The following is a 56,075-nucleotide window of genomic DNA, read 5'->3' on the forward strand; positions in this document are numbered from 1 at the left end:
GTGTCTCAGTCCCAGTGTGGCTGATCATCCTCTCAGACCAGCTACCGATCGCAGCCTTGGTAGGCCTTTACCCCACCAACTAGCTAATCGGACGCGGGCTCCTCCTAAAGCGCAAAAGCTTTGCCCCTCAGGGCGTATCCGGTATTAGCCGCCGTTTCCAGCGGTTATCCCCGACTTTAGGGTAGATTCCCACGCGTTACTCACCCGTGCGCCACGTAAGACCNGAAGGTCCCNGTTCGACTTGCATGTGTTAGGCCTGCCGCCAGCGTTCGTTCTGAGCCAGGATCAAACTCTCAGGTTGACCTCCCCGATCACTGCCAATGCCAAAAACATCGACACCAACCGGGTCCATCAATGGGTGCCCTGGCCACAAACAAGCGTATCTCAGGCTGTGGCTTGGGATACGCGTTCGCAGCACTAAGGCCCCGAAGGTCTCAATCCGAACCAAACCCTAGGAGGCCTGATCCGAACCCGCAGGGCGCCGCCCGCGCATCCCTTCCTCGTCTTACGATGTCAAAGAGCGCCNACGACAAAACGGCACAAAGGCCNTCCTGCGCGGCTCCGAAACCTGTACCAGGCTCCGGCTTTAGCCTCGCGGCTTGTCCTGAATGACCCTGCCAACCTCGCGGCTCAAGCTCCAAAGAGCGCCGCCCGTCGGCCGGGACAAGCAATCTAACGACGCCGATCCGCCCTGACAACCCCCGATCTCGCTCGATCGATCGCTTGTCGTCAGCGCGGCCCATGTCGCCGCCGTTACCCCCGAACGCCGCCGTGACCCCCTCGGGAGCACCGCGTCGCCGGTGAGCGCGGTGTATAGACCTACCCACACCCACATGACAAGACCTGATTTTGAAAGATCCTTTACCACCCCCTTACACCCCCATGACAAAACACCAAAAATCCCAGTTTCCCGCACCGCACAAACCCAACGGCGAACCTAATACATCCCACGAATCGATATAGAATCCGGGGGTGCCGAAAACAGAATCGGACCGTTCAAGACAAAAGCGCGAGTCGGCTGACGCGGAACCGTATCAGGTCCCCGACCTCGGCAAGACAGGCAAGAACGGCCAAACCGAGATCCGGGCGAACCGGCGCGTCACCACGGGCTAAATCATCGCGCGCGAGCGGAATTTCGAGACTGCACGGCGCGAAAAACCGTTAACGGAAGAGTTTGGGCCTCGTTAACCCTTCCGCTTCATACTCCCATCTGCAGTCAGGCGAGGCTGGAGATAACCGGAGCTGCATACCGGCGCGACTCGCCGGCACAGGCGGCTTCTGGTTGACACAATCGAGGATCCACAGCATGTTGCGTGGAATTCTTAATCGGTTGTCGTGCCCGATTAACCACGATTCCAGCGCAAGGCCTGGATCGGGTGACATGACGAGGGGGGAGTCCTAGTTGAGGCATTTGATCCCGCGCCCGCGGCGCGTTTCCGCGCGCGCGTATACTTCTGTCGCTGCCGTGCTGATCGCATTGCCGATCACCGGCTGGATGGTCTTTGGAACCGGTTCCGACGCCGATTCGGCGAACCCGGCACCACCGGTGGAACTCGGTGCGGACAAGACGGCGCCGAAGCTGATCCACGCCCATGCGACCACCGATACAAAGCGCCAGATGACCACGGATGCGGTTCAGCACCCGGCCCCGGCCCAAAAACCAGACATCGACACGGCACCGAAGGTCGCGAAAAAACCGGACACCGCCCAGACGCCTGCGGCAAAGGCGCCCGAAGCAGAGACGCCCGCGGACGACAGCGCCGCGACACCGTCCCAACCGCGCATTACGCGGACCAAGGTTACCGTCTCGCCCGGCGACACGCTCTTGAAACTACTCAAGCAGACGGGCCTTTCGGGGCGCGAAGCGTTTCTGGCGGTAAAGGAACTGCAGACCGTCTATAGCCCCCGCAAGCTGAAGCCCGGTCAGGAAATCCGCCTTGCCCTGCTGTCGGGCGGCACGCCGGACGTGGCGGAGATGCGCCTGCAACGCCTGATGTTGCGCGCCAACGCCGATACCAATGTCGCCGTCGAACGCACCGACGCGGGCGGATTCGCCGCCGCCAAGCAGGCCCGGACCCTGACCCGCCAAGTCTCCGGTGTGGCCACCCAGGTCGACAGCAGCCTGTTCGCCGCGGGTCAGCAGACGGGCGTGCCCGTACGGGTGATGCTGGACCTGATCCGCCAGTACTCCTACGCCGTCGACTTCCAGCGCGACCTGCGGCAGGGCGACCAGTTGGAGATCGTCTACGAACGCTTCCTGGACGCAAGCGGCGGCATCGCGAAGACCGGACCGCTGCTCTATGCCTCGCTCGAGGTGCAGGGTGAGGAACTGGCGATCTACCGCTACACGCCCGAGAACGGCCAAACCGGCTACTTTTTGCCAAACGGCGAATCGGTGCGCCGCCTGCTGATGCGCACGCCCATCAACGGCGCCCGCCTGTCGAGCGGCTACGGCATGCGCAAGCACCCGATCAAGGGCTATACCCGGATGCACGAGGGCGTGGACTTCGCCGCCCCGCCAGGCACCCCGATCTACGCCAGCGGCAAAGGTCGAATCGAGCGGATCGGCGTCAACGGCGGCTATGGCAACTATATCGAAATCGATCACGGCCACGGCTTCGAAACCGCCTACGCTCACATGCGCGGCTTCGCCAAGGGGCTCCACCGCGGCGCACGGGTGAGCCAAGGCGAGGTGATCGGCTACGTCGGCAACACCGGGAACTCGACCGGCCCGCATCTGCACTACGAGGTGCTCAAGCACGGGTCGCCAGTGAACCCGCGTGGCCTGAACCTGCCGACTGGCCGCACCTTGACCGGCGGGGAGTTCGCCCGCTTCAAACAGGCGATGGCCGAGATCGACCGGCTGCGCCAGCGGATGCCGGACACCGGTACCCGAGTCGCCCAGCTCGACTGCGCCGAGGCCGGCGGCTGTCCGTAACACCGAACCAGCGAGCCAAGCCTGACACACGAAACGCCCGCCGGGAGACCCGGCGGGCGTTTCTCACTTTGGCCGCATTGGACCTGACGCCAACTACTCGGCGGCGGCCTGTGCGGTGTCGCCAGCGCCCTCGGTCTGGATCTGCAGGCCGGAGTCGTCGGCATTGACCCGCACCACCGCACCGTCGCCGATCTCACCACGCAGCAGCTTCTCGGCCAGTGGGTTCTGCAGCTGGCGCTGGATCACCCGCTTCAGCGGCCGGGCGCCGTAGACCGAATCGAAGCCGGCCTCGCCCAGCCAGTGCTTGGCCGATTCGTCGAGCTCCAGCTGGATGTTGCGGTCGGCCAGCATGGCCCGCAGCCGGTCGACCTGGATATCCACGATGCCGCTCATCTCCGCACGGGTGAGCGAGTGGAAGATCAGGATCTCGTCCAACCGGTTCAGGAACTCCGGCCGGAACTGGCTGCGCACGACCTCCATCACCTGATCGCGCACCTGCGGACTCTCGGTGCCCTGCGCCCCGCCGGCCGAACTCTGGGCGATGATCTCGGAGCCCAGGTTGGAGGTCAGGATGATCACGGTGTTGCGGAAATCCACCGTGCGCCCCTGGCCGTCGGTCAAGCGGCCGTCGTCGAGCACCTGCAGCAGGGTGTTGAAGACGTCGTGGTGCGCCTTCTCGATCTCGTCCATCAGGATCACCTGATAGGGCCGCCGCCGGACCGCCTCGGTCAGGGCGCCGCCTTCCTCGTAGCCGACATACCCGGGCGGGGCCCCGATCATCCGGCTGACCGAGTGCTTTTCCATGTACTCCGACATGTCGAGACGCAGCAGCGCGCTCTCGTCGTCGAACAGGAAGCGCGCGAGCGTCTTGGACAGCTCGGTCTTACCCACGCCGGTGGGGCCGAGGAACAGGAAGGAGCCGATCGGCCGATTCGGATCCTGCAGGCCGGCGCGGGCGCGGCGGACGGCATGACTGACCGCCTCGATTGCCTGGTGCTGGCCGATCACCGACTTGTGCAGCTCGTCCTCTAGACGCAGCAGCTTGTCGCGCTCGCCCTCCAACATCCGCTCGACCGGGATGCCGGTCCAGCGCGACACCACGGAGGCGATCTCGCTGTCCGTGACCTCCTCCTTCACCAACAGGCTCTGCTCGTCCGGGGCACCGTCGGCATCGCCCTGCTGCTCGGCCTGCTCGGCCGCCTTCAACCGGCGCTCGAGATCGGGAATGGTGGCGTACATCAGCTCCCCCGCACGCTCCAGCTCGCCGCGACGCTGCGCCTGCTCCAGCTCGCCACGCGCCTTGTCGAGCTCCTCCTTGAGCTTCTGCGCGCCGGCCAGCTTCTGCTTCTCGGCCTGCCAGCGCTCGGTGAGGGCTTTGGAGCGCTCTTCCAGATCGGCGATCTCCTTGATGACCCGCTCCAGCCGGTCCTTGGAGGCCTTGTCGCTCTCCTTCTTGAGCGCCGCTTCCTCCATCTTCAACTGGATGATCCGGCGGTCCAGCTCGTCGATCTCCTCCGGCTTGGAGTCGACCTCCATGCGCACCCGGCTGGCCGCTTCGTCGACCAGGTCGATCGCCTTGTCGGGCAGGAAGCGATCAGTGATGTAGCGGTCCGAGAGCTGCGCGGCGGCGACCAGGGCGCTGTCGGCGATCCGCACGCCGTGGTGCAGCTCGTATTTCTCCTGCAAACCCCGCAGAATCGCGATCGACTCCTCAACGCCCGGCTCGGAGACGTAGATCGGCTGGAACCGCCGGGTCAGCGCGGCGTCCTTCTCGATGTGCTTGCGGTATTCGTTGAGCGTGGTCGCGCCGATGCAGTGCAGCTCGCCGCGGGCCAGCGCCGGCTTCAGCATGTTCGACGCATCCATCGACCCCTCGGCGCTGCCCGCGCCGACCAGGGTGTGCATCTCGTCGATGAACAGCACCACCTCGCCCGCGCTCTGGGCGATCTCCTGCAGCACGCTCTTCAGCCGCTCCTCGAACTCGCCACGGTACTTCGCACCCGCGACCAACTGGCCGAGGTCGAGCGACAGCAGCCGCTTCTCGCGTAGCGATTCGGGCACATCGCCGTTGACGATTCGCTGGGCCAGCCCCTCGACGATCGCGGTCTTGCCGACGCCCGCCTCGCCGATCAGCACGGGGTTATTCTTGGTCCGGCGGGAGAGGACTTGGATCGTGCGCCGAATCTCCTCGTCCCGGCCGATCACCGGGTCCAGCTTGTTGTCCTTGGCCTTCTGGGTGACGTCGATCGTGTATTTGTCGAGCGCCTGATACTGATCCTCGGCGTTCGCGCTGTCCGCCTTGCGCCCGGCGCGCAGTTCCTCGATCGCCTGGTTGAGCTGTTGCGGCGAGACGCCGGCGTCCTGGGTCAGCGCCTTGCCGGCGGCGGTCTCCTTGCTGCTCATGGCGATCGCCATCAACAGGCGTTCGACCGAGACGTAGGAGTCGCCGGCTTTCTGGGCGAGCTTCTCGGCCTGCTCGAAAACCCGGCCCAGCTCCGGGGTCAGGTGAATCTGCCCCGCGCCGGCCCCCTCGACTTTCGGGAGCTTGCCGAGTTCCGATTCGACCCGGGTGCGGGCCTGTTTGGCATCGCCCCCAGCCTTGTCGATCAAGTTCGCCGCCAGCCCTTCCTCGTCATCGATGATGACCTTGAGCAGGTGCTCCGGCGTCAGCTTCTGGTGATTGGAGCGCAAGGCCAGTCCCTGAGCGGACTGAACGAACCCGCGCGCGCGTTCGGTATATTTCTCGAAATCCATCTCGTGCCCTCCTCGTTCGCACCCGAGTTTCACCGTGGCGTGCGACGATGATGCCAAAAGGTCGGCGTCCGCACCCGTGCGTCAACGGCGTGCAACACGCGTCTCGCGGCAACCCCGGCCCGCGTTCACGCGCGACCTTTGATTGCCACTCATTCGATATGGTGTTGCCTGTTTGCCACACAAGAAGACGGTGCGCCGGAAGGGCCGCGCCGTTTTACCTGCCAGCGCGCGATCGGGACCGCGGGCGCGTTGACAGCCCGCGCGTGGGCGCGCTTACCTCGTTCGACATACACGGAGTTCAGCAAGGGAACCGGTGCCTTGAGCACGACGGGCAAGATCGCGCGGCTATACCGCTATCCGGTGAAGGGACTCTCGGCCGACCCGCTGGAGCGGACGACGGTTGCGGCCGGCGGACAGATTCCACACGACCGGCGCTTCGCCATCGCCCGCCCGACCACCCGGATCGATACCAGCGACCCGCAGTGGATGAAGAAGACGCATTTCCATTGCCTGATGCGCGACGCGCGGCTGGCCCAATTGGCGGCACATTACGATGCCGACACGACGCACCTGACCCTGCATCGTAAAGGCCGGCAGGTGAGTCAGGCCGTGCTGTCCGACCCGATGGGCCGGATGATGCTGGGTCAGTTCTTCGCCGCCTTCCTCGAAGAAGAGGCGGGCGGCACGCCCAAGGTGGTCGACGCCGGCACGCGGGTGCTGAGCGACCAGCCGACGCCGGTCATCTCGATCATCAATCTGGCCAGCCTGCGCGATCTGGAGCGCGTGACCGGGCGCACGGTCGACCCGGTCCGCTTCCGCGCGAACCTGTACCTCGAGGGCTTGCCGGCCTGGGTCGAGCGCAACTGGCCGGGCCAACGTCTGCAGACCGGCGATGTGACATTGGCGGTACGCGAGGAGATCAACCGCTGCGCGGCAACCGAGGTGAATCCGGAAACCGGCGAGCGCGACATGAAGGTCATCGCCGCTTTAAAGCGCGGTTATGACCACATCAACTGCGGCGTGTTCGCCACCGTGGAAACGGGCGGCGACCTCGCGGTGGGCGAGACGATAACGGTCTCGCGGACGTAACGCGGGCAACGCCGTCCACAGCTTGCGGTTGGGTCAAGACCCCGCCCGGCATGCCTCAGCACGCCGGGCGGATGTCGACGTGCCTTCTATCCCGCCAGCTTGCCCAGTTCGTCGAGCAGGGCATCGCCCATCTCGCTGGTGGAGACCCGGGTGGTACCTTCCTGAACGATATCGGCGGTACGCAGACCACGGGCGAGAGCATTCTCGACCGCGCGCTCGATCAGGCGGGCATCTTCGCCCTGGTCGAAGGAATAGCGCAGCATCATCGCGAACGACAGCAGGGTCGCCAGCGGGTTCGCCACGCCTTGCCCGGCGATGTCGGGGGCGGAGCCGTGCACCGGCTCGTACATTGCCTTGCGCCGGCCGTTCGCGTCCGCCGCGCCCAACGAGGCGGACGGCAGCATGCCGAGCGAGCCGGTCAGCATCGCCGCCGCGTCCGAGAGCATGTCGCCGAACAGGTTGTCGGTGACGATGACATCGAACTGCTTGGGCTGGCGAACCAGCTGCATGGCGCAGTTGTCGGCATACATGTGGGTGAGGTGCACGTCGGAGAACTGCTCCTGATGCAGACGCTCCACCTCCTCGCGCCACAGCACGCCGGATTCCATGACGTTCGCCTTCTCGGTGGAGGTCACCTTGTTCTGGCGTTTGCGCGCCAGTTCGAAGGCGACCGCGGCAACGCGCCGGATCTCGCTCGTGGTGTAAACCTGCGTGTTGACCCCGCGACGCTCGCCGTTGCCAAGGTCTTCGATCCCACGCGGTTCACCGAAATAGACGCCGCCGGTCAGTTCGCGGACGATCATGATGTCGAGCCCGCGCACCAGCTCCGGCTTGAGCGAGGAGGCCTCAACCAGCTGTTCGAACACCATCGCCGGACGCAGGTTGGCGAACAGCGCCATCTCCTTGCGCAGGCGCAGCAGGCCGCGTTCCGGCTTCTGGTCGAACGGGAGATTGTCCCACTTCGGCCCGCCGACCGCACCCAGCAGCACGGCGTCGGCGTCCTGCGCCTTCTGCATCGTGGCGTCGGTAATCGGCGCGCCCTCGTCATCGATCGCGATGCCGCCAACCTTCGCCTCGTCGAAGGCAACGTCGAGCTTGCGGTTGTCGTTCAGCCAATCCGCAATCCGGCGCACCTGAGCCATCACCTCCGGCCCGATGCCATCACCGGGCAGGATCAGGACGGTCTTGCTCGCCATGCGTGGTTACTCCCCTGCTGGTCGTGTGTGCCGGGGAGCGTGATAGCCGGGGCGCCGGACGGTGACAAGCACGGCGGACATAGTCTGACGGTTGGAGACCCTTAGCCGACGCCTTGTTCGGCCGTACTTGGCTGGGGACTTAAAGGGTATTCCGCTTCGACCCGATAGATCGGTCCCTTGGGCGTCAGCTGGCTGGAAATCAATTGGAAGCGATCGACGTAGATCGGCCCGGAATTGAACAGACCATAGGCCTGCAGGAACTCGCCCAGCTTCTTGCCGGGCGGCCCCTTGAAACGGGCGATCGTGACATGCGGCTTGAACTTGCGCCGCTCACCCGCCAGGCCGATCCGCTGGGCGGCCTGCTCGACCTTGGTCTGCAGGCGGTAGAGCGGCTCCGGCCCTTCCACCCCGACCCACAGCGCCTGAACTTTCTTCCCGGAGCCAAACGTCCCCAGCCCCTTCAACTCCATGTCGAACGCCGGCGTGTCGATGCCCGACAATTCGGCCGCCATGTCCCGTCCCTGCCGGCCGTCCAACTCGCCCAGGAAGCGCAGGGTCAGGTGCATATTCTCCGGATCGACCCAGCGCGTGTTGGCGAGCCCGCCGGCGAACCCGCCCAGCCGGTTACACAGATCCTCCGGCAGCGGCAGGGCGACGAACAGGCGCATCATGGCGGACCACCTCCTTACTGCTGGAAACGCTGGCGGGCCGACGGGGATCGGTCAAGCTGGGCAGGCTGCACCCGGTGGCTCGGTTACGGCGTCAGCCAGCTCGCCTCGTAGCCGTCCGCGCTCAGCTGGAACCGGGCGCGGCGGTGGCCTTGCCCAGCGAGGTACAGCCATTCGATCTCCTGGACATGGGCGCGCACCACCCGGAAGGTCTCGAAGCCGACGTCGGGATCGTCCGGTTCCGGCTCCGCATAGCCGTCGGGCACGTTGAGCGGGGTGCCAGGGCCGGGATCGATGCGATAGCACACCCGGCTGAACGCCCGGGTCTGGTCCCAGGCACCACGGGCCACCGCGTCCATGCCGTGGACGTCGGCGCGGGCCCGGACGCGCAGTTGCACCTTGGCGGCGCGGTCGTAGAAATGCAGGGCGATCCGGGGGTCTGCCTGGAGTTCCGCGACTTTCGACGCACGGCGGTCGGTATGGAACTGCAGCCAAGGCCCTGCGCGGTCGGCTTGGCGCAGCACGACGGTGCGCACGCGCGGCGCGCCATCCGTGCCGATCGTCGCGACAGCGGGCAGATGAAAGGGGGCGCGTACGTTGGTGACCCCGTCGTCCAGCAAACGCCACGCCTCGGCGTAGGCGGAATCGAGGTCGTTATAGAAGTCCGGAATCTCGGTCATGGCCCGAAGGCTAATCCGCTCGCGCAGGCTGCGAAAGCGGTGCGCCGTCGTCTGGCCCCTCCAGATCGCCCGCGGCCAGACGCTGTTTGATCCGCCCCTGTTCATCGGCATCGATCGGATAGCCGCGTAGCAACCAAATCGACAGCAGCTTGATAGCGCACGGCAGCAGGGCATAAAGCGCGGCGAGCATGAACAGCGCGGTCGCAGACTGACTGTCCGCCTGTGCATCGAATCCGGCGAGCGCCAGGACCGGGAAGGCGATCCCGACCGCGAGCGCGAGCGGCACCTTGGTGGCCACGCCCCAGGCGGCGAAGAACAGCCCGGAACGCCGCCGGCCGGAGCGCAGCGTGTCCAGGTCGATCACGTCCGCCTGCATCGACGGCGGCAGCGCCAACTCGCCGCCCAACGACAGACCGGTGAGCACGCAGACAACGAGAAACCACCAGATGTCGCCGGGTCCGAGCAACACGGCGATCCAGAAGGTCGCCGCGGCCATCCCCATCGCCGCCATCCAGACCCGATGCTTGCCGAACCGCCGCGACAACCGCAGCCAGATCGGCACGCCCGCCACGGCGCAGAGGAAATAGACACCGAGCAGCGGCCACGCCCAGTCCTGCGCCTGCAGCACATGCTCGACGTAAAGCAGGAACAGCGTCGCCGGCAGTCCGTAGGCGATGCCGTTCAGGAAATAGGCCACGATCAGCTTGCGGAATGGCCGATTGCCGGCGATCACCGACCAGGAGAAGCGGTGGGTGCTGCCCGCCACCCGCGCCTTGGCGTCGTCCGGCAGTACGAGCGCGCACGCGACCACGCCGAGCGGCAACAGGATCGTCAGCCCCCAAGCGAAGCCGGCCATGATCGTGGTCCGCTCCAGGGTGAGCAGCGCCGGCCCGGCCATTGCGCCCACCGTGCCGACGACAATTGCCATCTCGCGCACGGCGGCGACGCGGCTGCGCTCGTGATAGTCGTCGGTCATCTCCGCCGCCCAGGCGTTGTAGGGCAGCATGATCATGGTGCCGCCGGTATAGAGCAGCACGGTCCACAACAGGAGATGGGCCCAGCCGACCTGCGCCGCCGGCGCGAAGTCGAGCGGCACGAACAGGAACCAGACCGACACGACCGCGACCGGCAGACCGGCCAGCATCCAGGGCTTGCGCCGGCCAAGACGGCCCGGCGTGCGGTCTGAGAGGACCCCGATCACGGGATCAGTCACCACGTCCCACAGTCGGGCCAGCAGCAGTACGGCACCGACCACGCTCAACCCGACGCCCAGATCCTGCGCGTAATAGGTCGGCAACGTGACGTAGAGCGGCAGCAGCAGGGCCGCCAAGGGCACGCCCGGCAAGGCATAGGCGCCCAGCTGCCACCAGGCAAAGGTACGACCCGCGGCCGGCGGCGGCGAGCTGGCAGCAGCGTCGGTCATGCGCACAGCATCTTAATTAAGCTAGCTCTGGTTCGGCTGCGGCGGTTCGGTCGGCAGATAGCCGCTATGCTCGGTCAGATGGTAGGTAATCCGCTCGCCGCGCGCATCGAAGGCGAGCCCGACCCAGCGGCCCATGTCACGATACCAGATGTGGGTGTCGAGGGCGCCGTGGATGACGTACCGCTGCGCCTGCACCGCGCCATCGGCGGTTTCCACCGTATCCACGCCATCGGCTTCCACGGTGATGTCGTCGACGGTGCCTTTCTGGGTGTTGAGTAGCTTGTCCGCCTCGGTGGTCGCGGCGATCCAGTAGGTCGAGGGCAGAACCGTGCCATCAACCACCTTGGTATCCTCCTGCGTACGGACCTGCAGACGACCATCGTCCAGGCGCTTGGCATCGACCCGATAGGCGGTGCCGTCATCGTCGGTGCGCGTCGTCATCGCGACCAACCGCCCGCCTTCCCAGGTCGTCGTATTGTCGTGGCTATAGCGGAAAAAGGTGATCGGCCCGATGCCGACCGCAAGGTCGATATCGACCGTGACCGTCAAGCGCTCGCCTTTCCGTCGAAAGGTGAGCTGGTGCGTGCCGATCTTGCTGCCAGCGCGTTTGACATCGAAACGCAGCACACCGGTTTCCTCGGCCTGCTCTGCCGTAACGGGCGCGACCGGCGCGGCTGCGGCGGCGCCACCGGCGGGCGCCAGCAAGACACCGGCGAGCAGGCCGGCGGACAGAGTGTGGATCAGACGCATGGCGACCCCCTTGGGGTGGTGAGCTGTCACGCGGGCGGCGGTTTGGGATATCGGCCTCCCGCGCGTGTCTGTCCATACGTTGGCATGCGCAAATTGGATGTCGAAAAATAGACCGGGCTGTCGCGGCAAAGCCGGCTCCTCCTCAACGCCGACGCCCGGACGCCTCACCCGATCCCGAGCCAGCCCGGAACGAACACACCAACCACGGCTGCGGCCCCGGCGGCGAGCAGAGGCCCCGTCATGGCGAGCGCCATGCGTGGCGCACCAACGACGGCGACCAGCACCGGCTTGACCAGCGTATTGGCGACCACGGCAATCACGATGCCAAGCGTCGCCACCTGCTGGCCGATCTCACCGTCCTGCCACAAGCTGCCCAGCGAGAGCACGATCGCGTCAACGTCGCTCAGACCCGACACAGCGGCCAACAGGTAGATTCCCGTGTCGCCGGCCCAGGCCTTGAGCGCGCGGGCGCCCAGCATGATCGCGCTCAACAGCACACCGAACTGCAGCGCCATCTTGAGTTCGAACGGGTTATGTGGCTGCAGCGCGTCGGGATCGGTGATCTCCGTGCGCTGGCGCCAGCGCCAGGCGACGCTCGTGAGCGTCACCCCGGTGGCAAGCGCAAGCGGCCAGGCCAACCGGGCCAACAGGTCCGGCACCAGGACACCGGCGATCACCGCCACGCGCGGATACATGGTCGCCACCGCCGCCACCACGCCGGCACCCAGCAGCGGCTGCGCCGCGCGCTCCCCGCTCGCCTTGGCCAGACGCGCCAGATTGATGGCCGTGGCGGTGGAGGAGGCGAGCCCGCCCATCAATCCGGTCAGCAGGACGCCGCGCTTGACGCCGACAATCTTGATCGTGGCGTAGCCGAGGAAGGAAAGCGCCGCGATCAGCACCACCATCCACCACAGCTGGTAGGGATTGATCGCGCCGAACGGGCCGTAGTGCTCATTCGGCAGGATCGGCAGCAACACGACCGAGATCGCCAACAACTCGATCGCGGCGTGCAGTTCGCGCGCCTCGATCCGTTGCAGGAAACGGTGCAGCTCCTGCTTCACGCCCAAGACGGCCGTCAGCACGACCGCCCCAGCGCCCGCGACCGCCAATTCCCCGAAGCCGGCGAGCGCCCCCAGCGCGAAGGTCGCGAGGGCCGCGACCAGGGTCGTGGAGCCGACGTCGCTGCCGCGGTCGAGGGTGATGTACTGGTTGACGCCCAACAGCCCGGCAACGGCAAGCAGCACGGCCGCCAGCATCAACGGGCCGGTCTGGACGGACAGCACGGCGCCCAGCCCGCCCAGAAAGCCAATCACGGTGAAGGTCCGCACCCCGGCGACCCGCTGCCCCTCGCTCAGGTCGCGGGCCTTCCAGCCACGCTCCGCCCCGATCAGCAGGCCGAGCGCGAGCGCGACGGCAAGACGTTCGAACAGCAGCTCACTCGCGGGCATGGCGGTTGCCCGTTCCAGCGGGGACGGCGTTACACGCCCGCGGCATCGGCGAACGCGGCGAGCGTGGGATAGGTGGCGTCGACCGGTGGACGTTCCGACAGCGCGGGCGTGGCACCCCAGGCGCCGCCGTCGGCCAGCCCCTGCCGGTCGATCCAGCAGGTGGCGAGACCCAGGCGTTGGGCCGGTCGGAGGTCGTGATAGGGCGACTGCGCGACATGCAGGATCGCATCGAAGCCGATGCCGATCTCGTTCAGTCCCTCCAGCGCCATCTCGAACGGCGCGGGATCGGGCTTGTAGGCTTGGGCGTCCTCCGCCGTCACCTGCAGATCGAAATTCACGCCGAGTTTGGCCTGCGACATCCCGAAGGACGCCCGGTCGACGTTCGAGATCACGCCCAGCCGGTAGCGCGTCTGCAGCCGCGTCAGCGCATCCGCCGCGTCGTCGAACGCCGGCCAATGCTGCACCGACTCACCGAACGCATACGCCTCGGCCCGGGTCGGCTTGACGCCGAAGTCGGCCGCGATATCGGCAAACACCAGTTCCAGCACGTCCGCGTAAAGCGTGTCCGGGTTCTCCTGCTGCCGCCGGGTCTCGTGCCGGGCAAAGGCCGCGAGCAACGCGGGCCGGTCCGCATCCACACCCTGGCGCGCCGCCCAGGGCGCAAGCGCGTCGACGAGCCCGGTCTCCCAGTCGATCAGCGTTCCGTAGACGTCGAACGTCAGGGCCTGAAAGGCACTCAAATCCATCGTCGCGTCAGCCCCCGACGGGGTCGCCGGTCGGCGGGCCCTGCCCCGGCTGCCAGTCCGGCGGGGCGAGGTCGAAGCCGTCGAAGCTGAACGCGGGCGCGACCGTGCAGCCGACCAGTGCCCAGCCGCCGACCGGCGCGGCCGACTGCCAGGCGCCGGCGGGAACGACGGCCTGCGGCCGCTCGCCGTTGATCAGATCGCGGCCCAGCGTGACCCGCTCGACCGCCACGCCGTCGACCGAGATCGCCAGCGTCATCGGCGCGCCGGCGTAGTGGTGCCAGACCTCGCTGGCGTCGACCGCGTGCCAGTGCGAGCGCTCGCCTTCCTTCAAGAGGTAGTAGATCGCGGTGGAACGCGGCCGGCCCTGGTGGTCGACGTGGGGGTCGCGGAAGGTCTCGCGGAAGGCCCCGCCTTCGCGGTGCTTCTCCATGCCGAGCAGCTCGATCACCTGCTCGCCCGTCATGCCGTCCAGCGTGCGGTCCTGGCTCATCGCGGTCCTACCCCTTGGGCACCGTGTCCTGCATCGACGCCCGCTCGGCGAAGCGGGTGTACCATTGCGCCAGTCCTGGCCGACCCGCACGCCAGTCGTCGTTCGCGAAGCGGAAATCGAGGTAGCCGAGCGCACAGCCCACCGCGATCGCGGCGATGTCCGGCGGATCGCTGGCCAGGCGGTCGACCTCCGGCGCCAGCAGGTCGAGCGCGCGGTCGATCTTATCGGTCTGCCGGGCCTCCCAGTCGGCCCAGTAGAACTCCTTCGGGCGGCGGACGGTCTCGATCAGCCGGGCCACGGCCGCGTCCAGGATGCCGTCGGCGAGCGCATGGGTACGCTCCACCCACCACCGGCGGTCGCCGTCCTGCGGGAACAGCGGGGCGGCCCCGTGCAGCGTATCGAGGTAACGGACGATCACCGGGCTGTCGAACAGCACCGTGCCGTCCTCCAGCTTCAGCGCCGGCACCTTGCCGAGCGGGTTGTCGCCCGGCAGGTCGTCCGCCGGGTCCCAGGGATTGGTCGCCTTCAGCTCCAGCCGGTCGGCCAGGCCGCGCTCGGTGGCTGCCACCACGACCTTGCGCACGTAGGGCGAGGTGGGCGAGTGGCGCAGGGTCAGGGGCATGACGGGTCCTTTGCGAAGAGGGCGGAGGCGGGAGGGGAGGTGCGCGCCTCCCCCCTAGAGACTGCGCGCGGCCACGCCGCGAAGGCAAGCGGCCGGGCCCGCCTCAGTAGCCGTTGCGCTTCTCGCGCACGGCGGCGAAGACGTCGACCGGGTCGGCACCGGGCATGCCGAGCGCCTTCGCCAGCGCGGGATCATCGGCGCGCAAGAAGGGGCTGCAACGCTTCTCCTCGCCCAGATCGGCGGGGATCGTCGGCTTGCCGGCGCCGCGCAGCTCCTCGACCCGCTTCTTGTAGGCCTGCAGGTCCGGGTTGTCCGGCTCGATGTCGGTGGCGCAGCGGACGTTGGTCATCGTGTACTCGTGGCCGCAGTAGACCTTCACGCTGTCGGGCAGGCGGCGCAGCTTCTGCAGACTGTCCCACATCTGCTTGGCGTCGCCCTCGAACAGCCGGCCGCAGCCGAGCGCGAACAGCGTATCGCCGGAGAACAGCACGTCCGCGTCCTTGAACCAGAAGGAGATGTGCCCGCGGGTGTGGCCGGGGGTGAAGAATACCTCGGCGGTCGCGTTGCCGACCGAATAGGTGTCGCCCTCGCTCAGCGCGACATCGATGCCGGGGATTCGCGCCTCGTCGTACTTCGGGCCGACGATCGGCGCGCCGGTCGCCTGCTTGACCTCCTTGTTGCCGGCGGTGTGATCGCCGTGATGGTGGGTGTTCAGGATGTGGGTGATCGTCCAGCCCTTGGCCTTGGCGACGTCCAGCACGGGCTGCGCCTCCGCCGGGTCGACGACGGCGGTCTCGCCGCTTTCGGGCTCGTGGGCGAGGTAGATGTAGTTGTCGCTGAGCGCCGGGATCAGCTCGACTTCGAGCTTGGCCATGAGGTCCCTCCCTTGGGCTTGTCCGACTGTGCCGGCAATCCGGCTCTGGCGTGCAAGGTAGTCGCTCGCCCCGGCCGGTGAAAGGCGCGGGGCAACACGCCGCCGTACTGGCAAGCACGGCGCGCAGGTTATACATAGGAAACCGGACACGGCCGGCGGGGATGAAGGCAAACACCCATGTTTCAGGACGTGAGCGAGCTGCAGCAGTTCTACGCGGATCGGCTGGGCCGTGTCGTACGGCACACGATCCAGCGCGAGCTGCGCCAGGTCTGGCCCGACGTGCGCCGGCAGCGCATCCTTGGCCTGGGGTATTGCACGCCCTACCTGCATCCCTTCCAGGCGGAGGCGGAACGGGTTCTGGCCTTCATGCCGGCCCAGCAAGGCGTGCTGCACTGGCCGGACCGTCAAACCAACGCGACGACGCTGGTCGACGAAGGCAACCTGCCGCTCAGCGCCTACTCGGTCGACCGGGTGCTGCTGGTGCACTCGCTGGAGCACACCGAACAACTGCGCCCGCTGTTGTCGGAGATCTGGCGGGTGATGATGGGCGATGCGCGCCTGCTGATCGTGGTGCCCAACCGGCGCAGCCTGTGGTCGCGGCTGGAGCGCACACCGCTCGGCCACGGCCATCCGTTCAGCCACGGTCAGCTGACCCGGCTGCTCAAGGACCAGAACTTCGAACCGCAGCAGACCCGCCACGCGCTGTTCGTGCCGCCGACCTATTCGCGCAGCCTGTTGAGCGCAGCCCCGGCGTTCGAGCGGATCGGCAAGCGCTGGCTACCCCAGTTGTCCGGCCTGGTGATGCTGGAGGCGACCAAACGCGTCTACGCCACCACCCGCCCGATGCAGATCGAAAAGGTGCGCCGCCCAGCGATCGCGCCGGCGCCGGTGGCCCGACCCGCCGGGGTGCGCTGGCGCAGCGACGACGGGTACGACGTCGCGGTGTGACGGCTGGGCGGTGTGACGACTGGGCGGGTGTGACGGCTGGGCTCTGATACCGCCGAACGCCGGCACGGCTCTAGCCGGCTGGCACGAGACGCAGCAGGCTGGCGCCCAGACAGATGATCGCGACGATGGTGAGTGGCCGGCGCAAGCGCGGGTACCAGGCGGGCGTGATGCCGACACGGGTGGTCTTGGCGTCGACGAAGAAGGTCGCCGCGAAGGACAGCATCTGCATGATCACCCCGATCACCGGCATGGTGATCAGTGACAGCCAAGCCACCAGCGATGGCGCCACGGCGTAGCCGAGCCGCGCCCAACTGCAGGCGGCGGCAATGTCGCCGCGCGTACCTTGCCCAGCCAATGCCAGGCCCCAGTGCGCGGCCCCCAGGAAGCTGATGATCGTGGCGCCGTAGAACAGCTGGATGTCGAGCGCGCGTATGGACCAATCACCGGGGGCGGCCCAGACGGCGACCGCGGTCACGACGAAGGGGATCAGGCCGGTGCCGCCATAAACGGCAGCCGGCAGCGGCACGGACGGGGACTCGGGTTGTTGGCTCATCGCCCTCGGTCTTGTGTGGCTGGCGGGGTAAGGTCCGACCGGACCAGGGCTCACGCCGACGACGAGCTGTCGGCGGCGTCTTCGGCGCGCAGTTGCTCAACCGCCGTGTGGGCCTTCTGACGGTGCGTCTCGGTCACATACTCGGAGACCCTACGGTAGGCATAGGTCAGAATCGCCGCATCGTCGACGAAGCCAAAGGCGGTCAGGATATCCGGCACCAGATCGGTGGGCAGAATGAAATAGGCGAGCGCCCCGAACAGCACCGCCTTCACCTGGGTCGGCGTCTCGGGATCGCGCGCGCAGTAGTACGCCGCGACCGCGTCCTCCAGGAAGGGAACACGCCCCAACACACGCCGCGCCTTGGCCCAGAAGTTGTTCAGGACCTTGTCGCGGTCCTGCTCAAGCTTCTCCGGGTCATACCGCGTCACCTTGCGCGCAGCTTCCGCGTAATCGCGGCTGTCGGAATCGCTCATGACCAATATATGCGAACACCGCCTGAGCCCTGCAACCCGCGCCCCATTGGCTCCGATCGCCTAGCTACCTGGCGGGAGCGCGGCTTGCAGTTCGCTGCCTAAGACGCTACTCCTGGAACGCCTTGGCAAAGCGGTCGGCCTTCTCGGCGAGCTGGATATCACGCTCGCTCGTGCCGCCCACGTCGTGGCTGGAAAGCGTGATGTCGACGCGGTTGTAAACGTTGAACCACTCCGGGTGGTGGTCCATCTTCTCCGCCGCCAGAGCGACCCGCTGCATGAAGCCGAACGCCGCGTTGAAGGACTTGAACTGGAAGGTCTTCTGGATGGCGTCGCGATCCGGCGCGACACTCCAGCCGTCCAGCTTCTCAACCGCCTGATCGCGCTCCGACTCGCTCATCTTGCCGGCCATGGGCTGCACCTCCGTGACGATGGTTAACCTCGCGCCCATAGCTGGCTGCCGGAGCGGACGGGGTCAACCGCCGGCCCGCACGCCAAAACGCCCTGCCCGACGATGCGCCTCCGCCGAGGACGCACACCGCCCACTCAACGAAGACAACAACGCGACCGAACAGATGGCTCACCTCCACGACATCGATCGCCACACCACGCCCCCGGAGATCAGCGACATCGAGGCGATGGCGCGCGAGGCGATGGCGACCATCCCGCAGCAGATGCGTACCATGCTGAACAACGTCAGCGTCCAGGTGGAGGACTTCCCCGAGGACGAGGTTGTCGAGGAAATGGGCCTGGAATCGCCGTTCGACCTCCTGGGCCTGTACCGGGGGGTGAACCTGCTGGACAAATCGGTCGGCGACAGCGGCAGCCTGCCCGACACGGTGCATCTGTTCCGCCGGCCGATCCTGGATTATTGGGCGGAGAGCGGCGAAGACCTGCGCGAAGTGGTGGCGCACGTGATCATCCACGAGATCGGCCACCACTTCGGCTTCTCCGACGAGGAGATGGAGCGCATCGAGCAGGGTCGCCCGCCACGCGGCTAGGCGCTCTCCTGTGGCCCTACGGCCCGCACGCCTCAGTGGCCAGGGCTGTCCTCCACAATGATTTCCAGCTCGACCGCCCCGCCCGGCTCGAACGTCAGGGTAAGGGGGAAGCGGTCGCCGGCCTGCAGTTCCCGATCGATCCCCTGTAGCCAGAGGTGCACCGCCCATTCGGCGAGCGAGACCGGCTGCCCGGGCGACAGCTTCAGGGCGTCGTAAACCTGCGCATCGTCCCCCGTTCCCTTGCGCAGCACGACCGACTCCGCAACCGGCGTGGTCGCGGACACCAGGGTAACGGCATCCGACCGGTCGTTGACGATCGGCATGTAGACAGCCGCGTTTTCGCCCGAGGTGGGCGGGGCCCAGGCATGACCGATCTTGATCCCCTCGACCTCAGCGGAATGGGCAAAGGCGGCGAGCGGCGCGAACGCGCCCGCCAGAAGCACGAGCAAGGCGATCAGGGGACGGCGAAGTGAGGTCACGGAAATCTCTCCTTGATGGCGGGTCAGCAAGAGGAGCAGCGGGGCCGCAGGGCGCGCCCCCTGGCTCCAGCTTCACGCGCCGGTTCTACGACAGCTATAGCAACGCGTGCACCCGCGCGCGCAAATCCGGCAGCAGATCACGTTCGAACCACGGATTCTTCTTCAGCCAAGCGGTGTTACGCCAGCTGGGGTGCGGCAACGGCACGTAATCCGGCAGGTAGTCCCGATAATTCGCGACCGTCTCCCACAGGGTACGTCGACGCGTCTTGGCCAGGTAATGCTTCTGGGCGTAGCTGCCCACCAGCAGTGTCAATTCCAGGTTCGGCAGCGCGGCCAGCAGGCGCGGGTGCCACATCGGCGCGCACTCCGGCCGGGGCGGCTTGTCGCCACCGCGCGTGTCGCGCCCCGGATAGCAGAAGCCCATCGGCACGATCGCGATCCGGCTGGAATCATAGAAGGTGTCGCTGTCGACCTGGAGCCAGAACCGCAGTCGCTCGCCGGAGGCGTCGTTCCACGGCACGCCGGTGTTATGCACCTTGGTCCCGGGCGCCTGGCCGATGATCAGCAGCCGGGCGCTTTCCTGCGCGCGCAGCACGGGGTTGGCCCCGAGCGGCAGTTCCGGCTCGCAATAGCGGCACGCGCGGGCGTCTGCCACAACGCGCTGCAGCGGCTCCACCAAGATCGCGACTTAGATGTCGAGCCGGCCGGCCAGCAGGTCGTCGACGAACGCCGGAACCACCTCGCTTGCCGGGCCGGAGCGGGTCTCGTGGAAGAACATGCTGCCGTCGGAAGGCTCCAGGTTGAGTTCCACCGTGTGGCCCTGGCCGCCGCGCCGCACCTCCTGCACGAACCCGGCGGCCGGATAGACGCTGCCGGAAGTGCCGATCGACATGAACAGGCCGCAGCGCTGCAGGGCGTCGAAAATCCGCTCCATCTCGAACGGCATCTCGCCGAACCAGACGATGTGCGGGCGCAGCGTCCCGGTATCGCCGTGCGGACACGGGCTCGCGGCCGAAAGATCGTTTTCCCATGCGACGACCGACTCACAATCGGTGCAGCGCGCCTTGCGCAACTCGCCGTGCATGTGGATCAGGTTCTGTTGACCGGCGCGTTCGTGCAGATCATCGATGTTCTGCGTCACCACCAGCACCTCGCCGGGCCACTCCCGTTCCAAGCGGGCCAGGGCCTCGTGACCCGGGTTCGGTTCCGGGCGATCCTGCGTCAGCTGGCGCCGCCGGTCGTTGTAGAACTGCTGGACACGTTCGGGGTTGGCCTGGAAAGCCTCGGGGGTGGCAACCTCTTCGATCGACACCTGTTCCCAGATACCGCCCTTGTCGCGGAAGGTGTCCAAGCCGGATTCCTTGGAGATGCCGGCGCCGGTCAGGACGACGATCGGGAAGGTTGAGTTGGGGTCGCGTGCTTCCGACATGACCTCTCGGGTGTTAGACGACGTGCAAGAGCCATTCTGCACCTCTAGCTAAGCCAAGGCGACGACCCATCTCAACCCCGGCCCCTGGCAATCTGGCCAGTATCAACCCGGTCGGCGTCAATCCGGTCGGGGATAACGACCGGGCCCGTGCCGACGCGATCCTGCACGCGGGCACGCATTCCGCGAAAGATGGAGGTTAAGCGACGTGTCAGCGCACCAGGAAAGCGCGCCCCCCATAAGCGTGCTGTTCGTCTGCACCGGGAATATCTGTCGCTCGCCCAGCGCGGCGGCGATCCTGCGCCATAAGGCCGCGCAGCGCGACCTGGGTGATCGGCTGCGGATCGACAGCGCGGGCCTGGGCGAGTGGCATCTGGGCCACCCCCCCGACCCGCGGGCGACCGACGCGCTCGCGGCCCGCGATTACCCGATGGGCGAGCAGAGCGCGCGCATCGTCGAGCGATCGGACTTCGAGCGGTTCGACTACGTCGTCGCGATGGACGAAGGGCACCACACGCAACTGACCCGGATGTGCCCGCCCGGGCAAACCCACCGGGTACGCCTGTTTCTGGAATTCGCCCCGCACACCGGCCGCAAGAGCGTGCCGGACCCTTACTACGGCGACACCCGCGGGTTCGATGCGATGGTCGACCTGATCGAGGCCGGCACCGAAGGGTTGCTGGCCGAACTGTCCGAACGCAGCTAATAAGCCACACGGAGCCGCCATCTTGAGCCAGATCGACGCCGGACTGCGCCAGCAGATCGCAGACGCCCTTGGCCGCACGCCGACCGCCGCCACGCCGTTGCCGGGCGGCTGCATCGGCGAGGTGGTCAAGCTTACGTTCGCCGATGACGGCGAGCCGGCAGTCGCGAAGCTGGCGCGCGGCGGCGGACTGGAGCCCGAAGGCTTTATGCTCCAGGTCCTCAACGAGCGCTCCGAGCTGCCGGTGCCGCAGGTGCTCTACAGCGACGACACCCTGCTGCTGATGACCTTCATCGATGGCCACGGCAGCTTGAACGCCGCCGCCCAGCGCGACGCCGCAACGCACATCGCCCGGCTGCACGCGGTGCGGGGCGCGGCATTCGGGCTGGAGCGCGATACCCTGATCGGGCCGCTGCACCAACCGAACCCGCAGAGCGACCGTTGGCTCGACTTCTTCCGCGACCACCGCCTGCGCTACATGGCCGATGTCGCGCTGGCGCGCGGCAGCCTGGACACTAGGCAGCGCGACCAGATCGAGACGTTCGCCAGCAAGCTGGCGCAGTACCTGGATGAGCCGGCCCATCCCGCGCTGCTGCACGGCGATCTATGGGGCGGCAATGTACTGCCAGGGGGCGACCGGATCGCCGGCTTCATCGACCCGGCCGTCTATTACGGCCATCCGGAAATCGAACTCGCCTTCTCGACCCTGTTCGACACGTTCGGCCAGCCGTTCTTCGACCGCTATGCCGAGCTGGCACCGTTCGAAGCCGCCGGCTTCTTCGAGGCGCGCCGCGACATCTACAACCTGTATCCGCTGCTGGTGCATGCAGCCGCGTTTGGGCCCGGCTGGGGCGCGCAGGCGATGCGCACGATCGCCCGCTTCCTATGAGCACGCGTCCGACAGCTTCGGATCCGGCGGCTTCTAGCGGCAACCTTGCTGGAATCGCCACCATGGTGGCCGGGGTGTTTGGCCTCGCCACCACGGACGCGCTGGCGAAGTTCCTGGGCGAGACGTACCCGGTGCTGCAGCTGGTGTTCCTGCGCTCGGCGATCTCCCTGCCCCTGTTGCTTATGATCGCCAAGTTTTCGCAGGGTGGCCTCAACGCCCTGCGCACGCGCCGGCCATGGGTGCATGTCGCCCGCGCCGGGCTGGTCGCACTCGGCATCTTCACCTTCTACAGCGCCCTGACCTACCTGCCGCTGGCGGAGGTCACGGCGATTGCCTTCGCCGCGCCCTTAATCATGACGGCTCTGTCACGCCCGTTGCTCGGCGAACAGGTTGGCTGGCGGCGCTGGTCGGCCGTGTTGGTCGGCTTAGCCGGCGTGCTGATCGTGGTCCAACCAGGCACAGCTGCTTTCCAGCCGGCCGCGCTGATCGCGCTGGCTGCTGCCTTTTTCTACGCGCTGATGCTGATCACCGCGCGCAAGTTCGCCGCCAGCGAAAGCGCGCTCTCGCTAGTCGTCTGGTCGACCGCCGGGGCGGGGGTGATCACGGGGGTGCTGATGCCGTTCACCTGGACGCCCATGGCTGCAGGTGACGCCGGCGGATTCCTGGCGCTGGGCAGCCTGGGCGCGATCACCATGCTGCTTCTGACCCGCGCTTTCCATTTGGCGCCAGCCGCGGTAATCGCCCCGTTCGATTACACCGCCCTGATCTGGTCTCTCACCTACGGCTGGCTGATCTGGGGCGAGGTCCCCGCCGCCAGCACCTGGGCCGGCGCTGCGGTGATCGCCGGCGCCGGACTCTACGTCCTCCACCGCGAAAGCCGGCGCAAGACGACGGATTAGCCCGCTTGCCGGCAACAACGACCGGCAATCAGGGCAATTGTTCAGTTTTCACTCAAAATTAAGGCCTTGGGGCAAAAATGCGCAGCGAACCGCGTACAATGACGTTCCGCTCCGACGTCTAGGCCATCCTAGACCCTGCCCTCGAGGAACTGCTGCAACCATGGGCTCGATCTCTTTCGCTAACCTTAAGATCGCACACCGCCTGCTCCTTCTGGCCGCGCTGGCAATGACCGCAATCGGCGCGTTCGCCGTCGTGTTTCTCGTGATGCAGGGCCGTGTCGGCGAACAGCGCGCCGAGTACAAGCGTGTCGAGAAGATTCTGCTGAGCGCGGAACGGGCTGATATAGCATCACTGCGCGCGTCCCGCAGCTTGCAGATGCTGTTGCGCAGCCCGGAAGAACGCTACATCCAGCAGGTCGAAGAAGCGCACGACGTGGCACAGGAACGCCTTGCTCAGCTCCCCGAACTGGGCGCGGAAAGTCGCGACGTCGACACGCTGCTTGATGCCTTCGCTCAAAAGCGCACACATTTCCAGGCGATCGCCGCAGGCGTCAAGGAACTCGGTTTTGACGAGAACGCCGGTCTACGCGGCCAGCTCCGATCCGCCGTTCATGCCGTGGAGGAGAAGCTTAACGAAGCCGATCTCGATGCCTTGACGATCAAGATGTTGATGATGCGCCGGCACGAGAAAGATTTCATGCTGCGCGGCGATCAAAAGTACCTTGATCGTATCGAGGCGCGTCGGACCGAGTTCGACCGCCTGCTCGCCGACGCGCCGGTGACGGATCGCTTCCGCCGCGAAGTCGGCACTTTGATGGATGCCTATACCGCTGGCATCGCCGCCTTCGGAGAGGCGAAACTCGCGCTTAACCGCGACGTTGCAGCATTCATGCAGACGCAGGATCAGGTCGAGCCGCTGCTGGACAGGCTCGTCGCTAGAGCGGAATCCGCCATGACGGCTGCCGACGCCGAGCTCGATCATATTATGGATCGGATGACCAACATCCTGGCGGCGACCGGCCTCGGCATCGCCCTCTTGATGCTGCTCGGTAGTTTGGGCATTTCGCGGTCGCTTACCCGGCCGATCAACGGCATCAAGGATGCGATGACACGCATCGCAGACGGCGACTTGACCCACAGGGTGCCCGGTCTGGAACGTCGCGACGAAGTCGGTGACATGGCGAAGTCGCTGGATGTCTTTAAGACCGCCATGCAGCGCGACCGCGAGGCGACCGAACAGCAAAAGCAGGCCCAACAGGCGGAGGTCGAACGGGCCGAGCGCCTACAAGCCCTGACCCAAAACTTCGAATCGGATGTCAAAGCGATCATCCGCAACGTCGCGACCTCGGGGGAACAATTGACGGGGACGGCCCGCTCGATGTCCTCAACCGCCGAGAAGGCTGGCGAGCAAGCCGGGGCCGTCGCCGGGGCGGCGGAGGAATCTTCGACCAACGTGCAGACGGTCGCTTCGGCCGCCGAACAGTTGAGCGCATCGATCCGCGAAATCTCGCAGCAGGTCAGCCGGTCGACCCAGGTTGCCAGCACCGCGCGCCAGAAGGCGGATAGCGCCACGCGGCAGGTGCAAGAGCTGAACGCGGCTGCCGACAAGATCGGCGGGGTGATCAGCCTGATCCAGGACATCGCCGAGCAGACCAACCTGCTGGCCCTGAACGCCACGATCGAAGCCGCGCGCGCGGGAGATGCCGGCAAGGGGTTTGCCGTGGTGGCGAACGAGGTGAAGAACCTGGCCAGCCAAACCACCAAGGCGACCCAGGAAATCTCCGATCAGATCCAGAGCGTTCAGAACGAGACCCGGGAAGCGGTGGGCGCGATCGAGGGCATTTCCACCTCGATCCGCGAACTGGACGACATCTCGACCTCAGTCGCCGCGGCGGTCGAGGAGCAGGAAGCGTCGACCGGCGAAATCTCCCGCAACGTCCAGGAAGCCGCCCAAGGCACCCAAGAGGTCACGCACAACATCGCCGGCGTCAGTCAGGCGGCGGGGGAAGCCGGCATGGCGGCCGAGCAGGTCCTGAGCGCGTGCGACGGCCTCAACGAGCAGTCCCGAGACCTCTCGGACAAGGTCGAGACCTTCTTGCGAGACGTCCGCGCGGTCTGATCGGTGGTAGCCCGAACCGCAGTCCTGCCTCGTGCGGTTCGGGCTATCGTTTACGGGCAGGGGTAGGTGTAGAGCGTGTGAATCGCTTCCAGCTCCTGGAGCACATCGTCGCTGAGGCGGAGATCCTTGGCGGCGATGTTGTTTTTCAGATGCCACATCTTGGTGGCGCCGATGATGGCGCTGGTGGTGAAGGGGCGCGACAGGACGAACTGGATCGCCATTTGTGCGGCATCCAGGCCATGGCGCTTGGCGAGGTCGACGTAGGCCTCGATCGCCTTGATGCCCTGCTCCTTCCAGTAGCGGCTGTTCTGCGGGTAAAGGATCAGGCGCGCGTCCGCCGGCTTGGCGCCGTGCAGATACTTGCCGGTCAGCGTCCCAGCGGCGAGCGGGGCGTAGGCCAGCAGACCGCACTGCTCGCGGATCGCGACCTCGGATAGGCCTGCTTCGAACGAGCGGTTCAGCAGCGAATAGGGATTCTGCACCGACATCACGCGCGGGCCCTTGCCGGCCTCCGCGTGGGTGAGCATGCGCATCGTGCCCCAGGCGGTGTCGTTCGATAGGCCGATGTGGCGGATCTTGCCCTTGTCGACGAGATCCTGCAGCGCCCCCAGCGTTTCTTCAAACGGGGTCCAGTCGCCCTCGTCACCCGGCTGCTCGAAGCCGAGCTTGCCGAACCGGTTGGTCGAACGCTCCGGCCAGTGCAGCTGGTAGAGGTCGATACGGTCGGTCTGCAGCCGCCGCAGGCTGGCGTCGACCGCCTGTTCCAACTGCGCCCGGTTGAAGCGCGGCCCGCCGCGCACCTCCTTGAACCGCTCGCCCGGGCCGAGCGCCTTGGTCGCCAGGATCACCTTGTCCCGGGTCCCGCGCGCAGCGAACCAATTGCCGATGATCTCTTCCGTCCCGCCGTGCGTCTCCTCGGAATAGGGCGTGGGATACATCTCCGCGCAGTCGAAGAAGTTCACGCCGGCGTCGAGCGCGTAGTCCATCTGCTCGAACGCCTCTTCCTGGGTGTTCTGCGTACCCCAAGTCATGGTGCCGAGACAGACCTCGCTTACCTTCAGATCCGTGCGCCCCAGTTGGCGGTAGTGCATCAGGTAGCTCCTTGAAAAGGTGACGGCCGCGCGTACGCGTACACCCCGCATTCAGGGCGTACGGGCGCGCAGCCTTTCGGTATGGAGGGTGAGGTCAGGCCGTCGTATCAGCTCGCGGCGTCCGAGCGTACGCGTTCGATCAACTGCTCTACCTTGGGCAGCATGTTGTCGACGATCACCGCCACGCCCTCGGCGTTGGGATGGATGCCGTCGGACTGGTTCAAATCGGGCTGCTGCGCCACCCCCTGCAGGAAGAAGGGGTAGAAGACGACGCCGTGCCGTTCGGCCAGGTCGGGATACAGGCCGTCGAACTCCTGCACGTACTGCTGGCCCATGTTGCGCGGCGCCTTCATGCCCGCGAGCAGCGTCTCCACGCCCGCGTCGTCCAGCGTCTGCAGCACGGCGTCCAGGTTGTCGCGGGTGACGGCCGGATCGATCCCGCGCAGCGCGTCGTTCGCGCCCAGCACCACGATCGCCGCGTCGACATCGTCCTGCAGCACCCAGGACAGGCGCGAGCGCCCGGACTTGGAGGTGTCGCCGGAGCTGCCGGCGTTGATCACCTCGACGTTGTAGCCCTTGTCCTGGAGCGCGACTTCCAGCTGGGCCGGGAATGGCTCGCCCGCCGGCAGGCCGTAGCCGTGCACCAAGCTGTCGCCGAACGCCATGATCGTAACCGTGTCGTCCTGCGCCTGGGCGGGGGCGAACGGCAGCACCGCGAACGCGGCCAGGGCGATGAGGCGGCGGAGGACGGTCATGGGCACGGCCTTTCCCTCGAATTGAAACCGGCGGGTGCAAGGCCATATCGGGTCTGGCACACCAGGGGCAAGCCCAAGGCCTGACTGAAGCCGACTTCCGCGGGCGTCTCGGCGGGGTCTCTCCCTTGAGGGGGAGAGGACCGTCTGGCGGACCTTCCCGCACCCCCGCCTTCCCAAGGAGACCTTCGTGAGCGCAGACCCGATGATCCGGCTCGACCGCCTGGAACTGACCCTGCCCAGCCAGGCGGGCGACGTGCAGATCCTCAAAGGCCTGGATTTGGAGATCGGCGGCGGCGAGACCGTCTCGGTCGTGGGTCCGTCCGGCTCCGGCAAGTCGTCGATGATGATGATCGTGGGCGGGCTGGAGCGGCCGACCGCCGGAACCGTGCGGGTCGCCGGGCACAGCCTGGGGGAGATGAGCGAAGACGCGCTCGCCCGCTTCCGCCGGGAAAACGTCGGCATCGTGTTCCAGGACTTCCATCTGGTGCCGACCATGACCGCGCTGGAGAACGTCGCGATCCCGCTGGAATTCGCCGGACGCAAGGATGCCTTCGACCGGGCGGCCGAAAGCCTGGAGAAGGTCGGACTGGGCCACCGGCTGAGCCACTATCCGGGCCAGCTCTCAGGCGGCGAGCAGCAGCGTACGGCGCTCGCCCGCGCGTTTGCGACCGGGCCGAAAATCCTGCTGGCGGACGAGCCGACCGGCAATCTGGATGGCGAGACCGGCCGGCAGGTGATCGACCTGCTGTTCGAGCTGTGCCAGACCGACGGCTCCACGCTGATGCTGATCACCCACGACCCCGCACTCGCGGAGCGCTGCGACCGGCGGGTGCAGTTGATCGACGGCCACATCACCGACGATGGACGCGCCCAAGCCACCCCGAGCAAGGCCGCCGCCCGCAAGGCCGGCTAACGTCATGAGCAGCTTAGCGACCGACCTACCGCTGGCGGCCCGGCTGGCGCGGCGCGAACTGCGCGGCGGGCTGAAGGGCTTTAAGATCTTCCTCGCCTGTCTGCTACTGGGCGTCGCCGCGATCGCCGGCGTCGGCTCGCTGTCGCAGGCGATGCTGCAGGGCCTGAACAACGACGGCCGCGCGCTCCTGGGCGGGGAAATGGAGGTCCGCCTGATCCACCAGGCGGCAACGGACGACCAGCTCGCCTACCTGCGCGAGAACACCACGCGCCTGAGCCAGACAACCGACCTGCGCGCGATGGGCCGCACGCCCGCCGGCTTCGACGGCGCGGAGGGGCGCACGCTGGTCGAGCTGAAGGGCGTGGACGCCGCCTATCCGCTGTACGGCGCGGTCGGCCTCGCGCCGGAGCAGACGCTGGACGCTGCGCTCGGCCGGCAGGACGGGCAATGGGGCGCGCTGGTCGATCCGGCGGTCCTGAACAAGCTGGGGCTGGACGTCGGCGATCCGCTGCAACTGGGCGAGGTCACTTACGAAATCCGCGGCACGATCACGCGCGAGCCGGACCGCGCGACGCGCGCCTTCACGCTCGGACCGCGCGTGCTGGTCCGTCACCAAAGCCTGGCCGAGACCACCCTGGTGCAGCCGGGCAGCCTGGTCTACCACCACTACCGGCTGGACCTGCCCGACAGTGTCGACCAGGCCGCCTTCAAGCAGCGCCTGAACGCGCGCTTCCCGGAAGCCGGCTGGCGGATCCGCGGGCTGGACAACGCCGCGCCCGGCATCAGCCGGTTCGTCGAGCGGGTGACGCTGTTCATGACCCTGGTCGGCCTGACCTCGCTGCTGGTCGGCGGGGTTGGGGTGGCCAACGCGGTCAAGGCCTACCTGGACGGCAAGCGCGCCACGATCGCCACCTTCAAATGCCTGGGCGCCCCCGCGCGGCTGGTGTTCTTCACCTATCTGGCGCAGGTGCTGGCGCTCGCCCTGCTCGGCATCGCGCTGGGGCTGGTGCTGGGCGCGGCGATCCCGCTGGTGGGCGGGCCGATCCTGGCGAACCGGCTCAACTTCGACGTCGCGGTCGGGGTCTATTGGCAGCCGCTGGCGATCGCCACCGTCTTCGGTTTGCTAACCACGCTCGCGTTCACGCTGTGGCCGCTGGCGCGCGCGCAAGGCATCCCAGCGGCCGCGCTGTTCCGCGACGTGGTCGCGCAGCAGGCCGCGCGGGTGCCGCTGTGGGCGTGGGCCGCGACGGCTGCCAGCGCGCTGGCGCTGGCCGGGCTGGCGGTACTGAACGCGGACGAGCGGACCTTCGCGCTCGGTTTCGTCGGCGGCGCGGTGGGCGCGCTGCTCGCCTTCCGCCTGGCCGCCGCCGGGGTGATCTGGCTGGCCCGCCGCGCGCCCCGCGCGCGCCGTCCGGGTCTGCGGCTGGCGGTGACCAACCTGCACCGGCCGGGCGCGCCCACCGGCTCGGTGGTGATGTCGCTCGGCCTCGGGCTCACGGTGCTGGTCGCGATCGCACTGATCGAAGGCAACCTGCAGCGCCAGGTGACCGAGCAGATGCCCGACCAGGCGCCCGGCTTCTACTTCATCGACATCCAGTCCGATCAGCTCGACGCGTTCACGCAGACGGTGCGCGACTTCCCGGGCGTGTCGGAGGTCAACTCCGTCCCGATGCTGCGCGGGCGAATCGTCGCGGTGGACGGCACCCCGGTGGATCAGGCCAGCATCCCGGAGGACGTGCGCTGGGTGTTCCAGGGCGACCGCGGCATCACCTGGGCGCGCACGCCGCCGGACAACGCCACGATCGTGCGCGGCGACTGGTGGCCGGCGGACTACAGCGGCCAGCCGTTGATCTCGCTCGACCGGGAAGTTGGGGAAAAGGTCGGCCTGGAGCCGGGCGACACGCTGACGGTCAACGTGCTGGGCCGGAACATCGAGGCGGAAATCGCCAACTGGCGCACGATCGAGTGGTCCGACCTGCAGATCAACTTCATCATGATCTTCTCGCCAGGCATGCTGTCCAACGCCCCGCAGAGCCACATCGCGACCGTAAAGATCGATCCCGCGCAAGAATCCGAGCTGGAGAAGACGGTCAACGCGCAGTTCCCCAACGTCTCCGCAATCCGGGTCAAGGACGTGCTGAACCGGGTCGGCGAGATCCTGTCCAACATCGCACTCGCGGTGCGCTCGACCGCCTCGATCACCGTGCTGGCGGGAACGCTGGTGCTGGCCGGCGCGATCGCGGCCGGGCACCGGCGGCGGATCTACGATTCCGTGGTGCTCAAGGTGCTGGGCGCGACCAAACGCGACATCACCGGCGCCTTCCTGCTGGAATACGGCCTCTTGGGCTTGGTGACCGCGCTGATCGCGGCCGTGATCGGGACGGTCGCGGCCTGGGTGGTGATGACCGAGGTGATGCAGGGCGAATTCGCCATACTGCCGATGGCGATCGCCGGGACGGTGGTGGCAGCCACCGCCGTCACGCTCGCCTTCGGCTTCGCCGGCACCTGGCGCGCCCTGCAGCAAAAAGCGGCCCCACTCCTGCGCAACGAGTAGCCTGCCGCGCCCGGCAGCAATCGACAGACACAGACGGAGCGGGTAAGCTCTCGGCCAAATTGGCTGCGGTCCTGGACACCCGCTGCCACAAAATTTTCGCATATCACCTGCGTAAATCGCTTGAACCCGCCGCTCGCGCCGCCAATATAGGGCGTGAGTATAGGCTCTTCAGCCACGCAACATCCGCCAGGCTTGTGACAGACAGCCAGGCAACGGAGGAACGAGGGTACAATGGCTCAAGGTCCCGATCGCCGCTATATGACCGGCGCACAGGCCGAAGCGGCCGGCGTCGACGTCGGTCTGCGCAGCTACATGCTGCGCGTCTACAACTACATGTCGCTCGGTATCGCGTTCACCGGCGCGATCGCCATGATCGTGGCGATGAACCCGGCCGCCGTGCAGGCGATCTCCGGCGGCCTGTTCTGGGTCTTCTTCCTGGGCGTGCTCGGCATGGGCTTCTTCGCCCCGCGCCTGATGATGACCAAGTCGGTCGGCGTCGCGCAGGGCTGCTTCTGGGCCTATGCCGGCATGTGGGGCGCCTTGCTGGGCCCGATGTTCTTCGCCTACGCGCAGATGGACCCGATGATCCTGGTCCGCGCGTTCCTTATCACGGCGGCGACCTTCGCGGGCACCAGCTTGGCCGGCTACACCACGAAGAAGGATCTGTCGGGCCTCGGCACCTTCTTCATGATGGCCACGATCGGCGTCCTGATCGCCATGCTGGTCAACGTGTTCCTGATCCAGAGCACGGGCTTCGAGCTGGTGCTGTCGATCGGCGTGGTCCTGCTGTTCTCGGCGATGACCGCCTACGAGACCCAGATGATCAAGAGCATGTACTCCCAGGGGGACATGGGTGAGGTGCAGAGCAAGAAGGCCATCTTCGGCGCCTTCATGCTCTACGGCAGCTTCATCACGCTGTTCATCTGGATCCTGAACATCCTGGGCATCATGCGCGAGTAACGCGCGCCCCGGATACTGGATGCGAGACGGCGGCCCCGGAAGGCGACTTCCGGGGCCGTTTTCGTGTGTATGGGGCGGAGGGAACGGCTGTCCGATGCGCCGCACGTCCCCCTATCGGCGCTGCTCGGGCTCCGGGTTGGTAAGATCGACCGGGTGCGGCCGGTCGGCGGGCACCGGCCCTTCCTGACGGCGGGTGAGCAGCCAGCGTGCGCTCGCCACTCCCTCCAGCCCGCCGCCGGCCAGCGCGGCGGCCAGGCGCTGCAGGTAAGCCACCGTGGTCAGCAGCACCGCTTCCGGCCGGGCCAACCCATAGGCCATGTAGATCGCCACCGCCGCGACCTCGCCGAAGCTAACCCCGACCAGGTTCACCGGGATCAACTGGAACAGCAGCGTTCCGGCGAGCGCGACCAGCACTTCCGTAGGCTCGATCGCCACGCCCCAGGCTTCCGCGGCCGTCCAGATGCCCGCCGCCAGCACGGCGTAGGCAAGGGCGGACACCAGCGTCGCCGGGTAGAGCAGGCGCAACGTGGGGTAACGCCGACGCGCCAGCAGGTAGACCAGCCCCACCAAGACCACCAGGCCGGCAACCAACGTCCACCAGACACGCGGGCTGGGATTCAGCCAGCGCAGGTCGCTTCCCTGGGCAAAATCGGTGAACGGCAGGCCGACCAGCAGCAGCAGCACCAGCCCCAGACCGCCAGCCACCCGTTCCATCGACGCGAGGCCGGCAAGCCGCCAACCGCCCGCCCGGCTGGACGCGGCACCCAGCTTGGCGGCGCGCACCAGGTCATAGCCCACGCCGGCGGGCAGGAAGAAATAATAGAACATGGTGACGACATGCACCCGCCAAACGGCGCGCACCGGTGCGTCCAGCGCGAACAGTCGCGCCATCAACCACAGCCGCACGCCGAACAGCTCGAGCCCCAAAAGCCCCAGCAGCACCGAACTCGCGAGTCCGATCCAATTCTCCTGCAACTGCTGAAGCGGCAGTTCGTTCACCAGCAACCAGCCGAGCACGACAAGCCCGACCGGGGCGCCGACAAGCTGGGCCACGATCAGGCGATGGCGCAGCTTGTCGCTGTCGATCGATCCGAACGGCGTGCGCAAGAAGACCACGTACCCGGGACGGAGGAGAGGTTTGGCGACCTGGGGCCGACCAGCGAGATGGGACTAACCTACCGGCGTCCTGCCGGCCTGCCTACCCGGACCTGAGACGACAAGACCCGTTGCCATAGATGCGACAGTCTTTTCACCCTTGCGTGATTGGCCAGAACCGACGCACGCCCTATTCTCGCGGCGGCGCATAAACCGAGTGATCACACCCCAGGAGGTCCGCGATCAACGCCACCGTGCTCAACGCCATGCTGGAAACGCTGGCCGTGCCGTTCGCCCTTGCCTTCGCCGCCGCGCTCGCGGTCTGGGCGGTACGCCTGCGCGTCCATGGGCTGGCGGTTGCACTGGGGATCACCGCCGGGCTGATCGCCGGACAGGTCGCGATCCAAGGCTGGCCGGCACTGCCGCCGAATGGCGCGATCGACAAGCTGTGGTGGCTGGCGCTCCTGGGCGGCGCGCTTGGGCTCGGGCTGCCACGATTGGCGGATGACAAGCAGCGCCGGGCGGTCAGCGTCGGTGCGCTGGCGCTCGCGGCAGTCTGGATCGGCTGGCCGCGGCTGATGATCCCGGACGTGGCCGCCTGGCTTACGGGCGCGTTGCTGGTCGCCGCGGGCGTGTGGGCGCTGTCGCGGGTGGAGCGAGCGGGCAGTCCCGGCGGCGCGCTGCTGCTCCTGGTCGGCGGCGCCGCAGCGGCGGGGGTCGCGTTCTATGGCTCGTCCTACTCGATGGCGCAGGTGAACCTCGTGCTGATCGCCGCGCTTGCCGGCGCCATGGCAGGCGCTGGCGCGGCGCCGGCGGGCCTTGGCGCGGCCGGACGGATGGCCGCAACGCTGCCGTTGTTCGGGCTGATCGCGATCCTAGCGTTCTACACCCGCGCCGCGCCGTTCGCGCTGCTGCTGCTGTTGCCGGTCTTCCTGGTCGAGGGCGCCCTCGCCAGCTGGCCGCCGCTGGGCCGGCTGGCCGGTGCGGCCGGGGAGCGGATGCGCGGCGCGCGGCTGCTGGTTGTGATCGGCCTCGCGCTCGTGCCGGCCTGCGCCGCGGTCGCGGTCGCCTATTGGCAGTCCGGCCCGCTCTACTTCTGATCCAGCGCCTACCGGCGACCAACGAACGACCTCTCACGGACAGGAAAAGACGAGATATCCCGCGATGCAGTTCCGCAACAGCAAAGCGCGCTACGGCGTGATCGCCCAGACACTGCACTGGGTGATCACGCTCGGCTTCGTCGCCCAGTACGCGATCGCCTGGTACGCCGAGGGCGTTCAGGCCATGCAGCTTCAGTTCACCCTGTACAACCTGCACAAGTCGATCGGCGTGACCATCCTGGCACTCGCGGTTGTGCGCATCGTCTGGCGCCTGATGAACCCGGTGCCGCCGATGCCCTCCGGCAGCCAACGGTGGGAGGAGCTGGCCTCGCGCGCCAGCCACGTGCTGCTGTACGCGCTTTTGTTCGCACAGCCGATCACCGGGCTGGCGTTCTCCATGGCGTCCAGCTTCCCGACGGTGATCTGGGGCTACACGCTCCCCGACGCCGGCAATTCTGAGGCCCTGAAGGACGCCTTCAACGCCGTCCACGTCTACCTCGGCTGGGCGACGCTGGGGCTGGTCGGCCTGCACGTCGTTGCCGCGCTGCGCCACCATTTCGTGCTCAAGGACAACGTGCTGCGCCGGATGCTGCCGTTCGTCGCGAACAAGAACACCACCGGCATCCGTCGCCCAGTCGGGTAAGACGGCGTCCCCCGCGACCGCAACGGGCACGTCCACTTCCGCATCCAACGCCAAGGAGGCCTTTTGACGATGGCCAACCGCCTGACCGGGATCGCCTGCGCCACCCTAACGGCGCTCACAGCAAGCGTCGCGCTGGCGCAACAAGCACCGGAATGGACCGTCGACCCCGAGCAGAGCCGGGTCGGATTCATCGCCCAGCAATCGGGTAACGACGTGCCGGGCGAATTCGAGCGGTTCGAGACCACGATCCATTTCGACCGCGACAACCTCACGGCCAGCTCGGTCGACGTAAAAATCGATATCCAGAGCGTGACGACAGGCTCGATGGACCGCGACCAGACGATCAAGTCACCCAACCTGTTCAACGCCGAGCAATATCCGAACGCGCGCTTCCAGGCGGATAGGTTCCGGCATGCTGGCGGCGACACCTACATCGCCGAAGGCGAACTCACGATGCGCGGTCAGACACACCCGGTCGAGTTGCCGTTCGAGCTGGACGTGACCCAGGACGGCGACACACTCACGGCCACCGCCGATGGCGAGGTGACGGTCAAGCGCCTGCGCTGGGGGATCGGCCAGGGGCAGTGGCAGGATACCTCGATGGTCCCGAACCCGGTCGTGATCGAGATCGATATCCACGCCACCCGCCCGGCCGGAGCGGAGTAACCCGCACTCTTCCTCGTGGCAGAGGGCTCAGAAGAGGCCAGCCCTCAGTGCCGGAAGTGGCGCATGCCGGTGAAGACCATGGCGAGGCCCCGGGCATCGGCGGCGGCGACCACTTCGTCATCACGCTTGCTGCCGCCCGGCTGGATCACCGCGGTCACCCCCGCCTCGGCCGCGGAGATCAGACCGTCGGCAAACGGGAAGAAGGCGTCGGAAGCAACCACCGCGCCTTGGGTGCGGGGCGTGGTTTCGCCCGCGGCCTCGGCAGCGTCGGCCGACTTGCGCACGGCGATGCGGGCGGAATCCACCCGGCTCATCTGCCCGGCGCCGATGCCCACGGTGGCCCCGTTCTTGGCATAGACGATCGCGTTCGACTTGACGTGCTTGCACACCCGGAAGGCGAACAAGAGATCCGCAAGCTCCTGCGCACTCGGCCGACGAGCGGTCACGGGGCTCAGGTCGCCCTCCGTCACCACGCCGCCATCGCGGGTCTGCAGCAACAGCCCGCCAGAGAGCGTCCGCGCCGTCAGCCCGCTGCCATCGGCGACCGGCATGCCGCCGGTCTCTAGCACGCGCAGGTTCTTCTTGGTCGCCAGCACGCTGCGCGCCTCCGCCGCCACGACCGGGGCGATCACAACCTCCGCGAACAGCTCGGTGATCTTCTCCGCCGTCGCGGCGTCGAGCGTGCGGTTGACCGCGATGATGCCGCCGAACGCGCTGACCGGGTCGCAGGCAAGCGCCTTGTCGTAGGCGTCGGATAGACCACCCGCGACCGCAACCCCGCAGGGGTTGGCGTGCTTGACGATCACCACGGCGGGGTCATCGAACTCCGCCACGGCCTCGAACGCGGCATCGGTGTCGTTCAGGTTGTTGTAGCTGAGTTCCTTGCCCTGCAACTGGGTCGCCGTCGCCACGCCCGGCCGGTCGCCTTGCTGGCCGGCCAACTGATAGAAGGCGGCGTCCTGATGCGGGTTCTCGCCGTAGCGCAGCGTCTGCTTGCGTCGGCCGGCAATCGACAGCTCGCGCGGAAAGGTCACGCCCTCCTGCGCCTGCATCCACTCCGCGACCGCGGCATCGTAGGCAGCCGTATGGGCGTAGGCGTCAGCCGCCAGGCGCCGACGGAAATGCTCACCGAGCGCGCCATCGTTGGCGCGCATCTCCGCCATCACGCCATCGTAGTCGTCCGGGTTCACGACCACGGTGACGAAGGCGTGGTTCTTCGCCGCCGCGCGCACCATCGCAGGGCCGCCGATGTCGATCTTCTCGATGCACGCGGCCCGGTCGGCGCCGCCCGCCACCGTCTGCTCGAACGGGTAGAGGTTGACGACAAGCAGATCGATCGCGGGGATCCCGTGCTCGGCCATCGCGGCCCGATCGTCACTGTGATCGCGCCGTCCCAGCAAACCGCCGTGAATACGCGGGTGCAGCGTCTTCACGCGGCCATCCATGATCTCCGGGAACTCGGTGGTCTCGGCCACCTCGGTCACGGGCAGGCCGGCCTCGCGGATCGCCTTGGCGGACCCGCCGGTGGACAAAATCTCCACGCCGCGCGCGCTCAGGAAGCTGGCGAACTCGACCAGCCCCCGCTTGTCGGACACGGACAGGAGGGCACGCTGGATCACGGTATCGGACATGGGCCACTCGTCTGTCGCAAAGGAAGGAATCGGAGCCTCGTGTAGGCAGCCCCGCCGGCCGGGTCAAGCGCGCGGCAGACCTCAGCCGCCGACCGTGCCGGTCTGGATGTCGCGGGCGCCAGCGTGTTCCCGCAGCAGCCGCACCGCCCGGGCCATCGCGTCGTCGAGGGCGCCGTGCGCCGCCGCCTCGGACGCGGCGCCAAAGCCGTAAAGCACCATCAGCACCGACTGCGTTTCGGACCCCACGGCTGCGCGATCGCTGTCGCTGGTCGGGCAGCCGAAGGGGCCGGTGCCATCGACCAGCAACGGCAGACCGGCCAGGTTCAGCGCCCCCCGGCCAATGCCAACGTAGCTCTCCCCTTCCCGACCGGCGCGGCAAAGGTAAGGCGGGTGCAAGCGGTCGAGATCATAGCTGCCGATCGAAACGCCGCTGTCCAACGACACCATGTTGTTGACGTCCACCACCGGGTGGATCGGCGCCACCGCCTTGTCCTGGCGCGCCCGGCGCAGCAGCGCTTCCGCCGCCGGGCGGTAGCGGGCGGGGTCGTTGCCCAGTTGCTTGTAGCCGCACGCGTGGCCTGCACCGCCGGCAGCGTACTCGGCGACTGTTCACCAAGACGCTCGGCCGCATCCTGGCCAGCACGCGCCAGCGCGTCGGCGCGTACCGCCTCGGCGCTCGCAACGGCTGGGTCGATCGTGGCCGTCAGCAGCCCGAGTACGAGGTCGGTCGCCTGCAGTTCCGGCGCGATCTCGACGATCGGCGGGCCGGTCATTTGCGTCCTCCTTCACGTTTCAGCGCCCATTTGACGGCCGTGCGGCCGTCCTTGGTGACGCCGGACAGCACGACCTGCTGGCTGCGGCGCACGGTGTCGCGCTGGCCCAGATAGACGCCATCCTCCAGCGCGATCTCGGCGCCGGACGCGCGCAACCGCCAGCCGCTGCCGCCGGGCAGGCGCAGCAGCACGGCCCGGCCGTCGCCTACCAGCCCGGCGGTGACATCGGGGTGCAGATGAAAGCGGATTGCGAACGGCACCCCAGCGGGGCCGTTGAGCATATCCTCGCCGCGCAGATCCTCGCCGGCGGCGTCGAGGAACAGGCGGCGTTCATGAATCGCATCGAACGCCTGACGATAGCCGTCATGGCTCATGTCCAGCCAGATCGCGCCGTCGCCTTCCTCCCGCCGACACACCACCGTCTCCGGCCGCCGACCAACGGCGACCGCGCCAGGACGGCCCTGCGGCAGGATCTCCGCGGAGTTGGTCTCGCCCAAGGTCAGGGTGGAGTGCGCCGCTGTCGCACGCTGCACCGCGCGCCAGTCCGGATGCCCCGGGTGCGCGCCGCAGTTGACGATCACCCGCTGGCGGCCGTGGCTGAGTTCGAATGACAGCGTGCCGGCGTGGGTATGTCCGTCCAGCCCCGGCGACGGTGGGGCGCCGGCATCGACCAGCACGCGCGTGCGCCCGGCGTGCAAGCACTGAAAACCGCTCTGCGGCGCAGCCACCTGGGCGCGACCGCGCACCTGCGCGCGCTGCAGGGCCATCTCGACCACAACCGCGCGTTCTTCCAGCGAATCGTTGAACAGGGCCAGGCCGCCATCGGGGTGCTGGAGCAGTTTCAGGAACGGCGCCATCCCCTCGATCGCCAGCTGCAGGTTACGCGGCGGCTGGATTTCCGCGGCGGCGAGGGCGGCGCGCAGGTCGATCAGATCGCGCAGCACGTCAAGATGCAGGCTGGCGCTGCGCTGGCAGTGGCCTCCATCAGCCAGGATCTGCCGGGGCAGTTCGCGTTCCAGCAGACCGAGCGCGCGTTCCAGCCAAGGCTGGCCACCCGGCAAGCAGGCGCCCGCGACCGCCAGTCCCTTGATCGCGGCGAGCAGTTCCGCCCCGCACAGGCCAGCCGGCAGCACGTCATGCAGGTAGCGCGCCTGGCGCTGCGCCCCGTCCAGCACGCGGGTCTTGAAGGTCACTTCGGCGCTGCCGGCGAAAAATTCGAACAGGGCGATCCAGACCGCCAGCCGCCGGCCCGTGGTCGCCGGGTGCCAGGCGGGTCCGCCAGGCCCGGGATGCCGGGTCAGCCAGTCGCCGACCAACTCCCGTGCGCGCCGGCGGGCATTGTCGGAGCCGAGCACCCGCAGATCGCGCAGCCAGGCGAAACCGTGCAACTGCGCCAGCCAGGCGTCGTCCGCGTCCGCCGGCAGCCAGAAGGGGCGCGGATCGGCCAGCGTGCGCCCGGCGAAGGTCAGGCGGTTCTGCAGGATCGCGCTGCCCAGATCGGACTGCCCGGGCCAGGGATCGGCGGGCTGGGCATGCAGTTGACTGAGCTCGGGGCCCGACAGACGCCAACGGTAAAGCGCGGTACGCCGATACGGCTCGGTAATTTGGAAATGGAGTCGCTGCCAGATCAGCGCTTGCGGTAGGGCAAGTCGCGCGCGCCAGCGGGAGAATGGCCGGCGTCGGGGCCGCGGCGACCGTGCGCCAGCGGCCGTGGAACCGCCCAGGGCCGCCTCGCCGCTCACGGCCCTATCAGACCTCGCCGCGCAGGCGCCGGATGTTGTCGGCGTAGGAGTGCGGCCCGCCCTTGAAGGTCGCGGTCCCGGCGACCAGAACATCCGCGCCGGCTCCAATCGCCTTAGGCGCGGTCTCGAAGTTGATGCCGCCATCGACTTGTAGGTCGATCGCCTTGCCGGTGGCGTCGATCATCTCGCGCAACTGGGCGATCTTGCGGGTCGCGTTCGGGATGAACTTCTGCCCGCCAAAACCGGGGTTCACGCTCATCACCAGCACGAGGTCGACCTCGTGCAGCAGGTCTTCCAGCACGCTGACGGGCGTGCCGGGATTGATCGACACGCCGACCTTCTTGCCGCAGCCACGCACCAGCTGGATGGTCCGGTGGACGTGGGCGCCGGCCTCGGGGTGCACGGTAATGATATCCGCTCCCGCCTCGGCGAACGCCTCGATAAAGGGATCCACCGGGGAGATCATCAGGTGCACGTCGAGCACCTTGTCGGTGTAGGGGCGAATCGCCCGCACGACGTCCGGGCCGATCGTGATGTTCGGTACGAAATGACCGTCCATGACGTCGACGTGGACGTAATCCGCACCAGCTTCGGAGACGGCGCGCGTCTCCTCACCGAGACGGGCGAAGTCAGAAGCCAGGATACTGGGCGCGATACGGACGGTCATGCTGTTCTGGTATCAAGTCGCCGGGTCATCCGCAAGCGGATGTGGCGGCTTGCCCTAGGGAAACTGGGCCACAAGCCCCAGCGGCATACCCAAGAATTCAAGGTAACCGTACTACATGGGAAGCGTTAACGCCGTCGTCATTGATCCAGCGCAGGCTGCAAGACGCGACATAACGCCGCAAGGGGCCGTCGACCGACCGGCTGGCTGATAGGTTGCTGGCGAGTTATGGCCAGTGCAGACAGCTCGGCGCGCGGCCCGAAACGCGGGAAAACAGCAGGTTCGTAGTCGAACCAAGCCTTGCCGGCTCGGATCGCCTGGTCTAGCTTGCGCCCCCGCCGGCGACGGACACTTCGCCGCAGGTGTCGCACCCTGCCAGCACCCGCGCCGCAGCCATTTCACGGCCCAGCGCGCGCCGGTGCGAAAAATGCCGCGCCACTCAAATCACTACGCCGAACGACGTCGAACGGATCATAAAGAGCAACCAGACATGACGCGTTTTAATGGGATCGCTCAGCGGTTCGCCTCCAAGGCCCAGGCCGGCGCCAGCGCGCTTGCGGGCACGGCGGGCCTGCTCTTGGCTGCCCCGGCCGCCGCGCAAGACTCCGCACCGAAGGTCAAGGGCGCGCCGGAAAACTGGCAGCTCGGGCTGCAGGACGCCGCCACGCCGGTGATGGAAGAGATTCAGGACTTCCACAACCTACTGCTGGTGATCTGCACCTTGATCGTGGTGCTCGTCCTGGCACTGATGCTCTACACGGGGTGGCGCTTCCATGAGAAGCGCAACGCAACACCCTCGAAGACGACCCACAACACGGTGATCGAGGTGATCTGGACGGCGGTGCCGGTGATCATCCTGGTCATCATCGCGATCCCGTCGTTCAAGCTGCTGTACTACGAGGATCAGGTCGTCGACGCGGAGATGACCATCAAGGCGACCGGCCGGCAGTGGTACTGGTCGTACGAGTACCCGGATAACGGCGGCATCAGCTTCGACGCGTTCATGGTCGAGGACAGCGACATCGACCCCTCCGAGGGCGAGTTGCGTCAGCTGTCGACCAACCAGGCCGTGGTCCTGCCGGTCGATACCAACGTGCGCATCCTGATCACCTCTTCCGACGTGCTGCACTCCTTCGCGATGCCGTCGATGGGCGTCAAACGCGACGCCGTACCCGGCCAGCTGAACGAGACCTGGGTGCGGATCCAGGAAGAGGGCATTTACTACGGCCAGTGCTCCGAGCTGTGCGGCGTGCGCCACAACTCGATGCCGATCGAGATCAAGGCGGTCTCGAAGGAGGAGTTCGAGCAGTGGGTCGGCACGATGCAGGCACAGCAGGGCATCCCGTCCGACGACCAGCCGCAGTTGGCCGACGCGAAGGCGAACTAGCGCGTACCACGCGAGCAGACCGAGGCCCTTAGACTTCAAGGCCCAAGGGGACGAAGGAAATGGCACAGGCCCATGGCGCCGCCGGCTACGGCGCGCACGACGACACGCCGGGCTTCATCCGGCGGTGGTTCTTCTCCACGAACCACAAGGATATCGGCACCCTCTACCTGATCTTCGCGGTGGTCGCGGGGATCATCGGCGGTGCCTTCTCCATGCTGATCCGCCTGGAACTCCAGGAGCCGGGCGTGCAGTACATGCTGCAGGGCGCCTCGCCGGACGGGCAGCTGTACAACATGATCATCACCGCCCACGGCCTGATCATGGTGTTCTTCGTGGTTATGCCGGCGTTGATCGGCGGGTTCGGCAACTGGTTCGTGCCGCTGATGATCGGCGCGCCCGACATGGCTTTCCCCCGCATGAACAACATCAGCTTCTGGCTGATCGTCCCGGCGTTCCTGCTGTTGCTGGGATCGGCGTTCGTCGACCAGGGGGCCGGCACCGGCTGGACGATGTACCCACCCTTGTCGAGTAGCATTGGGCACCCGGGCATGTCGGTCGACATGGCGATCTTCGCCCTGCACCTGGCCGGCGCCAGTTCGATCCTGGGGGCGATCAACTTCATCACCACGATCTTCAACATGCGCGCCCCGGGCATGACGCTGCACAAGATGCCGCTGTTCGCCTGGGCGATGCTGGTGACCGCGTTCCTGCTGCTGCTCTCGCTGCCGGTGCTGGGCGGGGCGATCACCATGCTGCTGACCGACCGCAACTTCGGCACCACCTTCTTCGAGGCCGCCGGCGGCGGTGACCCGATCCTGTTCCAGCATCTGTTCTGGTTCTTCGGACACCCCGAGGTCTACATCATGATCCTGCCGGCCTTCGGGATCATCAGCCACATCGTCTCGACCTTCTCCCGCAAGCCGGTGTTCGGCTACCTGGGCATGGCCTACGCGATGGTGGCAATCGGCTTCGTCGGCTTCATCGTGTGGGCGCACCACATGTTCACCGTCGGCCTGGACGTGGATACCAAGGCCTACTTCACCGCGGCGACGATGATCATCGCGGTGCCCACCGGCATTAAGATCTTCTCCTGGATCGCGACGATGTGGGGCGGCTCGATCCGCTTCACCACGCCGATGCTGTGGGCGATGGGCTTCATCTTCCTGTTCACTGTCGGCGGCGTGACCGGCGTGGTGCTGTCGAACGCCGGCATGGATACGGTGCTGCACGACACCTACTACGTGGTCGCGCACTTCCATTACGTGCTGTCGATGGGCGCGCTGTTCGGCATCTTCGCCGGCTTCTACTACTGGTTCGGCAAGATGACCGGCCGCGAGTACCCGGAGTGGGCCGGTAAGCTGCACTTCTGGCTCACCTTCGTCAGCGTGAACATCATCTTCTTCCCGCAGCACTTCCTGGGTCTGGCCGGCATGCCCCGGCGTTACATCGACTACCCGGACGCCTACGCGGGCTGGAACTTCGTGTCTTCGATCGGCGCCTACTGCACCGGTCTGGCGACGCTGTTCTTCCTGGTGATGACCACCTACGTGCTGCTGAAGGGGCGCCAGGCGCAGGCGAACCCCTGGGGCGAGGGGGCGACGACGCTGGAGTGGACCGTGTCTTCGCCGCCGCCGTTCCACACCTTCGAGGAGCTGCCGCGGGTTAAGTAACCCGGCTGCTTCCTGCGACTTCCAGGCCCGGCCGCGGTGCTTGCCGCCGCCGGGCCCGGATCGATCAGCCCCGCGTTCCCAAGCCGTTATCAGCGAACGAGAGCCCAACCGCCGTGAGCCGATCCGACATCACCCCCGCCCCCCAAACCGCCGCGTCCGCGACCGCCCTGTCCGCCAGCGCGGACGTCGGCGAGGTGCGCGATTTCGTCGAGCTGCTGAAGCCGCGGGTGATGTCGCTGGTCGTGCTGTCCGGCGTTGCCGGCCTGCTCGCCGCCCCGGGCACGCTGCATCCCGTGCTGGCCTGCGTGGCCGTGCTGTGCATCCTCGGCGGCGCGGGCGCGTCGGGGGCGATTAACATGTGGTACGACCGCGACATCGACGCGGTCATGCGCCGGACCCAGCAACGCCCCGTCGTGACCGGGCGCGTGCAACCGGCCGAGGCACTCGCCTTTGGGGTGACGCTGGCGCTGTTCTCCGTGATGCTGATGGGCTTGGCGGTGAACTGGGCGGCCGCGAGCCTGCTGGCGATCGCGATCCTGTTCTACGTCTTCGTCTACACCGCCTGGCTGAAGCGCCGGACCCCACAGAACATCGTGATCGGCGGTGCCGCCGGCGCGTTCCCGCCGATGATTGGCTGGATGGCCGTGACCGGCACGGTGGACCTGGGCGCGATCGCGCTGTTCGCGCTGATCTTCCTGTGGACGCCGCCGCACTTCTGGGCGCTGTCGCTCTACACCGACATCGACTACTCCAACGCCGGGGTGCCGATGCTGCCGGTCGTGGCTGGCCGGCAGGCGACCAAGAAGCAGATGTTCCTCTACACCCTGCTGCTGCTGCCGCTCGCCCCGGCGCCTTACCTGATGGGCTTCGCCGGGCCGGGCTACGGCCTTGTCGCGTTGGCCATGGGCGCCCTGTTCGTCGTCTCCGCCGCGCGCGTCCTGAAGGACGAGTCGCGCATGCAGAAGGCGGCGAAGCAGATGTTCGGCTTCTCCATTCTCTACCTCTACCTGCTGCTGGCGGTCCTGATCGTGGACGCCACGGCGGGCCAAATCGTCTGACCCTGAACCATGCCAACTCCCGAGAACACGCCACAGCAAGACTGGACACCGGAGACCCGGGACGCCTTCCGCCGGAAGAAGCGCGGCAAGAACCTCGCGCTGCTGGCGGTCCTGGTGGGCTTCGTCGTGCTGGTCTACATCGTTGCCATCGTGCGCATGGGCGCGAATACGCCCGGCGCCAGCTAGGGACCGATCCGTGACGAACGCGCGATCCGACGGCCCCCACACCACCGGCCCCGCGACCGGCAAGCGCAACGCCCGCACCGCGCTGGCGTTGACCTGCGTGTTTGCCGGCATGGTCGGGCTGTCGTTCGCGGCGGTGCCGCTGTACCGCCTGTTCTGCCAGGTCACCGGTTTCGGCGGCACCACACAGGTCGCGGAGGTCGCGCCGTCGGCCGTGGACCAAACGATGAAGGTGCGCTTCAACGCCGACCGGTCGCCCGATCTGCCCTGGGCCTTCAGCCCCAAGCAGATCGAGGTCGAGGTCAAGCTCGGCGCGCGCGCCATGGCGTACTACCAGGCGGAGAACCTGTCCGACCGGCCGATCACCGGTACCGCGACGTTCAACGTCACACCGCTCAAGGCCGGCAAGTACTTCTCCAAGATCGCCTGCTTCTGCTTCACCAAGCAGACGCTACAGCCGGGCGAACGGGTCGACATGCCGGTCGACTACTTCGTCGACCCGGCGATCCTGGACGATCCCAACCTGGCGGACGTCAAGACGATCACGCTGTCCTACACCTTCTTCCCGATACCGGATGAGCAAGCCGCGCGGGAACGGGAGGATAGCCTGGTTGCCGGCCTGACCGTCCCCACGCACGCGGTGGGCACGGCCAACTGATCCCGGCGGATAAACGACACAACGCCGGACACATCGAACGACGCTTTTCGAGAAGGGGCGAGAGGACCTGATGGCCCATACGCACGAGAAGAACCACCCCTACCACATGGTAGATCCCAGCCCATGGCCGCTGGTGGGCGCCCTGTCCGCCGGCGTGCTCGCGCTCGGGCTGGTGTTCTGGATGCACGACAGCGGGCTTTGGCTGGCCTTCGTGGGCCTGGCCATGGTCCTGCTCACCATGGCCGGCTGGTGGCGCCAGGTGATCCGGGAGTCGCGCGCCGGCGACCACACGCCGGTGGTCAAGCTGGGCCTGCGCTACGGCATGCTGCTGTTCATCGCCTCGGAGGTGATGTTCTTCGCCGCCTTCTTCTGGGCCTACTTCAACGGCGCGCTGTTCCCAACCGACGCGATCAGCGGCACCTGGCCGCCGCCGGAGATTCACACCTTCGACGCGTTCTCGATCCCGTTTCTGAACACGCTGATTCTGCTGCTGTCCGGCTGCACGGTCACCTGGGCGCACCATGCGCTGAGGGAAGGCGACCGCAGCGGCATGCTGCGCGGGCTGGCGCTAACGGTCTTCCTCGGGATGATCTTCACCTCGCTGCAGGCGTACGAGTATGCCCACGCTCACTTCGGCTTCGGCGGGGACATCTACTCCAGCGTGTTCTACATGGCGACCGGCTTCCACGGCTTCCACGTCATCATCGGCACGATCTTCCTGCTCGTCTGTTTCTTCCGGGCACGCGCTGGCCACTTCACGCCGGAATCGCACTTCGGTTTCGAGGCGGCCGCGTGGTACTGGCACTTCGTCGACGTGGTCTGGCTGTTCCTGTTCTCCGCCGTCTACTGGTGGGGCTCGTAAGGCCCGATCACAGCCTTCTGGGGCGCGGGAGGGGCGGTCCGCACACCGCTTCGCCCCTCCCGCACCCGTGAACACGGACGAGAGAACAAGGAGCCGCATGTCCTGGGACGATTCACAACCCGCCATCTCGGCCTATCAGGCGGGTTTGCACTGCCGCTGTCCGCGGTGTGGGCGCGGGCCGCTGTTCAAGGGCCTGCTTGAGGTGCGCCCGGAGTGCGAGGTGTGCGGTCTCGACCTGTCCAAGGCCGACAGCGGCGACGGGCCCGCTGTATTTATCATCATGATCCTGGGCACCGTCGTCGTCATGCTGGCGCTGTTGCTGGAAAGTCTGGCCAGCCCGGCGCTCTGGGTGCACATGGCGATTTGGCCTGCGGTGATCATCGCCGGCTCGATCTGGATGCTGCGCCCGGCCAAGGCGCTGTTGATCGCGCTGCAGTTCAAGAACAAGGCCGAAGATACCGGCCAGTTGGACCGCGACGACACCGATACCTCGGGGTCGCACTAAAGCTCGACCGTCACGAACGCCCAGGCCCATGAGTCCCGACCCCATCCCACGCGGTAAGCGACGGCGCTTCAAGCCCCGGCTATGGACCACGGTCGCCACCATTCCGGTGCTTGCGATCCTGATCGCGTTGGGTCTGTGGCAGATCGAGCGCATGGAATGGAAAAACGCGCTCGTCGACGAAATGCAATCCCGGATGACGCAGGCCCCGGCCGCCTTGCCAAAGCCACTCGGGAACGTCGATACCCTGCGCTTCCAGCGCGTTGAGCTAACCGGCCGTTTCCTGAACGATCACGAAATCTATCGCGCCGCTCAAACCTACGGGAAAACCCGGCGCGGCTGGGATGTGATCACCCCCTTCGCGCTTGCCGACGGCCGGCAAATCCTGGTCAACCGCGGCTGGGTGCCGACCGACAAGAAACCGCCGGAGGCCAGGCCCCAAAGCCTGGTCACCGGGCAGGTGACGATCGAGGGGATCGTGCGCAAGGGCGGCTGGTCCGGGATGGAGTTCGTCAAGCCGGAAAACGATCCGGCCGACAACACCTGGGTCTGGATGGATCTGGACCGGATGGCGCGGTTCGCCGCACTCGAGAGCCCGATCACGCAAATCTATGTCGACGTCGCCAAGAACCAGACGCCCGGCGAATACCCGATCGGCGGCCAGACACGCGTCAACCTGCGCAACCAGCACTTCAATTACGCCATCACCTGGTTCGCGCTCGCGTTCGGGCTGCTCGCGATCTACTTCCTGTTCCACTGGCGCCCGGTGGACGAGCACGACGGCGAGACCACCTCGGCCAACTGACCGCGCCGCCGACGCCTCGCCTAGCGCTTGCGGATCAGGGTGCCGACGCCGCGGTCCGTAAAGGTCTCCAGCAGCAGCGCGTGCGGCACGCGACCGTCCAGAATGACGGCGGCATCGACGCCCTCCTCGACCGCCTTCAGACAGGTCTCGACCTTGGGGATCATGCCGCCGGCGATCGTGTTGTCGTCGATCAGCTCACGTGTTTGCTCGACCGTCAGGTCCGGGATCAACTGCTTCTCGCTGTCGAGTACGCCGATCACGTCGGTCAGCATCAACAGGCGCGAGGCGCCGAGCGCACCCGCGACCGCGCCGGCGGCGGTGTCGGCGTTGATGTTGAAGGTCTCGCCGTTCGGGCCCCAGCCGATCGGGGCGATCACCGGGATCATGCCCGACTGTTCCAGCGAGGACAGGATGTGCGGGTTGACCTGCGCCGGCTCGCCGACGAAGCCGAGGTCGACCAGCTTCTCGATATTGCTGTCAGGATCGCGCTTGGTGCGCCGCAGCTTGCGCGCCTGGATCAGGCCGCCGTCCTTGCCGGACAGGCCGATCGCGGTGCCCCCGACGGCGTTGATCGAGCTGACGATCTGTTTGTTGATGGTGCCGGAGAGCACCATCTCGACGACCTCCACGGTCGCCTGGTCGGTCACGCGCAAGCCGTCGACGAACTGCGACTCGACTTGCAGCTTCTCCAGCATCCGCCCGATCTGCGGGCCGCCGCCGTGGACGATCACGGGGTTGATGCCGACCTGCTTCATCAAGGCGATATCGCGGGCGAACAGGTCGGCCAGATGGGAATCGCCCATCGCATGGCCGCCGTACTTGATGACGATCGTGCGCCCGGCGTAACGCCGCATGTAGGGCAGCGCCTCGGTGATCGTCCGGGCGGTACGCAGCCAGTGCTTGGTTTCGCCGAAGTTGCGCGGCTGCTGCGGGGACTGCTGCGTCATGAGGCGCCTCTACCCTTCTTCGTACGGCCTGTCGCTGGCGAGCGCGGCGAGCTCCGCGCGCAGCTCGGCGATTCCCGTGTCTTTCTGCGCACTGGTGGTGGCGATGCGCGGGTGCAAAGCGACGTGCTTGGGATGCAGCTTCTGCATGGTTTCAAGCACCTGCGCCAGCTCAGGCTGCTTGACCTTGTCCGCCTTGGTCAGCACCAGCTGATAGGACACGGCCGCGGTGTCGAGCGCGGTCATCACTTCCCGGTCGGTGTCGCGCACGCCCCGACGCGCATCGACCAAAAGGCAGACCCGGCGCAGGGTGGGACGCCCACGCAGGTAATCCTGGGTGAGCTCGGTCCAGCGCTTGATCTCGGTCTTCGGCGCCTTGGCGTAGCCATACCCTGGCAGGTCCACCAGCAGCAGCCGGCTGCCCAGATCGAAGAAGTTCAGTTGCCGGGTGCGTCCTGGCGTATTGGAGGTGCGCGCCAACGTATTCTGCCCCGTCAGCGCGTTAACCAGCGAGGACTTGCCGACGTTGGAGCGGCCGGCGAACGCGACCTCCGGCAGGGCGAACTCCGGCAGCTGCGCCATCGTCTGCACCCCGGCGACGAAACCGCACTGCTGCGCGAACAACCAACGGCCGAACTCCCGGTCCGGGAGATCCGGCTCGCCTTCCGCCGGAGCCTCGGGCAACAGCGGGGCGTCGGGCGCGTCCTCGGCCGGATGCGATCGCGTCATCTCACAAGCCCGCCTTGTCTGTGCACACACCGGCCCCAAGCCAGACCATCGGGCGCGGCGACCGGCTTCGACTAGCGCCGGCCGCCACCCTTCTTGCTCTTGGACGCGCCGCCGCCCTTGCGCTTGGCCGCCGGGTTGCTGGACCCGCGTTGCTGGCCGGAGCGGCTGCGCTGACCGCCAGCGGATTTACCGCCGGTCGACCCTTGTTGGCCGGCCCCTGCGGCCGACTCGCTCCCGGCTTGCGCCTGTCCATCGGCGCTGCTGTCACCCTCGCCATTCGCTTGAGCGGTGACATCGGTCGCCTCGCCTTCCAGCGTCGGCCCGCCATTCGCCGCGGCGGCCTGCTGACCGCCCTGCGACTCGCCCTTTTGCTTGCCGGCGCGCTTCTTGCCGCCGCCGGAGCCGCCTGATCCGCTCGAACCGCCACTCTTGGCGGAGCTGTCGGTGGCGCCCGCCGAGGCGGTCTGCTTCCCGCCGATCTGCATGCCGGCGCGCTTCATGATGATGTACTGCTGAGCGATCGTCAGCATGTTGTTCGACGTCCAGTACAGCACCAAACCGGCCGGGAACTGCGACAGGATGAAGGTAAAGATCACCGGCAGGAACTGGAAGATGCGCGCCTGCATCGGATCGGCCGGCTGCGGGTTCAGCATCTGCTGGCCATACATCGAGATGCCCATGATCAGCGGCAGGAACCCGATGTTCAGGATGCTCAGCGCCCCCAGTTCCGGCACGCCCCAGGGCAGGATGCCGAACAGGTTGAGGATCGAGGTCGGATCCTTCGATGACAGGTCCTGCAGATAGCCGACGAACGGCGCATGGCGCATCTCGATCGTGACGAACAGCACCTTATAGAGTGCGAAGAACACCGGAATCTGCAACAGGATCGGCAGACAGCCCGAGGCCGGATTGGCGCCCTCGCGCTTATAGAGCGCCATCATCTCCTGATTGAGACGCTGCTTGTCCTCGCCGAAGCGCTCGCGGAGATTCTGCATCTCCGGCTGCAGTTTCCGCATCTTGGCCATCGAGCGGTAGGACTTGTTGGCCAGCGGGAACAGCAGGATCTTCAGGATGACAACCAGGCAGATGATCGCCACGCCGAAGTTGCCGGTCATCTGCGCGAAGAAGTGGAGCGCGTGGAAGATCGGCTTGGTCAGGAAGTAGAACCAGCCGAAGTCGACCGCCTTGTCGAAGTGCGGAATGCCGTACTGCTCGGCGTAGCCGTCAAGCACCGAGACCTTCTTGGCGCCGGCGAACAGACGCGAGGTGCTGGTCATACTCTCGCCGGGCGCGACCTGCTGGCTGTCATACAGCACGTCGGCCTGATACTTCGCCACGCCGGCGTTGGATTGGTTGTGAATGAACCGCGCGTTGACCGGCTGGTCCTGATTCGGGACCAGCGAGACCAGCCAATACTTGTCGGTGATGCCGATCCAGCCGCCGGTGGTCTCGTAGGCGATCGGCCCATCTTCCTGCACGTCGTCGTAGTCGACTTCGTCCAGCGTGCCGTTGAACACGCCGATCGGCCCCTCGTGCAGGATGTAGTAGCCGAGCGTGTTCGGCGTCCCGCGCCGGTTGACCAGACCATAAGGCGCCAGACTGACCGGTTCACCCGTCTCGTTCACAACCGTCTGCTCGACGGTGAACATGAAATCTTCGTCGATCGAGAAGGTCCGCTTGAAGGTCAGCCCCTCGCCGTTCGACCAGGACAGGGTGACCGGATTGTCCGGGGTCAGGGGCCCGCCGCTGTCGACCTGCCAATTGGTCTGCCCGTCGGGCAGCGTAACGTTGGCGCGCGACGCCGGCGCCCAGCCGAAGTCAGCGTAGTAGGCCTTGGTCGCCCCTTCCGGCGAGAGCAGGTCGATGAGCGGGCTGTCGTCATCGACCTCCTGGTGGTAGTTGCGCAGCGTCAGGTCGTCGATCCGCGCGCCCTTGACGTTGATCGAGCCGGTCAAGGAAGGGGTGTCGATCTCAACCCGCTGCGTGTCGTCCAGCACCTCGCCACGGTCGAGCGCGCCAGCCTGTCCGGGCGCAGCTCCTGGCACGCCGCCGCCACCATCACCACCCTGCGGCGACGGAGCTTGGGAGGCGCCGCCGGACTGCTCCTGCTGAGTCGTCTCCTGCTGCGCGGCCTGTTGGGCCTGCTGCTCGCGTTGGGGGGCGTTATAGAGCAGCTCGAAGCCGAGCAGGATGGCAATCGAGGCGACGATCGCCAGGATCAGGTTGCGCTGTTCCATTGTGTTCGCCGTTCCTGAAGCGAAGAGCCCGCGGCGCGGTCGCCATTGCAGCGGACAGGCGCGGTCTGCGGTCGGTTAGGTCTCAGTCAGGTCGTCTGCCGGACATCCATCCAGCGGGGTCAGCGGGCGGCCTCGGCACGATTAGCGCGCCGGATGCCGCAAGTCTTCGGAATCGCCGTGGGCGTGCGGGCAGTCCTTGGGCGGCACGGGATCGACCCCAAAGCCGCCGCCCGGCCGGCAGCGCAGGATGCGCTTGAGCGTCAGCCACCCACCGGCGAGTGCGCCGTGCACCCGCACCGCCTCCAGTCCGTAGTTCGAACAGCTGGGTTCGAACCGGCAGCCCTTGGGGAACACCGAAGCGATGGCCTGGTACAGGTAGATCAGCGCGATCACGCCGCCACGCGCGAGCGCGCCCGGAAGACGCCGACAGCGCGCCCCGCTGCGGGCAGGGGCGCCGCCGTCCATCGCCGTCCCGTCATGGCTCGCCATGCGATCCGTCCTTCGCCTGCTTGTCGCCTGCCTGGTCGCGCGGACGGCCGGACTTGCGTCGGCGCGTACCGCTGCGTCCCGTCCCGGCACCGGAACTGCGTGGGCGTCCGGGCCGGTTCAGCTTGTCCACCGCCTGCTGCAGATCGGCCAGCAGGTCGGGATACGCGCGGCTCAAGGTGCCGGCCCGGCCGATCAAGACGTAGTCGACTCCGGGCGCGCCCACCTCGGGCAAGGCTTCGCGCGCCGCCGCCCGAAGGCGTCGGCGGGCGCGGTTGCGCTGCACGGCGTTGCCGACCTTGCGCGACACCGTGATGCCGACACGTGGCGGCCCGGCGGAGTCGGTCTCGGCCGCCCCCTCAGACGCATTCAGCGCCGCAACGGCCGAAGCCGGCGGCGCCTCGTGTCGCGCTCGCGCCTGCACGACCATGCCGGGGGTGACCCATTTTCGACGGCCGGCCGCGACGCGCAGGAATTCCGGGCGCTTGGTCAGCCGCCCGACCCGGGTCTGGCGGCCAGCCGACATGGGACCCCGGCCGGCGCTTACGCGCTCAGACGCTTGCGGCCCTTGCGGCGGCGGGCGTTGATCACCCGGCGGCCACCCTTGGTTTCCATGCGCGCGCGGAACCCATGGCGGCGCTTCCGGACCAGCACGCTCGGCTGAAAAGTGCGTTTCACGGCCCTGTCTCCGTTGTTCTAAAAAGGCTGTCAATGTCGGTTGCGTGGCGGGTATAAGCGCCGCCCCCGCCCCTGTCAACGACGCCCGCCGCCTGCGGAATGCGGCGCGTCGCCCCGGCACCTTCTCACGCGTCCGTGAGACGGTTGTCATTGGTGCCGTCCGCGGTCCACGGCTATATCGCAAGGGACGGGCGGTGGCCCTGCCGGGATCGCTGTCGGCCGCCTTGTGCCACCGGCGCGAAAGGCCTGTTTGCCATGACCCATTTGCCATGACCGGGAAAACCGACCCCCAGACCAAGGGCGACGATCCCGTCACACCGCACAGCACCACGCGAACGCACCGGCCCGGCCTGCGCCGGCTGTGGCCGCTGCTGGTGCTGCTGACCGGGCTGGGGCTGTTCTTTGCGCTGGGGCTCGAGCGCTATCTTAGTTTCCAGACGCTGTCCGCGCATCGCGACTGGCTGATGGCGCAGGTGCGCGAGGCGCCCATGCTGGCCGCGCTGGCGTACGTCGGCGTCTACGCCGCCGTCGCCGCCTTCTCGATCCCTGGCGGAGCGGTGCTGACCACCCTGGGCGGCTTTCTGTTCGGTACCTGGCTTGGCACCGTCTACGCCGTGACCGGGGCGACGATAGGCTCGCTCGCAGTCTTCCTGGCCGCGCGAACGGCACTCGGCGACACGCTGCGCGCCAGGGCGGGCGGCGCGGTGCAACGGATGCGCACCGGCTTCCAGGAGAACGCGCTGTCTTACCTCCTGTTCCTTCGGCTGATCCCGATCTTCCCCTTCTGGCTGGTCAACCTGGTGCCCGCGTTCGTCGGCGTACCGCTCGGCATCTACGTGCTGGGCACCTTCATCGGCATCATCCCGGGCACGCTGGTCTATGCCAGCGTCGGCAACGGATTGGACGCGCTCGTGACTTCTGGTGGGGCGCCCAGCCTCGGCATCATCTTCCAGCCGGAAATCCTGGGGCCGATCGTGGGACTAGGTCTGCTGGCGCTGCTGCCGGTGGCCTACAAAAAGTGGAAAGCCCGGCAGCACGGCACACCGGAGACCCGGCCATGACCGAGACCCTGACCCCCGACCTGTGCGTGATCGGCGCCGGGTCCGCCGGACTGGCGGTGGCCGCGGGCGCGCAGCAGATGGGCGCCGATACCGTGCTGGTCGAACGCGGCAAGATGGGCGGCGACTGTCTGAACACCGGCTGCGTCCCGTCAAAGGCGCTGCTCGCGGCCGGTAAGGCCGCGCAGCTGGACCGACTCGCCGCGAAGTACGGGCTGACCACCGACGCGCCGCAGGTCGACTTCGCGGCGGTGCATCGGCACGTCCATGACGTCATCGCCAGCATCGCCCCGCACGATTCAGTGGCGCGGTTCGAGGGCCTGGGAGTCCGGGTCGTACAGGCGCACGGCGCGTTCGAGGACCCCCGTACACTCACGGCCGATGGTGTGCGTATACGCCCCCGACGGTTCGTGCTCGCGACCGGATCGACCGCGGCGGTGCCGCCGATCCCCGGCATCGACAAAACGCCCTATCTGACCAATGAGACGGTGTTCGATCTGACCGAACGGCCGGACCACCTGATCGTGATCGGTGGCGGGCCGATCGGCACCGAACTGGGGCAGGCGTTCGCGCACCTGGGTTCTCGAGTCTCGATCGTCGAGATGGCCAGCCTTCTGCCGCGCGACGACCCGGATATGGTCGCGGTGCTGCGCGCCCAGTTACACGCCGACGGACTCGCGCTCTACGAGAGCACCCAGGTCACGGGCGTCAGTCCGGAGGGCAACGGCGTCGCCGTCGACATCGCCCGCGACGGACAGGCCCAGCACCTGACCGGCAGTCATCTGCTGATCGCGGCCGGGCGGAAGGTCAATCTGGACGGGCTGAACCTGGAGGCGGCCGGGATCGCGCGCACCGCGAACGGCGGACTGCAGGTCGACGCCCGGCTGCGCACCACCAACCGGCGCGTTTTCGCGGCCGGCGATGTCGCCGGCGGGCCGCAGTTCACCCACGTCGCCGGCTACCACGCCGGCATCGTGATCAAGAACGCCCTGTTCCGCCTCCCCGCCAAGGCCGACCATGGCAGCGTGCCGCAGGTGACCTACACCACGCCCGAGATCGCCAGCGTGGGCTTGGGCGAAGCGGCTGCGCGGGCGCGCTACGGCGACAAGGTGCGCACCCTGACCTGGCCGTTCGCGGACAACGACCGTGCCCGGGCCGAACGCACGACCGAGGGCATGATCCGCGTGGTGGTGGACGCCAAGGGCCGCGTTCTGGGCGCGGCGATCGCTGGCGCGCACGCGGGCGAACTGATCTATCCCTGGATCCTGGCGGTCCAGCGCAAGGAAAAGGTCGGCGCGATCGCGCAAATGATCGCGCCCTATCCGACCTTCGGCGAAATTTCCAAACGCGCCGCCGGCAGCTTCTATACCCCCAGCCTGTTTTCCGAGCGCACCCGCAAAATCGTCCGCCTGCTCGCCAAGCTCGGGTGAAGGACGGCCAACGCCAGGCATGCTACCCTTGGCCGCGATGACGCGAGCCCGCCTGTCCCTGCCATCGCCCGTCAAGGGCCTGTCCGTGCGCCTGCTGGTGCTGACGATCTTTTTCGTCATGCTGGCGGAGGTGCTGATCTTCGTCCCCTCGATAGCGCGCTACCGCCTGAGCTACCTGGAAGAAAAGCTGGCGAGCGCGCACCTCGCCGTGCTCGCGCTGGAAGCCACGCCGGACCAGATGGTCTCGGAAGAACTGGAGGGCGAACTGCTGGACTACGTCGGGGCGCACTCGATCGCGCTGAAGCGCCCGGACAGGGGCAAGCTGATGCTGATGCGCGAGCCCCCGGGTCCCGTCCACGCCAGCTACGACCTGCGCGGGGCCGGGGCCTTCGCCCTGATCGCCGATGCCTTCGGCAGCCTGACCAGCCCCGGCGACCGGGTGATCCGCGTGGTCGGCACCTCGCCGCACCAGCCGAATGCCATGGTCGAGGTGGTGATTGAGGAAAAGCCGCTGTGCCAGGCGATGTTCGCCTTCGGGGAGCGGATTCTGGTGCTGTCCCTGGCGATCTCGCTAATCACGGCGGCCCTGGTGTACGTCGCCCTGCACCTGATGATGGTCCGCCCGATGCGCCGCGTGACCGCCAGCATGACCCGCTTCCGCGAGGATCCCGAGGACGTCACCGCGCAGATCCAGCCAAGCAACCGCACCGACGAGATCGGCGTGGCGGAGCGCGAGTTGGCCAGCATGCAGGGACGCCTGGCCACAGCCCTGCATCAGAAAACCCGGCTGGCCGCGCTCGGCATCGCAGTGACCAAGGTCAGCCACGACCTGAAGAATATCCTGGCAAGCGCACGGTTGGTGTCCGACCGCCTGGCGGACAGCGGCGACCCGGACGTCCGTCGGCTCGCGCCCACGCTGGTCAAGACGATCGACCGCGCGGTGCACCTGTGCCAACAGACCCTGAACTTCACCCAGGAAGGACCGCCGCGTCTGGAGATCAGCCGCTTCGATCTCGCCATGCTGGTGGAAGACATCGCCGGCGAGATCGCCGCCGCACAGACCAGCGATAGTCTGGCTGCGGGTCCGGTGGTCAACCACCTGCCGACGGAGCTGGAGGTCGAGGCCGACCGCGACCAGCTCTACCGCGTCTTCTCCAACCTGCTCCGCAACGCGGTGGAGGCCGGCGCCACCCGCGTCGAGGTCGCCGCGCAGACACACAACGGGGATCTCAGCGTGACGATCGCTGATGACGGCCCCGGTCTGCCGCCGCGGGTACGAGACAACATCTTTCAGCCGTTCTCGGGTACGATGAAGCAGGGAGGCACCGGCCTAGGGTTAGCGATCGCCCGCGATCTGGTGCGCGCACACGGCGGCGACATCACGCTCACCGGCACGGATGCCAGCGGCACGGCCTTCCAGATCGAGCTGCCGCGTCGCGCCAAAACCGGACGCCCGCGGCGCGGGCCCGGCAGCGACGACGGCGGCAACCGCACCAGGACGCCCTCATCGGAGTTGAGAGCGGCCAGTTGACGCACGTCAATGTCACGGGGTACCCCCGGTCGTAAGGGACCTTGCGCGCGCGCCGGGCGGCATCCGGGAAGCGCAGACGTCATCAGGGGAAGACATTATGCAGTA

Annotated in this window: 56 protein-coding genes and 1 other annotated feature (1 of these 57 running past the window's edge); of the genes, 26 read left to right on the plus strand and 30 right to left on the minus strand. The window is 67.2% G+C overall.

Going from position 1 to position 56,075, the window contains the following annotated elements; translation table 11 throughout:
* Positions 1-243 (minus strand) — a sequence feature (16S ribosomal RNA rRNA prediction is too short).
* A gap of 1,222 nt (positions 244-1,465) precedes the next feature.
* Positions 1,466-2,938: a M23 family metallopeptidase gene (locus RHOSA_RS19505; RefSeq protein WP_156092447.1), complete on the plus strand. Its 1,473-nt coding sequence runs from the start codon at positions 1,466-1,468 to the stop codon at positions 2,936-2,938.
* Positions 2,939-3,031: 93 nt separating this feature from the next.
* Here the strand turns inward: RHOSA_RS19505 and clpB are convergent, their stop codons facing one another.
* Positions 3,032-5,692, minus strand: a complete 2,661-nt coding sequence (gene clpB / locus RHOSA_RS0100700; RefSeq protein WP_027287176.1) for an ATP-dependent chaperone ClpB — start codon at positions 5,690-5,692, stop codon at positions 3,032-3,034.
* Positions 5,693-6,010: 318 nt separating this feature from the next.
* Between clpB and RHOSA_RS0100705 the strand changes: the two genes are divergently transcribed.
* Positions 6,011-6,781: an MOSC domain-containing protein gene (locus RHOSA_RS0100705; protein WP_027287177.1), complete on the plus strand. Its 771-nt coding sequence runs from the start codon at positions 6,011-6,013 to the stop codon at positions 6,779-6,781.
* A gap of 86 nt (positions 6,782-6,867) precedes the next feature.
* Here RHOSA_RS0100705 and leuB read toward each other — a convergent pair whose 3' ends face one another.
* The 10 genes from leuB to gloB form a co-directional block, all read right to left on the minus strand.
* Complete coding sequence (gene leuB, locus RHOSA_RS0100710) at positions 6,868-7,977, minus strand: 3-isopropylmalate dehydrogenase (protein ID WP_027287178.1); 1,110 nt, start codon at positions 7,975-7,977, stop codon at positions 6,868-6,870.
* A 101-nt stretch (positions 7,978-8,078) separates the two neighbouring features.
* Positions 8,079-8,648 carry an RNA 2',3'-cyclic phosphodiesterase gene (gene thpR, locus RHOSA_RS0100715; protein ID WP_027287179.1) on the minus strand — a complete coding sequence of 190 codons (570 nt, stop codon included), beginning with the start codon at positions 8,646-8,648 and terminating at the stop codon, positions 8,079-8,081.
* Between the two features lie 83 nt (positions 8,649-8,731).
* Positions 8,732-9,325 carry a pyridoxamine 5'-phosphate oxidase family protein gene (locus RHOSA_RS0100720; protein ID WP_027287180.1) on the minus strand — a complete coding sequence of 198 codons (594 nt, stop codon included), beginning with the start codon at positions 9,323-9,325 and terminating at the stop codon, positions 8,732-8,734.
* A 10-nt stretch (positions 9,326-9,335) separates the two neighbouring features.
* Positions 9,336-10,748, minus strand: coding sequence for an MFS transporter (locus RHOSA_RS19510; RefSeq protein WP_081728343.1), 1,413 nt, complete (start codon positions 10,746-10,748; stop codon positions 9,336-9,338).
* A 21-nt stretch (positions 10,749-10,769) separates the two neighbouring features.
* Positions 10,770-11,498: a DUF6134 family protein gene (locus tag RHOSA_RS0100730; RefSeq protein WP_027287181.1), complete on the minus strand. Its 729-nt coding sequence runs from the start codon at positions 11,496-11,498 to the stop codon at positions 10,770-10,772.
* Between the two features lie 164 nt (positions 11,499-11,662).
* Positions 11,663-12,946 carry an MgtC/SapB family protein gene (locus tag RHOSA_RS0100735; protein WP_027287182.1) on the minus strand — a complete coding sequence of 428 codons (1,284 nt, stop codon included), beginning with the start codon at positions 12,944-12,946 and terminating at the stop codon, positions 11,663-11,665.
* Positions 12,947-12,975: 29 nt separating this feature from the next.
* The gene (locus RHOSA_RS0100740; protein WP_027287183.1) at positions 12,976-13,692 is read right to left on the minus strand and encodes an HAD-IA family hydrolase; all 717 of its coding nucleotides are present in this window, start codon (positions 13,690-13,692) and stop codon (positions 12,976-12,978) included.
* A gap of 7 nt (positions 13,693-13,699) precedes the next feature.
* A complete protein-coding gene (locus RHOSA_RS0100745; protein ID WP_051431664.1) occupies positions 13,700-14,182 on the minus strand; it encodes a cupin domain-containing protein in 483 nt (160 codons plus the stop codon).
* A gap of 7 nt (positions 14,183-14,189) precedes the next feature.
* Entirely contained in the window at positions 14,190-14,804 is a 615-nt protein-coding gene (locus RHOSA_RS0100750) for a glutathione S-transferase N-terminal domain-containing protein (RefSeq protein ID WP_242468724.1), read from the minus strand.
* Positions 14,805-14,907: 103 nt separating this feature from the next.
* Positions 14,908-15,678, minus strand: coding sequence for a hydroxyacylglutathione hydrolase (gene gloB / locus RHOSA_RS0100755; RefSeq protein WP_027287186.1), 771 nt, complete (start codon positions 15,676-15,678; stop codon positions 14,908-14,910).
* 177 nt (positions 15,679-15,855) lie between these two features.
* Here gloB and RHOSA_RS19515 point away from each other — a divergent pair, with 177 nt between their 5' ends.
* On the plus strand, positions 15,856-16,626 hold the full coding sequence (locus RHOSA_RS19515; RefSeq protein WP_037255427.1) for a class I SAM-dependent methyltransferase: 771 nt from the start codon (positions 15,856-15,858) through the stop codon (positions 16,624-16,626).
* Positions 16,627-16,696: 70 nt separating this feature from the next.
* On the opposite strand, the gene RHOSA_RS0100765 is transcribed toward RHOSA_RS19515, so the two are convergent.
* From RHOSA_RS0100765 to RHOSA_RS0100775, 3 genes are all read right to left on the minus strand, one after another.
* On the minus strand, positions 16,697-17,179 hold the full coding sequence (locus RHOSA_RS0100765) for a DUF3429 domain-containing protein (protein ID WP_051431665.1): 483 nt from the start codon (positions 17,177-17,179) through the stop codon (positions 16,697-16,699).
* A gap of 50 nt (positions 17,180-17,229) precedes the next feature.
* Positions 17,230-17,652, minus strand: coding sequence for a YkvA family protein (locus RHOSA_RS0100770; protein ID WP_081728344.1), 423 nt, complete (start codon positions 17,650-17,652; stop codon positions 17,230-17,232).
* Between the two features lie 106 nt (positions 17,653-17,758).
* Entirely contained in the window at positions 17,759-18,100 is a 342-nt protein-coding gene (locus RHOSA_RS0100775; protein WP_276570045.1) for a 4a-hydroxytetrahydrobiopterin dehydratase, read from the minus strand.
* A gap of 124 nt (positions 18,101-18,224) precedes the next feature.
* Between RHOSA_RS0100775 and RHOSA_RS0100780 the strand changes: the two genes are divergently transcribed.
* A complete protein-coding gene (locus RHOSA_RS0100780) occupies positions 18,225-18,650 on the plus strand; it encodes a metallopeptidase family protein (protein ID WP_027287190.1) in 426 nt (141 codons plus the stop codon).
* A 32-nt stretch (positions 18,651-18,682) separates the two neighbouring features.
* Here the strand turns inward: RHOSA_RS0100780 and RHOSA_RS0100785 are convergent, their stop codons facing one another.
* The 3 genes from RHOSA_RS0100785 to RHOSA_RS0100795 all read right to left on the minus strand — a co-directional run bounded on the left by RHOSA_RS0100785 (position 18,683) and on the right by RHOSA_RS0100795 (position 20,558).
* Positions 18,683-19,129, minus strand: coding sequence for a copper chaperone PCu(A)C (locus tag RHOSA_RS0100785; protein WP_027287191.1), 447 nt, complete (start codon positions 19,127-19,129; stop codon positions 18,683-18,685).
* 94 nt (positions 19,130-19,223) lie between these two features.
* Entirely contained in the window at positions 19,224-19,784 is a 561-nt protein-coding gene (locus RHOSA_RS0100790; RefSeq protein ID WP_244880589.1) for a uracil-DNA glycosylase family protein, read from the minus strand.
* A 33-nt stretch (positions 19,785-19,817) separates the two neighbouring features.
* Positions 19,818-20,558 (minus strand): NAD-dependent deacylase, encoded by a 741-nt coding sequence (locus RHOSA_RS0100795; RefSeq protein ID WP_027287193.1) that lies wholly within the window; start codon positions 20,556-20,558, stop codon positions 19,818-19,820.
* A 205-nt stretch (positions 20,559-20,763) separates the two neighbouring features.
* On the opposite strand from RHOSA_RS0100795, the gene RHOSA_RS0100800 reads away from it, so the two are divergent.
* From RHOSA_RS0100800 to RHOSA_RS0100815, 4 genes are all read left to right on the plus strand, one after another.
* Positions 20,764-21,261 (plus strand): low molecular weight protein-tyrosine-phosphatase, encoded by a 498-nt coding sequence (locus tag RHOSA_RS0100800; protein WP_051431666.1) that lies wholly within the window; start codon positions 20,764-20,766, stop codon positions 21,259-21,261.
* A 22-nt stretch (positions 21,262-21,283) separates the two neighbouring features.
* The gene (locus RHOSA_RS0100805) at positions 21,284-22,147 is read left to right on the plus strand and encodes a fructosamine kinase family protein (RefSeq protein ID WP_200371986.1); all 864 of its coding nucleotides are present in this window, start codon (positions 21,284-21,286) and stop codon (positions 22,145-22,147) included.
* On the plus strand, positions 22,144-23,046 hold the full coding sequence (locus RHOSA_RS0100810) for a DMT family transporter (protein ID WP_027287196.1): 903 nt from the start codon (positions 22,144-22,146) through the stop codon (positions 23,044-23,046). Before RHOSA_RS0100805 ends, RHOSA_RS0100810 begins: the two co-directional genes overlap by 4 nt.
* Before the next feature lie 160 nt (positions 23,047-23,206).
* Positions 23,207-25,165 (plus strand): methyl-accepting chemotaxis protein, encoded by a 1,959-nt coding sequence (locus RHOSA_RS0100815; RefSeq protein ID WP_027287197.1) that lies wholly within the window; start codon positions 23,207-23,209, stop codon positions 25,163-25,165.
* A 50-nt stretch (positions 25,166-25,215) separates the two neighbouring features.
* Here the strand turns inward: RHOSA_RS0100815 and RHOSA_RS0100820 are convergent, their stop codons facing one another.
* Positions 25,216-26,256 carry an aldo/keto reductase gene (locus RHOSA_RS0100820; protein ID WP_027287198.1) on the minus strand — a complete coding sequence of 347 codons (1,041 nt, stop codon included), beginning with the start codon at positions 26,254-26,256 and terminating at the stop codon, positions 25,216-25,218.
* 107 nt (positions 26,257-26,363) lie between these two features.
* Positions 26,364-27,011, minus strand: a complete 648-nt coding sequence (locus tag RHOSA_RS19520) for an arylesterase (RefSeq protein WP_037255432.1) — start codon at positions 27,009-27,011, stop codon at positions 26,364-26,366.
* Between the two features lie 202 nt (positions 27,012-27,213).
* Between RHOSA_RS19520 and RHOSA_RS19525 the strand changes: the two genes are divergently transcribed.
* The 3 genes from RHOSA_RS19525 (at position 27,214) to RHOSA_RS0100840 (ending at position 31,438) form a co-directional block, all read left to right on the plus strand.
* Positions 27,214-27,924 carry an ABC transporter ATP-binding protein gene (locus RHOSA_RS19525; RefSeq protein ID WP_037255434.1) on the plus strand — a complete coding sequence of 237 codons (711 nt, stop codon included), beginning with the start codon at positions 27,214-27,216 and terminating at the stop codon, positions 27,922-27,924.
* 4 nt (positions 27,925-27,928) lie between these two features.
* Positions 27,929-30,478 (plus strand): ABC transporter permease, encoded by a 2,550-nt coding sequence (locus tag RHOSA_RS0100835; RefSeq protein WP_027287199.1) that lies wholly within the window; start codon positions 27,929-27,931, stop codon positions 30,476-30,478.
* A gap of 231 nt (positions 30,479-30,709) precedes the next feature.
* Entirely contained in the window at positions 30,710-31,438 is a 729-nt protein-coding gene (locus RHOSA_RS0100840; protein ID WP_027287200.1) for a Bax inhibitor-1/YccA family protein, read from the plus strand.
* 111 nt (positions 31,439-31,549) lie between these two features.
* Here the strand turns inward: RHOSA_RS0100840 and RHOSA_RS0100845 are convergent, their stop codons facing one another.
* Positions 31,550-32,545: a hypothetical protein gene (locus RHOSA_RS0100845; RefSeq protein ID WP_156092450.1), complete on the minus strand. Its 996-nt coding sequence runs from the start codon at positions 32,543-32,545 to the stop codon at positions 31,550-31,552.
* Between the two features lie 242 nt (positions 32,546-32,787).
* Here RHOSA_RS0100845 and RHOSA_RS0100850 point away from each other — a divergent pair, with 242 nt between their 5' ends.
* The 3 genes from RHOSA_RS0100850 (at position 32,788) to RHOSA_RS0100860 (ending at position 34,942) form a co-directional block, all read left to right on the plus strand.
* On the plus strand, positions 32,788-33,633 hold the full coding sequence (locus RHOSA_RS0100850) for a hypothetical protein (protein ID WP_156092453.1): 846 nt from the start codon (positions 32,788-32,790) through the stop codon (positions 33,631-33,633).
* A 64-nt stretch (positions 33,634-33,697) separates the two neighbouring features.
* Positions 33,698-34,276 carry a cytochrome b gene (locus RHOSA_RS0100855; RefSeq protein WP_027287203.1) on the plus strand — a complete coding sequence of 193 codons (579 nt, stop codon included), beginning with the start codon at positions 33,698-33,700 and terminating at the stop codon, positions 34,274-34,276.
* A 69-nt stretch (positions 34,277-34,345) separates the two neighbouring features.
* Positions 34,346-34,942, plus strand: a complete 597-nt coding sequence (locus tag RHOSA_RS0100860) for a YceI family protein (protein WP_037255435.1) — start codon at positions 34,346-34,348, stop codon at positions 34,940-34,942.
* A 44-nt stretch (positions 34,943-34,986) separates the two neighbouring features.
* On the opposite strand, the gene purH is transcribed toward RHOSA_RS0100860, so the two are convergent.
* From purH to rpe, 4 genes are all read right to left on the minus strand, one after another.
* The gene (gene purH, locus RHOSA_RS0100865) at positions 34,987-36,573 is read right to left on the minus strand and encodes a bifunctional phosphoribosylaminoimidazolecarboxamide formyltransferase/IMP cyclohydrolase (protein ID WP_027287205.1); all 1,587 of its coding nucleotides are present in this window, start codon (positions 36,571-36,573) and stop codon (positions 34,987-34,989) included.
* A gap of 81 nt (positions 36,574-36,654) precedes the next feature.
* A complete protein-coding gene (locus RHOSA_RS19530) occupies positions 36,655-37,128 on the minus strand; it encodes a B3/B4 domain-containing protein (protein WP_081728345.1) in 474 nt (157 codons plus the stop codon).
* Positions 37,129-37,342: 214 nt separating this feature from the next.
* The gene (locus RHOSA_RS0100875; RefSeq protein ID WP_051431668.1) at positions 37,343-39,088 is read right to left on the minus strand and encodes a heparinase II/III family protein; all 1,746 of its coding nucleotides are present in this window, start codon (positions 39,086-39,088) and stop codon (positions 37,343-37,345) included.
* A gap of 7 nt (positions 39,089-39,095) precedes the next feature.
* The gene (gene rpe, locus RHOSA_RS0100880; protein ID WP_027287207.1) at positions 39,096-39,755 is read right to left on the minus strand and encodes a ribulose-phosphate 3-epimerase; all 660 of its coding nucleotides are present in this window, start codon (positions 39,753-39,755) and stop codon (positions 39,096-39,098) included.
* A 487-nt stretch (positions 39,756-40,242) separates the two neighbouring features.
* On the opposite strand from rpe, the gene coxB reads away from it, so the two are divergent.
* From coxB to RHOSA_RS19540, 8 genes are all read left to right on the plus strand, one after another.
* The gene (coxB, locus tag RHOSA_RS0100885; RefSeq protein WP_081728347.1) at positions 40,243-41,139 is read left to right on the plus strand and encodes a cytochrome c oxidase subunit II; all 897 of its coding nucleotides are present in this window, start codon (positions 40,243-40,245) and stop codon (positions 41,137-41,139) included.
* Between the two features lie 59 nt (positions 41,140-41,198).
* Positions 41,199-42,809: a cytochrome c oxidase subunit I gene (ctaD, locus tag RHOSA_RS0100890; protein ID WP_027287209.1), complete on the plus strand. Its 1,611-nt coding sequence runs from the start codon at positions 41,199-41,201 to the stop codon at positions 42,807-42,809.
* Between the two features lie 167 nt (positions 42,810-42,976).
* Positions 42,977-43,867, plus strand: coding sequence for a heme o synthase (gene cyoE / locus RHOSA_RS0100895; protein WP_027287210.1), 891 nt, complete (start codon positions 42,977-42,979; stop codon positions 43,865-43,867).
* Between the two features lie 9 nt (positions 43,868-43,876).
* A complete protein-coding gene (locus RHOSA_RS25340; RefSeq protein ID WP_169816579.1) occupies positions 43,877-44,053 on the plus strand; it encodes a cytochrome c oxidase system small membrane protein in 177 nt (58 codons plus the stop codon).
* 10 nt (positions 44,054-44,063) lie between these two features.
* The gene (locus tag RHOSA_RS19535) at positions 44,064-44,708 is read left to right on the plus strand and encodes a cytochrome c oxidase assembly protein (RefSeq protein ID WP_081728349.1); all 645 of its coding nucleotides are present in this window, start codon (positions 44,064-44,066) and stop codon (positions 44,706-44,708) included.
* A gap of 70 nt (positions 44,709-44,778) precedes the next feature.
* The gene (locus tag RHOSA_RS0100910) at positions 44,779-45,570 is read left to right on the plus strand and encodes a cytochrome c oxidase subunit 3 (protein ID WP_027287211.1); all 792 of its coding nucleotides are present in this window, start codon (positions 44,779-44,781) and stop codon (positions 45,568-45,570) included.
* Positions 45,571-45,667: 97 nt separating this feature from the next.
* On the plus strand, positions 45,668-46,075 hold the full coding sequence (locus RHOSA_RS0100915; protein ID WP_027287212.1) for a DUF983 domain-containing protein: 408 nt from the start codon (positions 45,668-45,670) through the stop codon (positions 46,073-46,075).
* A 28-nt stretch (positions 46,076-46,103) separates the two neighbouring features.
* The gene (locus RHOSA_RS19540) at positions 46,104-46,877 is read left to right on the plus strand and encodes an SURF1 family protein (RefSeq protein WP_051431669.1); all 774 of its coding nucleotides are present in this window, start codon (positions 46,104-46,106) and stop codon (positions 46,875-46,877) included.
* A 20-nt stretch (positions 46,878-46,897) separates the two neighbouring features.
* On the opposite strand, the gene argB is transcribed toward RHOSA_RS19540, so the two are convergent.
* The 6 genes from argB to rpmH form a co-directional block, all read right to left on the minus strand.
* Positions 46,898-47,824, minus strand: a complete 927-nt coding sequence (argB, locus tag RHOSA_RS0100925; RefSeq protein ID WP_027287213.1) for an acetylglutamate kinase — start codon at positions 47,822-47,824, stop codon at positions 46,898-46,900.
* Between the two features lie 9 nt (positions 47,825-47,833).
* Positions 47,834-48,550, minus strand: coding sequence for a ribosome biogenesis GTP-binding protein YihA/YsxC (gene yihA / locus RHOSA_RS19545; RefSeq protein ID WP_037255439.1), 717 nt, complete (start codon positions 48,548-48,550; stop codon positions 47,834-47,836).
* Between the two features lie 71 nt (positions 48,551-48,621).
* Entirely contained in the window at positions 48,622-50,787 is a 2,166-nt protein-coding gene (gene yidC, locus RHOSA_RS19550; protein ID WP_081728350.1) for a membrane protein insertase YidC, read from the minus strand.
* A 141-nt stretch (positions 50,788-50,928) separates the two neighbouring features.
* Positions 50,929-51,276 carry a membrane protein insertion efficiency factor YidD gene (yidD, locus tag RHOSA_RS19555; protein ID WP_215904969.1) on the minus strand — a complete coding sequence of 116 codons (348 nt, stop codon included), beginning with the start codon at positions 51,274-51,276 and terminating at the stop codon, positions 50,929-50,931.
* Positions 51,263-51,799 (minus strand): ribonuclease P protein component, encoded by a 537-nt coding sequence (gene rnpA / locus RHOSA_RS19560; RefSeq protein WP_081728351.1) that lies wholly within the window; start codon positions 51,797-51,799, stop codon positions 51,263-51,265. Before rnpA ends, yidD begins: the two co-directional genes overlap by 14 nt.
* A 17-nt stretch (positions 51,800-51,816) precedes the next feature.
* Positions 51,817-51,951 (minus strand): 50S ribosomal protein L34, encoded by a 135-nt coding sequence (rpmH, locus tag RHOSA_RS0100950; protein WP_027287214.1) that lies wholly within the window; start codon positions 51,949-51,951, stop codon positions 51,817-51,819.
* A gap of 269 nt (positions 51,952-52,220) precedes the next feature.
* Between rpmH and RHOSA_RS0100955 the strand changes: the two genes are divergently transcribed.
* The 4 genes from RHOSA_RS0100955 to RHOSA_RS0100970 all read left to right on the plus strand — a co-directional run.
* A complete protein-coding gene (locus RHOSA_RS0100955) occupies positions 52,221-53,012 on the plus strand; it encodes a TVP38/TMEM64 family protein (RefSeq protein WP_027287215.1) in 792 nt (263 codons plus the stop codon).
* A complete protein-coding gene (locus RHOSA_RS0100960) occupies positions 53,009-54,439 on the plus strand; it encodes a dihydrolipoyl dehydrogenase family protein (protein WP_027287216.1) in 1,431 nt (476 codons plus the stop codon). Before RHOSA_RS0100955 ends, RHOSA_RS0100960 begins: the two co-directional genes overlap by 4 nt.
* 37 nt (positions 54,440-54,476) lie before the next feature.
* Complete coding sequence (locus RHOSA_RS19565) at positions 54,477-55,970, plus strand: sensor histidine kinase (protein WP_081728882.1); 1,494 nt, start codon at positions 54,477-54,479, stop codon at positions 55,968-55,970.
* A gap of 97 nt (positions 55,971-56,067) precedes the next feature.
* Positions 56,068-56,075, plus strand: partial view of a hypothetical protein gene (locus RHOSA_RS0100970; protein WP_027287217.1) — the beginning only. The gene runs 439 nt beyond the window's last position; 8 of the gene's 447 nt are visible here — the first part of the coding sequence; its start codon is at positions 56,068-56,070; its stop codon lies off the right edge, out of view.

This window comes from Rhodovibrio salinarum DSM 9154, from assembly GCF_000515255.1.
GTDB classification, from domain to species: domain Bacteria; phylum Pseudomonadota; class Alphaproteobacteria; order Kiloniellales; family Rhodovibrionaceae; genus Rhodovibrio; species Rhodovibrio salinarum.

Bases quoted from the DNA above. Each gene is read 5' to 3' on its own strand.
- rpe (WP_027287207.1), bottom strand. From the start codon at position 39,755: ATGACCGTCCGTATCGCGCCCAGTATCCTGGCTTCTGACTTCGCCCGT.
- yidC (WP_081728350.1), bottom strand. From the start codon at position 50,787: ATGGAACAGCGCAACCTGATCCTGGCGATCGTCGCCTCGATTGCCATC.
- coxB (WP_081728347.1), top strand. From the start codon at position 40,243: ATGACGCGTTTTAATGGGATCGCTCAGCGGTTCGCCTCCAAGGCCCAG.
- RHOSA_RS0100855 (WP_027287203.1), top strand. From the start codon at position 33,698: ATGCAGTTCCGCAACAGCAAAGCGCGCTACGGCGTGATCGCCCAGACA.
- RHOSA_RS19565 (WP_081728882.1), top strand. From the start codon at position 54,477: ATGACGCGAGCCCGCCTGTCCCTGCCATCGCCCGTCAAGGGCCTGTCC.
- RHOSA_RS0100960 (WP_027287216.1), top strand. From the start codon at position 53,009: ATGACCGAGACCCTGACCCCCGACCTGTGCGTGATCGGCGCCGGGTCC.
- RHOSA_RS0100835 (WP_027287199.1), top strand. From the start codon at position 27,929: ATGAGCAGCTTAGCGACCGACCTACCGCTGGCGGCCCGGCTGGCGCGG.
- purH (WP_027287205.1), bottom strand. From the start codon at position 36,573: ATGTCCGATACCGTGATCCAGCGTGCCCTCCTGTCCGTGTCCGACAAG.
- RHOSA_RS0100775 (WP_276570045.1), bottom strand. From the start codon at position 18,100: ATGGGCGCGAGGTTAACCATCGTCACGGAGGTGCAGCCCATGGCCGGC.
- RHOSA_RS0100730 (WP_027287181.1), bottom strand. From the start codon at position 11,498: ATGCGTCTGATCCACACTCTGTCCGCCGGCCTGCTCGCCGGTGTCTTG.
- clpB (WP_027287176.1), bottom strand. From the start codon at position 5,692: ATGGATTTCGAGAAATATACCGAACGCGCGCGCGGGTTCGTTCAGTCC.
- RHOSA_RS0100735 (WP_027287182.1), bottom strand. From the start codon at position 12,946: ATGCCCGCGAGTGAGCTGCTGTTCGAACGTCTTGCCGTCGCGCTCGCG.
- RHOSA_RS19525 (WP_037255434.1), top strand. From the start codon at position 27,214: ATGATCCGGCTCGACCGCCTGGAACTGACCCTGCCCAGCCAGGCGGGC.
- RHOSA_RS0100745 (WP_051431664.1), bottom strand. From the start codon at position 14,182: ATGAGCCAGGACCGCACGCTGGACGGCATGACGGGCGAGCAGGTGATC.
- RHOSA_RS0100915 (WP_027287212.1), top strand. From the start codon at position 45,668: ATGTCCTGGGACGATTCACAACCCGCCATCTCGGCCTATCAGGCGGGT.
- ctaD (WP_027287209.1), top strand. From the start codon at position 41,199: ATGGCACAGGCCCATGGCGCCGCCGGCTACGGCGCGCACGACGACACG.
- yidD (WP_215904969.1), bottom strand. From the start codon at position 51,276: ATGGCGAGCCATGACGGGACGGCGATGGACGGCGGCGCCCCTGCCCGC.
- RHOSA_RS19520 (WP_037255432.1), bottom strand. From the start codon at position 27,011: ATGACCGTCCTCCGCCGCCTCATCGCCCTGGCCGCGTTCGCGGTGCTG.
- RHOSA_RS0100955 (WP_027287215.1), top strand. From the start codon at position 52,221: ATGACCGGGAAAACCGACCCCCAGACCAAGGGCGACGATCCCGTCACA.
- RHOSA_RS0100815 (WP_027287197.1), top strand. From the start codon at position 23,207: ATGGGCTCGATCTCTTTCGCTAACCTTAAGATCGCACACCGCCTGCTC.
- yihA (WP_037255439.1), bottom strand. From the start codon at position 48,550: ATGACGCGATCGCATCCGGCCGAGGACGCGCCCGACGCCCCGCTGTTG.
- RHOSA_RS0100720 (WP_027287180.1), bottom strand. From the start codon at position 9,325: ATGACCGAGATTCCGGACTTCTATAACGACCTCGATTCCGCCTACGCC.
- RHOSA_RS0100740 (WP_027287183.1), bottom strand. From the start codon at position 13,692: ATGGATTTGAGTGCCTTTCAGGCCCTGACGTTCGACGTCTACGGAACG.
- thpR (WP_027287179.1), bottom strand. From the start codon at position 8,648: ATGATGCGCCTGTTCGTCGCCCTGCCGCTGCCGGAGGATCTGTGTAAC.
- RHOSA_RS0100810 (WP_027287196.1), top strand. From the start codon at position 22,144: ATGAGCACGCGTCCGACAGCTTCGGATCCGGCGGCTTCTAGCGGCAAC.
- RHOSA_RS0100770 (WP_081728344.1), bottom strand. From the start codon at position 17,652: ATGAGCGATTCCGACAGCCGCGATTACGCGGAAGCTGCGCGCAAGGTG.
- RHOSA_RS0100820 (WP_027287198.1), bottom strand. From the start codon at position 26,256: ATGCACTACCGCCAACTGGGGCGCACGGATCTGAAGGTAAGCGAGGTC.
- RHOSA_RS0100910 (WP_027287211.1), top strand. From the start codon at position 44,779: ATGGCCCATACGCACGAGAAGAACCACCCCTACCACATGGTAGATCCC.
- argB (WP_027287213.1), bottom strand. From the start codon at position 47,824: ATGACGCAGCAGTCCCCGCAGCAGCCGCGCAACTTCGGCGAAACCAAG.
- RHOSA_RS0100750 (WP_242468724.1), bottom strand. From the start codon at position 14,804: ATGCCCCTGACCCTGCGCCACTCGCCCACCTCGCCCTACGTGCGCAAG.
- RHOSA_RS19510 (WP_081728343.1), bottom strand. From the start codon at position 10,748: ATGACCGACGCTGCTGCCAGCTCGCCGCCGCCGGCCGCGGGTCGTACC.
- leuB (WP_027287178.1), bottom strand. From the start codon at position 7,977: ATGGCGAGCAAGACCGTCCTGATCCTGCCCGGTGATGGCATCGGGCCG.
- RHOSA_RS0100860 (WP_037255435.1), top strand. From the start codon at position 34,346: ATGGCCAACCGCCTGACCGGGATCGCCTGCGCCACCCTAACGGCGCTC.
- gloB (WP_027287186.1), bottom strand. From the start codon at position 15,678: ATGGCCAAGCTCGAAGTCGAGCTGATCCCGGCGCTCAGCGACAACTAC.
- rnpA (WP_081728351.1), bottom strand. From the start codon at position 51,799: ATGTCGGCTGGCCGCCAGACCCGGGTCGGGCGGCTGACCAAGCGCCCG.
- RHOSA_RS0100840 (WP_027287200.1), top strand. From the start codon at position 30,710: ATGGCTCAAGGTCCCGATCGCCGCTATATGACCGGCGCACAGGCCGAA.
- RHOSA_RS0100795 (WP_027287193.1), bottom strand. From the start codon at position 20,558: ATGTCGGAAGCACGCGACCCCAACTCAACCTTCCCGATCGTCGTCCTG.
- RHOSA_RS25340 (WP_169816579.1), top strand. From the start codon at position 43,877: ATGCCAACTCCCGAGAACACGCCACAGCAAGACTGGACACCGGAGACC.
- RHOSA_RS19515 (WP_037255427.1), top strand. From the start codon at position 15,856: ATGTTTCAGGACGTGAGCGAGCTGCAGCAGTTCTACGCGGATCGGCTG.
- RHOSA_RS0100780 (WP_027287190.1), top strand. From the start codon at position 18,225: ATGGCTCACCTCCACGACATCGATCGCCACACCACGCCCCCGGAGATC.
- RHOSA_RS0100765 (WP_051431665.1), bottom strand. From the start codon at position 17,179: ATGAGCCAACAACCCGAGTCCCCGTCCGTGCCGCTGCCGGCTGCCGTT.
- RHOSA_RS19540 (WP_051431669.1), top strand. From the start codon at position 46,104: ATGAGTCCCGACCCCATCCCACGCGGTAAGCGACGGCGCTTCAAGCCC.